Genomic DNA, 56,922 nt, shown 5'->3' on the forward strand with positions numbered 1-56,922 from the left:
ACCAGGACGCCGCACCCGAGCAACTCCGCCGTCGTCGACGCGCAGTGGTCGGCGGAACTCGCCCGCGCGGTGGCCGTCAGGTCGAGTTCCACCCCGACAGGCAGCGTGACCTCGGTGCCGTCGACGGTGATCGACCGCCACGAGTGGGGTGCGGGCGCCGACACCGTGGGGTCGAGGGCGCCGTCCGTGGTGCGCGCTGCGGCGAGGGCGTCGGTGAGGAACCGCGCGAACATCGGGGTCACCGTGTTCGGGCCCTCGTCGAGCGCGCGGATCTCGGCGTCCGCGCGGTCGCGGTTGACGGCGGCGTCGGCGGCCGCGAGGTAACCGCGGATCAGGTTCGACGCCGAGCTCAGGGCGTCGGGGTCGGTGACGACGATCCGTGCGTGCACACCCCAGGTGGACCATTCGGTTGCGCTGCGTGCGCCGGTCATGTGGTGGTTCTCCGGTGGCGGAATCTCAGGAACCGCTGGACACGGCGTCCGGTGCGCCGAATCCGGCCGAGACGAGGGGCGCCGCCACCGTCGAATCGGGGGTCGCGGGATCTGCGGCCGCCGCCATACCGCCACCGGCGACCAGTCCGGCGATTCCGGCTGCCGCCAAGACGCGGCGAACGGGAAGCAGGCGGGAAATCCGTCGGTCTTCACTCATGCCGACCAGCTTCCCCGACGAACCTTAGAACAACCTGGGAAGAATCTGACTCTCCGCGCCGAGTGGCCAGTCGTGCCCGACGGCCACCGTAGTGACGGAGTCGTCACTACGATCGGATCCGTGATCGCGGACCATGACGAACTGCTCGACGCCGCTCTGAGTGTGCTGCGGGAGCGCGGCCCGCTGTCCGACCGGGAGCTGGCAGCCGCGCTTGCGAATTCGGGTTGGGGAGGTGTCGACGACCTGATCGACTACGTGGAGGAGTTCGACGCGCCACTTCTCGGAACCCTTCCCGACGACCGACGGGTGGCGCTCGACATTCTGCTCGCGGGACGCGTCCTCACGCACCGCCTCACCGCGGAGGAGATCGCGGCCGACGTCGTGGAGCCGGACGATTTCGGCTCACTCCTGCACCTCGCATCCGGGGACCCCGACGTCGACGGCTTCGAGGTCGTGTTCTTCGAGGACGAGGCCGACGAACTGGCCGCGCGAGGGGTCGACGGCGAGAGCTGGTCGGAGGAGGAGGTGCTCGTCCTTCCCCGGGGCACCCTCGCGCAGTGTTCTCCGGGGGATCTCCTGGCGGTGATCGCCACGGACAGCGGAGTGCGCCTGGACTTCGTCGGCGAGCCGGTCGAGGACGCTCCCGACCTTGCGCTGCGGCTCACTCGTCGGCTGAGCGAGACGTCGGTGCTCGACCTCGAGGAGGAGGTCTGGCACCTCCTGGTCGACGATCCGGCGGCGTTCACCGTGCCGACGCTGCCGTTGGCGGACATAGTCGAGGCCGCCGGCTTGGACCGGTCGGGGCAACTCGTCGCGGCTCGCGGATTCGATTTCGAGGTCTACGCCCGGGACCTGATGATCGGCGTGTACGCCGACGAGCTCGGGGTGCCGATGGATGCGGCGGTGGCCGTCGCCATGCTGGTGTCGCTGGTCACGGCTCTCGAGGAAGACGAGAACCAGGACATCCAGGCGAGGTTCTTCGACAAGCCGGAGCTGTACGCCGCCCTCGCCGATCCGGTTGTCATGGAAGTCGCCGCTCAGGAGTTGTTCGACTTGGACGTCGATCCCGAGGTACTCCTGCTCGCCGCGGATCGGCTGCTCGCGTCGGGACCGCGCGACGTGAAAGCCGCCGCGTCGTGGATCGCCGGCCGGGCCACCGAGATGCAGGGCTTCCCGAAACAGGCCGAAGAACACTACGAACGCGCGCTCGTCCTGGACGGAGCGTTCGACCTCGCTCTGTTCGACCTTGCCCGTTTCGCCTCGGATCGCGGCGATGCCGTCCGCGGGCTGTCGTTGCTGAACCGGATGGCCGGCGGGGACGCGGAGCCGCTGCACGCGGTGCTCGAATACTTTCAGCCGACGCCGCGGCCCGGGCTGGGCCGCAATCATCCCTGCTGGTGCGGGTCGGGACGGAAGTACAAGACGTGCCACCTCGGCAAGGGTGATCATGCGTTGTCCGAGCGGGCCGGATGGCTGTACCAGAAGGCGAAGTTGCACGCGCAGGAACTCGGCTGGCGCGATCAGATCGTCGAGTACGCCGAGATCCGTTCCGAGAACTGGGCGGGCGACGCAGCGTTGTACCAGGCATTGGAGGATCCGCTGGTCGCAGACATCGCTCTCTTCGAGGGCGGTGCGTTCGCCGACTTCGTCGAATGCCGCGGAGATCTGCTGCCCCCGGACGAGTTCGCACTCGCGCGGCAGTGGCAGGAAGTCGAACGGTCGCTGCACGAGGTGGAGGAGGTCCGGGCGGGCGAGGGTCTGACACTGCGGGACCTGCGCACCGGCGACCGCCGCGACATCCGGGAAGTCACCGCAAGTCACCAACTGCACGCCGGGAATCTGATCTGTGCCCGCGTCGTCCCGGCGGGGGACACGTGGCAGATCTTCGGCGGAATCGAACCGATCTCGCAGGCTCACCGCGCGTCGCTGCTCGCGGCGCTGGACGACGAAACCACGGATCCGGCCTACCTGGTCGAGATCCTCAGCGAACGTTTCGTGCCGGCGAGTGGGTGATCAGGGCGGCGGGATTCGCCGGGTGCCGCTCTCCCGCAGGTCACGGTAGGAAACGGATCAATCCCGCAGAATCGCCTCGCATCTGCTGTGCCCCGTCGTAACGTGAACTCACTCGGTTAGGTGCACCGAGGAGGAGGAGCGCACGTATGTCAGTTGATGCAGCGGCGATCATCGTGGCGATCACCACCGCAGCGGGGGCCATCGTTCAGGGAGCGGACATACCGCAGCCGGTGAAAGATCAGGCAGCAGAAGCAATTCAGGTGGTCGAGCAGGCCTCACCCGACGTTCAGAAACAGGTAAACGACGCAATATCAACCCTCCCGGATCCGGCCCGTGCGCAGGCCGAGCAGATGGTGGCGCAGGCCTCGGATGTCGTGAAGCAGGCAACCGACCCCTACATTCCGCCGCCGCCCGCCGTCGAGGCGGCGCCGCCGCCTGCCCCGGTTCCGCCGCTGGCCCTGCCGGACACCCCGCTCGACCAGCCGCCCGTGATGAGTGCCCCCGACGTCGGAACCGCGATCGGGGGCCTCGCCGCTCTGCCGGGCGTACCGGCGCTCATCAGCGGACTCGGATCGCTGATCCCGTCCGTCCCCGCCGGGTTTCCCGGTGTCTCGCTCGCGCCCGTCGGCGCCATCGCCGTCTTCGCGCCGTGGATCCGCAAGGCCGGATCGCTGTGCGAGGGCATCAAGCCGCCGACACTGGCGGCCCTGTACTCGGTCGAGAACGGGTTCCGCTACGGCGCGACGTCACCGGTGTCCCGCGCGGGTGCCCGCGGCCCCGGCCAGTTCATGCCCGACACCTGGGCCAAGTACGGCAAGGACGCGGACGGCGACGGCAAGGTCGACATCAACGGCGTCGCCGACCCGATGATGGCGTCCGGTCAGATGCTGTGCGACCTGTTCGGGCAGATCGACGGGTGGAAGAAGGAGGGTGTGGTCAAGGGCGACACCCTCGATCTCACGATCGCCGCCTACAACGCCGGTGGGGGTGCGGTCCGGACCGCCGGGGGCATGCCCGCCGGCAAGTTCGACTACGAGCACGAAACGCAGCCGTACGTCGCACGCATCCGATCCCTCGAGGATTCGTTCTCGCGGATGCTGTCGCCGTTCTTCTACGGTGCGGCCGCCGGTGACACGAGCCGCGTCGTGGAGGCGGCCATGCGGTTCATCGGCCTGCCGTACGTGTGGGGCGGCGGCAACATCAACGGTCCGTCCGGCGGCGGGTTCGACTGCTCGGGGCTGACCTCGTTCGCCGTGTACGCCGCCACCGGCGTCAAACTGCCCCGCACGTCGGAAACGCAGTGGAACGTCGGTGTGGAGGTGCCGCTGTCGGAGGCCCGGCCCGGAGACCTGCTGTTCGGCAACTGGCAGTCGGGTGGGCCGGGTCACGTGGCGATCTACGTCGGAAACGGCCAGATGCTGCACGCCCCGACGACGGGCGACGTGGTGCGCATCGGTCCCGTGTTCGCCGACATGAAGGCCCGGCGGGTCTTCTGATCACATCCACCGGGCTCGATGCAGAAAACTCCGGCCCGGGCACTGGGCCCGGACCGGAGTTTTCGGCGGTTGATCCGAGATCAGCTGTGGTACGGCTCCGCGCTGACGAGCGTCACCTTCATGCTGCTGCCGTTGGGCAGCGTGTATTCGCGGGTCTCGCCGACCTTCGCCTCGAGCAGCGCGCCACCCAGCGGGGAGTTGGGCGAGTACACCTCGAGTTTGTTGTCGCGTGCACCCTCTTCGCGGGTCGCGATCAGGAACGTCTCGGTGTCCTTCTCGTCGCCGTCGTAGTAGACCTTCACCACGGAACCGGGCAGTGCGACACCGGACTGGGTGGGGGCCTCGCCGACCTTCGCGCTGTTCAGCAGTTCCTGGAGCTGACGGATGCGGGCTTCCTGCTGACCCTGCTCTTCGCGGGCCGCGTGGTAGCCGCCGTTCTCCTTCAGATCGCCCTCTTCGCGACGCTCGTTGATCTCGGCGGCGATGACCGGACGATTGGCAATGAGCTGGTCGAGTTCGCTCTTGAGCCTGTCATGTGACTCCTGGGTCAGCCAGGTCACCTGGGTCTCGGTCATCTCGATCACTCCCTCGTAGTTGGAGCCGCCGGGCTCCCTCGACAGACCACTGCAACAGCAGTGATCAACGGCTCGGCGGATTCGACGGCCGTGGCCGTTCGTCTTCCGCCTTGCCGCCAATGCAGCAATACACGGTTCCAAACGGAACCGTGTACCAGGCGATTCTAGCACGATCGGGGAGCGCAAACCCCGAATAATCCGAACGGTCGCTCGGCTGCGCGGGTGTCAGCCGCCGGTCAGATAGGCCGGAACGTCCAGGCTGCAGCCGTAAATGTCGCCCATCGCAGGGGGTCGCGACGTGTAGACGGGAGCGGTGACTTTCACCGTCTGGCTGTCGCCGCCGGCGATGTAGACCTCGCGCCTGCCGGTCTCGGAACCGTCCTTGGAGCGGGAGCGGACGATGCACACCGCGGCCCGCGACGGATCCTCCCGGGTGACGGTGAACGTGATGTCGAGCTGCGACCCACTCACCAGATCGAACGACGTGGCTTCACTGTCGATCTCGGAGACGGCGAACTTCTCGTATGCGACGAACGCCACGATCACGCCGACGACGACGACCGCCGCGGAGAGCGCCCACACGAGCCAGCGCTTCGGGCGCGCAGGCTTTGCCGCGGCTGTGTATCGGCCCGGGGGAAGCGTTCTCGTCATCTCTCAACTCTCGTACCGCTCCGGTTCCACGTAACTCACAGCACTCGAGCGGGGGCACGGCTGCAAGCGGAACTCTCGGGTGGAACTATAGAGGACGTGCGTCGGTGCGCCGTCAGCGATGGCGGAGGCGAGAGCGCGCGACACGGACAAGCCGGCAACGGCTACTGGCGAAGTTGAGGTGAACGAATACGTGAGCGGATTCCGGCTCATGGCCGTCCATGCGCATCCCGACGACGAGTCGAGCAAGGGTGCGGCGACAACGGCCCGTTACGCCGCAGAGGGCAACGAAGTGAAGGTCGTGACGTTGACCGGTGGTGAACGTGGCGACATCCTCAACCCCGCGATGGACGTGCCCGGGGTGAGGGACCGCATCCACGAGGTGCGCATCGAGGAGATGGCCGAGGCCGCCCGCATCCTCGGAGTCCAGCACCAGTGGCTGGGATTCGTGGACTCCGGACTGCCGGAGGGCGACCCGAAGCCGCCGCTGCCGGAGGGCTGCTTCGCGCTCGTTCCGCTCGAGGAGTCGACCGAGGCGCTGGTGCGCGTCATCCGCGAGTTCCGTCCGCACGTCATGACCACGTACGACGAGAACGGCGGGTACCCGCACCCCGATCACATCCGCTGCCATGAGGTGTCGATGGCCGCCTACGAGGCCGCCGCCGACCCCGAGCAGTTCCCTGACGCCGGAGAGCCGTGGAAGGTGCAGAAGGTCTACTACTCGCACGGCTTCATCCGGAAGCGTCTCCTGCAGTTCCAGGAGGAATACGACCGCCGCGGCGAAGAATTCCCGATGGCCGAGTGGCTCAAGAAGTGGAAGACCGAGCAGGGTGATCTGATGGCCCGTGTCACCACCCAGATCACGTGTGGCGACTATTTCCCGCAGCGTGACGACGCGTTGCGGGCCCACGCGACGCAGATCGACCCGAACGGCTCGTTCTTCGCGGTTCCGCTCGAGATCCAGCAGAAGATCTGGCCGACCGAGGAATTCGAGCTCGCCAAGACGCGGGTCACCACCTCCATCCCGGAGAGCGATCTGTTCGCAGGCATCCACGAGGACGGACAGCAGTGAATGCGTTGACGGTGAACATCGTGGCCGGCGCGGCGGACATCCTCGCGCAGACGCCGAGTACCCCGTCCGGTCCCGAGTTCGGCAAGGCGTCGCCCATCGGCCTCGTCGTCATTCTCGCGCTGCTCGCGGGCGTGGTGTTGCTGGTGCGGTCGATGAACAAGAAGCTCAAGAACCTGCCCGAGACGTTCGAGCCGGAACACCCCGAACCGGACCAGGAAGTGGACGAGGGCACCGACCGCGGCGCGATCCACGGCGGCGCGGGCAAGACCGAACCGCCGAAGCCCACGGACACCCCGCCGAACCTGCAGAAGTAGTCGAACAGGAGCTGGACATGGACCCACGCGAACGCAACACGCTCGGTGGGTCCACCAGCCCCTATCTGCGACAGCACGCCGACAACCCGGTGCACTGGCAGCAGTGGGGTCCCGAGGCGACCGAGTGGGCGCGGGAACGGGACGTCCCGATCCTGCTGTCGATCGGATACTCGGCGTGTCACTGGTGCCACGTGATGGCCCACGAGTCCTTCGAGGACGAGGCGGTGGCGTCGCTGATGAACGAGCATTTCGTGTGCGTCAAGGTCGACCGCGAGGAGCGTCCCGACCTCGACGCCGTGTACATGAACGCCACGGTCGCGATGACCGGCCAGGGCGGCTGGCCGATGACGTGTTTCCTCACCCCGGACGGGGCCCCGTTCTACTGCGGCACCTATTACCCGGCCGAGCCGCGCGGCGGGATGCCGTCGTTCACCCAGCTGCTGGGAGCCATCGCCGACACGTGGCGGGACCGCCGCGGCGACGTCGACGAGGCGGCCGCGTCGGTGGTCGCGGAACTGCGGCGCGGGGCCGGGGGCGTTCCCGAAGGTGACGTCCGGGTGACCGCGGCCCTGCTGGATGCGGCCGCCGGGACCGTGCTGCGGGACGAGGACGCCGAACGCGGCGGGTTCGGGGGAGCCCCCAAGTTCCCGCCGTCCGCGCTGATGGAAGGCCTGCTGCGCACGTACGAGCGGTCCGGCGACGCCGACGTGCTCGGCGTCGTGACGCGAACGGCCTCGGCGATGGCGCGCGGCGGAATCTACGACCAGCTCGGCGGCGGCTTCGCCCGCTATTCGGTCGACGCCGCGTGGGTGGTGCCGCATTTCGAGAAGATGCTCTACGACAACGCCCAGCTGCTGCGCGCCTACGCACACCTGGGCCGTCGGACGGGCTCGGACCTGGCCGTCCGCGTCACCGAGGAGACCGTCGAATTCCTGCTGCGCGATCTGCGCACGGAAAACGGGTCGTTCGCGTCCGCCCTCGACGCCGACACCGAGGGCGTCGAGGGACTCACGTACGTGTGGACCCCGGAGCAACTCGTCGATGTCCTCGGACCGGACGACGGCGAGTGGGCGGCCCGGGTGTTCGCGGTGACCGCGGACGGGACGTTCGAGGCGGGCGCGTCGGTCCTGCAACTCCCGCGTGACCCCGACGACTGGGATCGTTGGCGCCGGATCCGGGACACCCTGCTCGCCCGGCGTGCGACGCGGCCGCAGCCGGGCCGCGACGACAAGGTGGTCACCGCCTGGAACGGCCTCGCGATCACCGCACTGGCCGAGGCAGGCGCCGGACTCGGCAGACCGGAATGGGTGGACGCTGCCGCCGCGTGCGCGCGTGCGGTGCTGGACCTGCACGTCGTGGACGGCCGGCTGCGGCGGGCGTCCCTGGGAGCGTCGGTGGGCGAGCCGGCCGGGGTGCTCGAGGACTACGCCTGCCTGGCGACGGGGCTGCTCGCGTTGTATCAGGCGACCGGCGGCACCGAATGGCTGTCGCACGCGCAGTCGCTGCTCGACCGCGCACTGATCCATTTCGCCGACGACGAGCGGCCGGGCAGCTGGTTCGACACCGCCGACGACGCCGAAACCCTCGTGACCCGTCCCCGCGACCCGGTCGACGGTGCGACGCCGTCCGGGGCGTCGTGCCTGGCCGAGGCGCTGCTCACCGCGGCCGCGGTGGCCGATGCGGACGCCTCGGGCCGGTACGCGACCGCGGCCGCCGCATCGCTCGACCGGGTGGCGCTGTTGCTGGAGCGCGCACCGCGATCGGCCGGGCACTGGCTCGCGGTGGCCGAGGCCTCGGTGCGCGGCCCGATCCAGGTGGCGGTGGCCACCGACGGCGATTCCGCGCTGCTGCGGGAGGCGCGCAGGCTCGCTCCCGGTGGTGCCGTCGTGGTCGGCGGCGAACCGGACTCGTCCCCGCTGCTCGCCGACCGGCCGCTGGTCGGCGGTCTGTCGGCGGCGTACGTGTGCCGCGGGTTCGTGTGCGACCGCCCGGTGTCGACGGCCGAGGATCTCGCCGCCGCGTTGAGCCGGTAGTCCGGACTACCGGAACACCACCAGCCACACGGCGATGTAGTGGCACAGCGCCGCGATGACGGTGGCGGCGTGGAAGAACTCGTGATGCCCGAACGTGGTGGGCCACGGGTTGGGCCACTTGGTGGCGTAGAGGATCGCCCCGACCGAGTACAGGATGCCGCCGATCAGCAGCAGCAGCATCGGGAGGACGCCCACCTCGTGCGTCAGTTCGGGTGCCACCGGGACGATGGCCCAGCCGAGCAGCAGGTACAGCGGTACCCCGACCCAGCGCGGCGCCGTCGGCCACAGCATCTTCAGCGCGACCCCGGCGAGCGCCCCCGCCCACACGACGATCAGCAGCGTCCGGCCCGTGTCGGGCGGCAGACCCAGCACCGCGAACGGCGTGTAGCTGCCAGCGATGAACAGGAAGATCATCGAATGGTCCGCCCGCTTCATCCACGTACGGGCGGCGACGGTGTTCCAGTGGATGCGGTGGTAGGTGGCGCTGACCCCGAACACGCCGCACACCGTGAGGCTGTAGACGGCGGTGGCGAGCGCTGCTTCCCCGGACACCTGCGTGCCCGACAGCGTGACGAGGACGAGGCCGGCGATCACGGAGACGCCGAACGCCCACAGGTGGATCCACCCTCGCAGTCGGGGCTTGACGGGTAGTTCGTCGAGGCCGAAAGCGGTCACTGAACACCTCTTCTCGCTGTGCGTGGCGCTAACCTACGCAACCGTAGGTTAGCTTGTGGTGAGAGCGTACCCGTCGGTAGCAGGAAGTCGTGCGCTGTGTGACGGCCGTCGCGGATCACCTACGGCCGCGGCGTAGTCTTGCCTGTCATGGTGATCTCCAGGTGAGTGCGCGAGGACTGCTGTACAGCATCTACGAGCGTCGGCTACTGAAGCGGCTCGACGGTCTACAGCACCCCCGGCACATAGCCGTGATGTGCGACGGCAACCGGCGGTGGGCCCGGGAGAACGGCTTCGAGGACGTCAGCCACGGCCACCGCATGGGCGCCCTCAAGATCTCCGAGATGCTCGGCTGGTGCGACGCCGCGGGCATCGAGATGGCCACCATCTACCTGCTGTCCACCGAGAACCTGCGCCGCGACCCCGAGGAACTCGACACCCTGCTCGAGATCATCACCGACGTCGTCGAGGAGATCTCCGGACCGGACAAGAACTGGAGCGTCAAGATCGTCGGCGCCCTCGACCTCCTGCCCGCCGAACAGTCCCGCCGCCTGCGGGACGCGGCCGCCGGAACCGAGGGTCGCACCGGCACCCACGTCAACGTCGCGATCGGCTACGGCGGGCGCCAGGAGATCGCCGACGCCGTGCAGTCGCTGCTCAGCGAGAAACTCCTCGCCGGGTTGGCGGGTGACGAACTCGTGAAATCGATCACCATCGACGGCATCGACGGCCATCTCTACACGTCCGGCCAGCCCGACCCCGACCTCGTGATCCGCACGTCGGGGGAACAGCGGCTGTCGGGGTTCCTGCTGTGGCAGAGCGCGTACTCCGAGATCTGGTTCACGGAGGCGTACTGGCCGGAGTTCCGCCGCGTCGACTTCCTCCGGGCGCTGCGTGACTACGCCGCCCGGCACCGCCGCTTCGGCGTGTAGGTGAGCGGCGAAGCGTGCCGGAGGACACTTCGCCACTCACCTACAGCTTGCGCAGACGCAGCCGATTGATCGAATGATTGGCATCCTTGCGCAGCACGAGCGTCGCGCGCGGCCGCGTCGGCAGGATGTTCTCCACCAGATTCGGCCGGTTGATGTTGTGCCAGATCTCCTGCGCGGCAGACGTCGCGTCCCGGTCGGACAGTCCGGCGTAGTGGTGGAAATGCGCGTCGGGGTCGGAGAACGACGTCTTCCGCAGCGCGAGAAAGCGCTGGATGTACCAGTTCTCGATGTCCTCGATCCGGGCGTCGACGTAGATCGAGAAGTCGAACAGGTCCGACACCATCAGCCGCGGACCGGTCTGCAGCACGTTGAGACCCTCGATGATGAGGATGTCCGGCTGCCGGATCAGGTGGTACTGACCGGGGATGATGTCGTACGAGATGTGCGAATAGACCGGCGCGGCCACTTCTTCGGCCCCCGACTTCACCTCGGTGACGAAGCGCAGCAGCTTGCGGCGGTCGTAACTCTCGGGAAAGCCCTTGCGGTGCATGATCCCGCGGCGGTTCAACTCGGCCGTCGGGTACAGGAAGCCGTCCGTCGTCACCAGGTCGACACGGGGATGGTGCTCCCAGCGCGCGAGGAGCGCCTGGAGGACACGCGCCGTGGTGGACTTGCCGACCGCCACGCTGCCTGCCACGCCGATCACGAACGGCACCTGCTGGTCGGGATGCTTTTCGCCGAGGAAGGTCGCGGTCGCGGCGAACAGTCGCTGCCGGGCCGCGACCTGCAGGTGGATGAGACGCGACAGCGGCAGGTAGACCTCCGCGACCTCTTCGAGGTCGATCTGCTCGCCGAGGCCACGCAGTCCGTACAGCTCTTCCTCGGTGAGGACGAGCGGCGTCGACTTACGCAGTGTGCGCCACTGCTTCCGGTCGAATTCGACGTACGGACTGGACTCGCTCGTCCGCGCCATCAGTTCCGCTCACACTCGGGTACACGGGGGAGTGAGCGGTCCGTGCCCAGAATCTCTGCCGTCGTCGTTGCGCTGGCGAGTAGCGGTTGCATAGTCGGATTGTGCTTGGTGCCACAGGCTGCGCTGTCGGCGGGTCAGGCAGACGCGTCTGCGACTAAGGTCGGACGGCATGGAATCCGATTCGTTCATTCGCGAATACTTGCTGCTCGGGCTGGGTTTCGACCGGCTGGAGGAGGGATTCGTCGACGCGTACACCGGCGATCCCGCGCTGCGCAGGCAGGTGGAGAACGCACCGAAGCCCGATCCCCGGGATCTCGCCCGCACGGCGGCGAACCTCCGCGCGGAGTTGCCGTCGGCGGGACTGTCCGAGGAACGGACCCGGTTCGTCGACGTCCACCTGCGCGCCCTCGAATGCTCGGGGCGCAAATTCGCGGGTGACGACGTCGGCTTCGTCGACGAGGTCGAGGCGTACTTCGACGTCCGCATCGAACGCGGTGACGAGGAGCAGTACCGGGAGGCGCACCGGAAGATGGACGCCGTGCTGCCCGGACCGGGGCCGCTGGCCGAACGCATCCGGGTCCACCGCGCGAAGGACGCGATTCCCGCCGACCGGTTGCAGGAATGCGTCGACGCCTTCTCCAGCGCCCTGCGCGACCTGGTGCGGCAGCACTACGCGCTGCCCGACTCCGAGGTGGTGGAGTACGAGGTGGTGGGCGACAAGCCGTGGTCCGGGTTCAACTACTACCTCGGCGACTACCGCTCGAAGGTCGCGATCAACTCCGACCTCGAGCAGCACATGGCGAACCTGCCGCGGCTGATCGCGCACGAGTCGTACCCCGGTCACCACACCGAGCACTGCCGGAAGGAAGCCGGACTCGTCGGCGCGGGCCAACTCGAGCAGACGCTGTTCGTCGTCAACACCCCGCAGTGCCTGATGGCCGAGGGCCTCGCGGACCTCGCGCTCGAAGCGATCGTCGGGTCCGACTGGGGGCTGTGGGCGCAGGAAATCTACGCCGACCTCGGTCTGCGATTCGACGGTGAGCAGGCGCAACGCCTGTCCGGTGCGTCCGGACAGTTGCTCGGGGTCCGGCAGGACGCGGCGATGATGCTGCACGACGAGGGCCGCAGCCACGACGACGTCGCGGCGTTCCTGCAGCGGTGGAGCCTGTCGACCCCGGAGCGGGCCCGGCAGTCGCTGCGCTTCCTGTCCTCGCCGCTGTGGCGGGCGTATACCAGCACCTACGTGGAGGGGTACCGGCTGCTCGGGGGCTGGCTGGCGGAGGTGCCGGTCGGCGCCGAGCGGTCGGAACGGTTCCGCCGACTGCTCGACGAGCCGCTCGTTCCCAGCGTCCTGCGTGCCGGTGAGGGGTACCTCACCGCGGGCGGTTAGGAAGTCCTCACGGGTAGTTCGTAGACTGGGAGCATTCGCTTCCGCATCCAGCTTGGAGATTCCTCGATGACCGCTGTGCCCGGTACCGACGTCAACACGGCCCCCCTCGCCGAACTCGACCCCGAAGTCGCCCAGGCCATGGCAGGTGAGCTGGCCCGTCAGCGCGACACGCTGGAGATGATCGCCTCGGAGAACTTCGTTCCCCGCGCCGTCCTCCAGGCTCAGGGCAGCGTCCTCACCAACAAGTACGCCGAAGGGTACCCGGGTCGCCGCTACTACGGCGGCTGCGAGCACGTCGACATAGTCGAGGACCTCGCCCGCACCCGGGCGAAGGAACTGTTCGGCGCCGACTTCGCGAACGTCCAGCCGCACTCCGGCGCACAGGCCAACGCAGCGGTCCTGATGGCCCTGATGAACCCGGGTGAGAAGCTCCTCGGCCTCGACCTGGCGCACGGCGGCCACCTCACACACGGCATGAAGCTGAACTTCTCTGGCAAGCTCTACGACGTCGAGTCGTACGGGGTCAGCAAGGAAGACCACCGCATCGACATGGACGAGGTCCGCAAGATCGCCGTCGCCGCGCAGCCGAAGGTCATCGTCGCCGGCTGGTCCGCGTACCCGCGGCACGAGGACTTCGCCGCGTTCCGGTCCATCGCCGACGAGGTCGGCGCGTACCTGTGGGTCGACATGGCGCACTTCGCGGGCCTGGTCGCGGCCGGGCTGCACCCGTCGCCCGTGCCCTACGCCGACGTCGTGTCCAGCACCGTCCACAAGACGCTCGGCGGACCCCGCTCCGGTCTGATCCTCGCCAAGCAGGAGTGGGCGAAGAAGCTCAACTCCGCCGTGTTCCCCGGCCAGCAGGGCGGGCCGCTGATGCACGCCATCGCAGCGAAGGCCGTCTCCCTGAAGATCGCAGGTACCGAGGAGTTCAAGGACCGTCAGCAGCGCACCCTCACCGGTGCGAAGATCCTCGCCGAGCGCCTGACCGGCTCGGATGTCGTGGACAAGGGCGTCAGCGTCCTCACCGGCGGCACCGACGTGCACCTCGTACTCGTCGACCTGCGCAACTCGCAGCTCGACGGCCAGCAGGGTGAGGACCTCCTCCACGAGGTCGGCATCACCGTCAACCGCAACGCCGTGCCGTTCGATCCGCGCCCGCCGATGGTCACGTCCGGCCTCCGGATCGGCACGGCCGCGCTCGCGTCGCGCGGATTCGGCGACGAGCAGTTCACCGAGGTTGCCGACATCATCGGCACCGCGCTCGCCGGTGCGTCCGACGTCGAGACGCTGAAGGCTCGCGTGTCGAAGCTCGCCGCCGACTTCCCGCTGTACGAGGGTCTCGAGGACTGGCGCCTGATTTAGGCGGCTCCGCCGCTCGTGCGCCTTTTTGGTAGCTGGAGCAACCAGAAAGGCGCACGGGCGCGAAGCGCCTTCTCCGTGTAACCAGTTGTTCACCGACACGCCCGCCGCTCGGTCAGCCGATCGGCGTGTTTGGCAGTACCGTCGGGGGTAACAGGCAGCGGGGAAGTTGCTTGTACGGGAGGTCCTGATCGTGGCTGACACACTCAGTGCGAGGGGGCCGGCGCCCGGCCCTCGTGTGGTGACACACCAGGGACGGACCGGTCCAGCGAACCGAGTTTGCGTGGGTGCCGCGCAGACCTAGGAGCCAACGTGACTGCTTCACGCTCCGTCTCAGCCCGCGCCGGACAGTCGTCCGTCGCCCCCAGGAAATCTTCGGATTCTGCACTTCGTACGTTCGTACTCGATACCTCCGTACTGCTGTCCGACCCCTGGGCCGTCACCAGGTTCGCCGAGCACCGCGTGGTGCTTCCCCTCGTCGTGATCAGCGAGCTCGAAGGGAAGCGGCATCACCACGAGTTGGGATGGTTCGCAAGAGAATCGCTGCGTATGCTCGACGACCTTCGTCTCGAGTACGGTCGACTCGACCAGCCCGTGCCGATCGGCACGGACGGCGGCACCCTGCAGGTCGAGCTGAATCACACCGATCCGTCGCTTCTGCCGGTCGGATTCCGCACGGACAGCAACGATTCGAGGATCCTGGCCTGCGCGTTGAACCTCGAGGCCGAGGGCGGTGACGTCGTCCTGGTCAGCAAGGACATCCCGCTGCGGGTGAAGGCCGGTGCGGTGGGTCTTCCCGCCGACGAGTACCACGCCCACGACGTCGTTCCGTCGGGTTGGACGGGTATGACCGAGTTGGATGTGGCGTCCTCGTCGATCGACGAACTGTTCTCCGAAGGCGTCGTCGACCTGGAGGAGGCTCGGGAGCTTCCGTGCCACACGGGTATTCGGCTGCTGGGTGGTTCGTCGAGTGCGCTGGGCCGGGTTAACGCCGACAAGCGGGTGCAGCTGGTGCGGGGGGAGCGGGAGGCGTTCGGCCTGCACGGTCGTTCGGCCGAGCAGCGGATCGCCCTCGACATCCTGCTGGACGACAGTGTGGGCATCGTGTCGCTGGGCGGCAAGGCGGGCACCGGCAAGTCGGCGCTGGCGTTGACGGCGGGACTGGAGGCGGTGCTGGAGCGTCGTACTCAGCGGAAAGTCGTTGTCTTCCGGCCGCTCTACGCGGTGGGCGGCCAGGAGCTCGGCTATCTGCCGGGCAGCGAGAGCGAGAAGATGGGTCCGTGGGCCCAGGCGGTCTTCGACACTCTCGACGGACTGGCCAGCACCGAGGTGATGGACGAGGTGATCAGCCGCGGCATGCTGGAAGTGCTGCCGCTCACGCATATTCGCGGGCGGTCACTGCACGATTCGTTCGTGATCGTGGACGAGGCGCAGTCGCTGGAACGCAACGTGCTGCTCACGGTGCTGTCCCGGCTGGGCACCGGGTCCCGGGTGATCCTCACTCACGACGTCGCGCAGCGTGACAATCTGAGGGTCGGACGTCACGACGGTGTGGCCGCGGTGATCGAAAAGCTCAAGGGGCATCCGCTGTTCGCGCACATCACGTTGACGCGCAGTGAGCGTTCGCCGATCGCGGCGCTGGTGACGGAGATGCTGGAGGAGTTCGGGCCGACGCCGTAGGCGCCTGCCCCGCAGTGTGATCCGCCCGATGTCACCTCGGTCCGAATCAACCGAGGTGACATCGGGCGGACACGTCAGAACGCGCGCACGATGCCTTTGAGGGTGCCCCACAAGACATCCCGGTTGCTGAAGTAGTCGCGCCAGACGGCGATCTTGCCGTCCCGCATCTCGAACGTGCCGCACACCCAGAATTCGCTGCGCAGCCGCTTGTAGATCAGGACGTCGGTGCGTTCGGTCAGCACGGCTGTTCCGTCGTCGGCGATATGGTGCAGGCGCACGTCGAATCCGAAACCGGGACGGCTCATTCCGCGGAAGATCCGCATGACGGCGCCGATTCCGCGGATCTTCGGCAGCGACACGTTGTGCCACACGATGTCCTCGTGGAGATACTGTTGCGCGGCGTCCGGGTCGCCGGCGACGAGGGCGTCCAGGAAGGCCCGGACCACCTGGACGTTCGCCGTCTCCGTGCGATCGGTTCCCGTCGGTGCATGCGAGTTGGTGTTCATGATCTTCTCCCGATTGTGTCGGCTCAGCGGACGAATGTCCCGTTGCCTTCCGTGTCGTAGTACTCGAGTGTGACGTCGTTGCCGGCGAACGTGGCCTTGGAAATGGTCCCAGGCGGAGCGTTCTCCCCGCTGAGCGTGAAAGTGAAGGTGTCGCCGTCCCAGTGTGTCAGGGGGTACGTCTGCCCGGCGGGCCCGAGCCCGAGCGTCAGCGCGCCGTTGCTCTCGGTGACGACGGCGGGGCCCCAGTACGCGTTGTTGTACGTGCCCGCGTAGGTCGGCAGCGGCTGCGGTGGTGCCGCGTTCGCGGGGGCCGTCTGGCCGACGAGGCTGCCCTCGGGGTCGGACATCGGCGAGATGGCCTGCCGGTACAGCGATCTCCAGTCCTCGCGGATCTCCCCGAACTGGACGAGGTCGGCGAACTCGGCGGTCAGAGTTTCGGGAATTCCGACGGGCGACCCGTTGGTCAGGGCGACGATCGCGACGTCGGCGGACGGTATCGCGACGAAGTTCGTCGCCACCCCGAGCTGGAATCCGCCGGAGTGGCTGAGGGAGACCCGGCCGGCCGGGGTGGTCGAGACGTTGAACCCGTAGCCGTACGATCCCGGGCGGCTGTCCATCGAACGCGGTGGGCTGGACACGATCTGAGGACTGACGGCCGGTTGCAGCGCTTCGGGGGAGACGATCTCCTTGCCCTCGAACGTTCCGTCGGCCAGCAGCATTGCCAGCCATTTGCCCATGTCGTTGACGGACGAGCTCACCCCGCCTGCGGGTGACTGCGCGTCGGGGTTGCGTACCGCGTCGGCGACGTACTTGCCGTCGACGAGTTGGTGCGCGACGGCGCGGTCGCTGCGGGCCTCGTAGTCGGCGAACCGCGAACTCGTGGAGGACATCCCCAGCGGACCGTAGATCGCCTGCTCGGAGATCGTCGCCCAATCCGTCCCCGATGCCGCCGCGACGGCCTCGGCCGCCGCGGTGAGGCCGAAGTTGGTGTACTCGTATGTGATCCGGAACGGGTTCAGCGGGTCGAGCCGGAGTTTGTCGAGCACCTGCTGCTGGTTGTACCCCAGGTCCTCGAGGTGGTCGCCGGCATGATCGGGCAGTCCCGACCGGTGCGAGTACAGATCGCCCACCGTGACGTGCTCGGTGACCCACGGGTCGGCGAGGGCGAAACCGGGGAGCTTGGACACCACGGGGGTGTCCCAGCCGATGACGCCGGCATCGACCTGACGGGCCACGACCGTCGACCCCACCGGTTTCGACATCGACGCCAGCTGGAACACGGTGTCGGCGTCCACCTTCTGATCGGTGCCCACCTCACGCACCCCGAATCCCTTCGCGTAGACCGTCTGCCCGCCGTGAACGACGGCGACCGCCATGCCCGGCAGTCCGGAGCTCTCCATCAACTCGTTCGCCAGGTCGTCGAGGCGGCCCACGGCATCGTCGATCTGGCCGTCGGGAATGTCGACGCCCGCGACGGCGGCCGGGTTGGGCGGCCCGGAGGATTCCGAGGTGGGGTTCGCGCCGGACGAGTCGGCGGACCCGGCGTCGTCCGTGTCGGAGCCGCACCCGGCCACGAGTGACCCGCCGAGGGCGAGCGCCGAGAGAAGTATCGTCAGGTTCCGAAGTCTGCGCATTGGTGATCCTCTGCTCGGGCCCGGGGCAGCTGTGAACTGTCAGCCTAGCGATTGCAAGCCCATGACCTGGCTGTTTTCGTCACAACGCCGGTGTTGTTCACGTCGAATCCACCGGTGGTCGACCCGGCTCCGGGGCGCGGACGCTACGGTGTGCGGATGCCGATTGAAAAAAACGACTCGCAGCTGCTCAGTGAGCTGGCCCCGGTGGTGGACGAAAACCTCACGCGCCACATCGCCGAGGCGGACGGCTGGCAGCCGCACGATCTGGTTCCCTGGGACCAGGGCAAGAACTTCGCGTTCATGGGTGGAACGGATTGGTCGGCAGATCAGTCGACCCTGAGCGACGTCGAGGCGCTCGCGCTGACGGTGGGCGTGCTGGTGGCCGACAACGTGCCCGCATACCACCGTGAGATCGCCAAGCACCTGGCCCTGGTGGGCCCGTGGTGGCGCTGGGTCGGCCGCTGGACCGCGGAGGAGAACCGGCACTCCATCGTGCTCCGCAACTACCTGATGGTGACGCGTGCCGTCGATCCCGTCGCCCTCGAGCGCGCCCGGATGGACGAGATGGTCCGCGGGTACGCGATGCCGCCGATGCATCTGATCGAGATGCTCGCGAACTCCGCGTTCGAGGAGAAGGCCGCCGCCGTGCGTCACCACAACACGGCCGCACTCGGTGAGGACCCGCTGGTGGCCGTGATCGCCGAGCGGCTCGCCGCGGACGACGAACTGCAGTCGCTGTTCTACCGGAACGTCGTCGAGGCCGCGTTCGAGCTGGTGCCCGACCAGACGATGCGTGCCATCGCCTCGCGGATCGCCGCGTTCGACGTGCCGAGCGTGGCGCTGCCCGGCGGAACCGACAGCACCGCGGTGCTCGCGGAGGCCGGCATCTACGACCCCGCCCAGCAGGGGGAGAAGGTGTTCGCCCCGCTGCTCCGCTCGTGGAACATCGCCGGACGCACCGACCTCGGCACCGAGGGCGAGAAGGCCCGCGACGAACTGTCCGCGCTGCTGTAGGACTTCGACGCGAGAGGGCCCGCACTCGAACCGAGTGCGGGCCCTCTCACGTCGGCAGGGTCAGTCCTTCACCTTCGCCATCGCCAGCACGTCGAGACGCTTGTCGAGTTCTTCCTCGGTCAGCTTGTCGCCGATCAGCCCGCGGTCGACGACGGTCTCGCGGATGGTCTTCTTCTCCTTCAGCGCCTGCTTGGCGACGGCCGCGGCCTCCTCGTACCCGATCGCGGAGTTCAGCGGCGTCACGATGGACGGCGACGACTCCGCGAGCGTCTTGAGGTGTTCGACGTTCGCGACGAGCCCGACCACGCACCGGTCGGCGAACAGTCGCGACACGTTGGCCAGCAACGTCAGCGATTCGAGTAGGTTGCGCGCCATCATCGGGATGTACACGTTGAGTTCGAACGCGCCCGCCGCACCGCCCCAGGCGACCGCCGCGTCGTTACCGACCACCTGTGCGGCGACCTGGGTGGCGGCTTCCGGGAGCACCGGATTGACCTTGCCGGGCATGATCGAACTGCCGGGCTGGAGGTCGGGGAGACGGATCTCGCCGAGACCGGTGAGCGGACCCGACCCCATCCAGCGGATGTCGTTGGCGATCTTGGTCAGGGACACCGCGATCGTGCGCAGCGCGCCGGACGCCTCCACCAGACCGTCACGGGCCGCCTGCGCCTCGAAGCTGTTCTTCGCCGGGGTCAGGGCGTCGACCCCCGTCGCCTTGACCAGTTCGGCGACGACCTTCGGGCCGAATCCGTCGGGGGCGTTGAGTCCCGTCCCGACCGCGGTGCCGCCGATGGGCAGTTCACCGAGCCGCGGAAGGCAGGCCACCACCCGCTCCATCCCCGCCTCCATCTGACGGGCGTACCCGCCGAACTCCTGACCGAGGGTCACCGGCACGGCGTCCATGAGGTGGGTGCGGCCCGACTTCACGACGGTCTTCCACTCGGTGGACTTGTCGAGCAGGGCCAGGCGCAGGTGGTCGAGCGCGGGGAGCAGGTCCTTCACCGCAGACTCGGTGGCCGCGACGTGCGTCGCGGTGGGGAAGGTGTCGTTGGACGACTGCGACATGTTGACGTCGTCGTTGGGGTGAACGACCACACCGTTCGCCGCGGCGATCGACGCGATCACCTCGTTGGCGTTCATGTTGGAACTCGTGCCCGAACCGGTCTGGAAGACGTCGATGGGGAACTGGTCGTCGTGCTTGCCCTCGGCGATCTCACCCGCCGCGGCGATGATGGCGTCCGCCTTCTCGGCGTCGAGGAGGCCGAGATCCTTGTTGACCTGCGCACAGGCCGCCTTCAGCAGACCCATCGCGCGTATCTGGGTGCGCTCGAGACCTCGACCGCTGATCGGGAAGTTCTCGACGGCGCGCTGAGTTTGCGCGCGCCACAGCGCATCCACGGGCACCCGCACCTCGCCCATGGTGTCGTGTTCGATCCGGTACTGCTGCTCGTTGCTCTCGGTCATGCGTCAAACATGCCACTTTCGAGCGCGTCGTGGGGGTGCTCCCGTGCGCCTTTCCGGTTGCCGCAGCTACCGGAAAGGCGCACGAGCCCGAAGGGCCTAGAACGTCGGCGGGACGGCGCCGTCCTCGCCCGTGAAGTCCACGGACGAGTACTCGCGCAGCTTCTCCAGACGGTGGTACGCGTCGATCATGCGGACGGTGCCCGACTTCGACCGCATCACGATCGACTGCGTCGAGGCGCCGCCACCGTAGTAGCGGACACCGCGGAGCAGGTCGCCGTCCGTGACGCCGGTGGCGCAGAAGAAGACGTTCTCACCGGACACGAGATCTTCGGTGGTCAGCACGCGGTCCAGATCGTGGCCTGCGTCGATGGCCTTCTGCCGCTCGGCGTCGTCGGTCGGGGCCAGCCGGCCCTGCAACGAACCACCCATACAGCGCATGGCGGCGGCGGCGATGATGCCCTCCGGGGTTCCACCCGTGCCGATCAGGATGTCGGTGCCCGACTCCGGACGCGCGGCGGCAATCGCACCCGCGACGTCGCCGTCGGAGATGAGGCGGATGCGGGCGCCGGTGTCCCGGACCTCCTGGATGAGCCTGGCGTGCCGAGGACGGTCCAGGATGCAGACTGTGACGTCGGAGGGCGACGCCTTGCGGACCTTCGCAACCCGCCTGATGTTCTCGGCGACGGGCGCTGTGATGTCGATGACATCGGCGGCGTCGGGACCGACGGCGATCTTCTCCATGTAGAACACGGCGGACGGGTCGAACATCGCGCCGCGCTCGGCGACCGCGAGGACGGCGATCGCATTGGGCATGCCCTTTGCCATCAGCGTGGTTCCGTCGACCGGATCGACGGCGAAGTCGCAGTCCGGTCCGTCGCCGTTGCCGACCTCTTCGCCGTTGAACAGCATCGGGGCTTCGTCCTTCTCGCCCTCGCCGATGACGACGACGCCGCGCATCGAAACCGAGCTCACGAGCTGGCGCATGGCGTCGACGGCGGCGCCGTCGCCACCCTCCTTGTCGCCACGGCCGACCCAGCGACCGGCAGCCATCGCACCAGCCTCGGTGACTCGGACCAATTCCAGAGCAAGATTTCGGTCCGGGGCCTCGCGGCGACTCGAAGTGGTGCTAGCCGTCATGGGCAGTGCCTCCTGGTGCAGTCACGGTCGACGTTGTACGTCGACGCTGTGTCGGTGGCCGTCGGCCGCCGAGTGTCGGGTGGATCTCGCTGCTGATTCTCCCAGAAAGATGTGTGACGTGCGCTGCTGGGGCGCGATTCACAGGACCGAGAATCGTTGTTCCGGGACCGACCCTGGATACTGGTGGGCGTGGCATCTGATAAACCCCGCATCCTGCACAACAACCGCGACATGGTGTGGTCGCTCGTACCCCTTGTCCTGTTCTGTGTGCTGATCGCGGGTATCGCCAGCCAGTGCACGTTCAGTCCGGGCGGACCCACGAGCGGCCCGATTCCCAGCTTCGACGTGGACGCGGCGCTGAAGTACGACGCGCAGGACCTGCCGTTCCCGGTGCGCAAGCCGGAGACCCCGGAGGGCTGGACGCCCAACTCGGGCAGCCGCAGCATCGTCAGCGGCGACGGCGGCGGCGATTCGAGCACCGTCGGATTCATCACCGAGGCCGGCCGCTACATCCAGCTGACGCAGAGCAACGCCGTCGAGACGGTGCTCGTGCCGTTCGTCGCGGGTGGTCCGCGCACGGCGACGGGCACCGAGGACGTCGCAGGTCACAGCTGGATCGTGTACGGCGGGGAGGGTGTCGAACCGATCTGGGTGTCCGACTTCGGCGACGTCCGGCTGCTCGTCACGGGCAGTGCTTCACCCGAGGCGTTCGAGCAGCTGACCACCGCGGCGGCCGACGCCCCGATCCTCGCTGCCTGACGACGGGGCGAGGATCAGCCCTCGTCCTCGGCATGGGCGAGGGCCGTCTCCACGCGCTTGCGGGCCCCCGCGAGGTGCTCCTCGCAGCGTTTGGCCAGCGCCTCACCGCGCTCCCACAGCGCGAGTGACGCGTCGAGGTCGAGGCCGCCCTGTTCGAGCACCTTGACCACGTCGACGAGTTCGTCGCGCGCCGCCTCGTACCCGAGCTCCGCGATGTCGGCGTCGTTTCCGGTGGGGTTGCTCATGTTCCTACTTGTCCTTTCCCATCACCGCGGCGCGGATTGCGCCGTCGGCGACTCGAACGCGAATCTGGGTGCCCGGCGGGGCGTCGTCGACCGAACGCAGTACCTCCGGGTCGCCGTCGGGCACGATCCGCTGGACCACGGAGTAGCCGCGGGCCAGCGTCGCGGCGGGACCGAGGGTCGTCAGCCGCGCCCGCAGGTGTTCGATCGTGGTGCTCTCCGCGGCGATCGCCCGGCTGATGTCGCGTCGCCCGGCCTCCCGCAGTCGCTCGACCTCGCCCGACCGGTCGTCGAGTGCGCGCAACGGGTCCGCGAGGACCGGCCTGCTGCGCAGCTGGGAGATCAGATGCGACTCGCGCTGCACCCAGTTGCGCAGGGCGGCCGCGCTCCGCGACCGCAGTTCGCCGACGAGTGCCTGCTCGGCGACGGCGTCCGGCACCACCCGCTTGGCGGCGTCCGTCGGTGTCGCGGCCCGCAGGTCGGCGACGTGGTCGCTGAGCGGACTGTCCGGTTCGTGGCCGATGGCGCTGACCACCGGGGTGCGGCACGCGACGATCGCCCGGCACAGCGTCTCGTCCGAGAACGGCAGCAGATCCTCCACGCTGCCGCCGCCGCGCGCGAGGATGATAACGTCGACGTGCGGGTCGGCGTCCAAATTCTTCAGCGCGTCGAGGATCTGCGGGACGGCGGTCGCGCCCTGCACCGGAGTGTTGCGCACCTCGAAGCGCACGGCGGGCCAGCGGCGCTGCGCCACGCTGAGGACGTCGTGCTCGGCGGCGCTGGCACGACCGGTGATCAACCCGATGGTGCCGGGCAGGAACGGCAGCGGACGCTTCAGCCGCGGGTCGAACAGGCCCTCGGCTGCCAGTAGCGCACGCAACCGCTCGATCCTGGCCAGGAGTTCGCCGATCCCGATCGCGCGGATCTCCGTGACCCGCAACGACACCGACCCGCGGCCGGTGTAGAACGACAACTTGCCGAACATCACCACCCGGCTGCCCTCGGTGAGCGGGACGGGGGAGCTCTGCAGCAACTGCGGGGAGCAGGTCACCGACAGCGACATGTCGACGGAGGGATCGCGGAGCACCAGAAACGCCGTCCGGGTGCCCGGACGCGCGTTGATCTGGGTGATCTGTCCCTCCACCCAGACACTCCCGAGCCGGTCGATCCACTGTGCGACCTTGGCCGACACGGTGCGGACCGGCCACGGCTGCTCGGCGGTACTCGGTCCGGTACTGGCTGCGCGGGGCTGTGCGGAGGTCACTTGGCCTTGGCGGTGGTGATGCGGTTGGTCAGCATGGTCTGGAACGGCGCGCGGGCCAGGGTCGCGTTCTCGTAGTCCAGCAGCGTCGTCAGGTCCTCGACCGACAGGTTGCGCAGACGCGCCCGCAACTGGGCGAGGGTCAGCGTGCCGTAGTCGAGGACGACGGCGATCTCGGGTTCGGCGACGGCGGGCCGGGCGGGGGTGGGCTTCCTGCTCGCCGTCTTCGTGGTGGAGGCGCCGTTGGTGGCGGCGGGTGCTGCCTTCGGGGCCGAGATCTTCTCGGGTGTTCTCTCGTCCTGCGGGCTCAGCGAGTACAGCGCGAACCGGCCCGGTCCGGCGGACCGCTCCTCGGCGGCGCCGTCGGCGCCGGGCGCCGGATCGGTGTCCTCGTCGAAGACGGCCCACGCGGGCTGCTCGTCGTCGTGGGTCCAGTTGATGAGTGCGAAGGCCTGGTCGCCCTTGATGGCCAGCGCCGTCATGGACTGCTGGACGCGCATCGTGGTCTGCAGCACCTGACTGACCGCGGTCATGGGCAGGGTCGCCGCGGTGGTCGGCAGTTTCCTGGCCTCTTCGACGGCCGTCACGGCGATTCCAGCGGCGACACGCGCCACGAACGGGGGACGAATCATTCCCACAGCCTGCCTGACAACGGCACGTTTGGGTAGCCGACGTGCCCACAGCGTCGAGGACTTCGGTGCGACGATGCGCACACTACCCCGCCGAGGCCCCGCGAAAGTGTCGTCCGTCCGGGGTGACCCGTAGTCTGGAGCCATGTCTTCGGCTGTTCCACTCAATGTGGGTATCACACGTTCTGCAGATTCGGGAGCGTCGCGTGCCGACGGCGGGAAGCGCGTACTGCTCGCAGAGCCCCGCGGCTACTGCGCCGGCGTGGACCGCGCCGTCGAGACGGTGGAGAAGGCGCTCGAGAAGCACGGCGCCCCCATCTACGTGCGCAAGGAGATCGTCCACAACCGGCACGTCGTCGAGACGCTCAGCGATCAGGGTGTGGTCTTCGTCGACGAGACCGACGAGGTTCCGGAGGGTGCGCTGCTCGTGTTCTCCGCCCACGGCGTGTCACCCGCGGTCCACGAATCGGCCGCGGCACGCAATCTGCGCACCATCGACGCCACGTGCCCGCTGGTCACGAAGGTCCACCAGGAAGCCAAGCGTTTCGCCCGCGACGACTTCGACATCCTCCTCATCGGCCACGAGGGCCACGAGGAAGTGGAGGGCACGGCCGGTGAGGCCCCCGATCACGTGCAACTCGTGGACGGCCCCGATTCCGTCGACGCCGTGACGGTCCGCGACGAATCGAAAGTCATCTGGTTGTCGCAGACCACGTTGAGCGTCGACGAGACGATGCAGACGGTCGCGCGCCTGCGGGAGCGTTTCCCGAGTCTGCAGGACCCGCCGAGCGACGACATCTGCTACGCCACCCAGAACCGTCAGGTGGCGGTCAAGGCGATGGCCCCCGAGTGCGATCTCGTGATCGTCGTCGGATCCCGCAACTCCTCCAACTCGGTTCGCCTCGTCGAGGTCGCGCTGGGTGCGGGCGCGAAGGCGTCGTACCTGGTCGACTACGCCCGCGAAGTGGATCCGGCCTGGCTCGACGGCGTCCGGACCGTGGGGATCACGTCGGGCGCGTCCGTGCCGGAAATCCTGGTGCGGGGTGTGATCGACCTGCTCGACGAGCACGGATTCCACGACGTCCAGTCGGTCACCACGGCCAACGAGACGCTGGTGTTCGCACTGCCGCGCGAGCTTCGCGCCGCGCGGACCTGATCGGCCCGCTACCGGCGCCGTCCCCGCTCTAGCGGGGCTGCTCCGACTCGAACGGCGGCTCGTACCGGTCGCGGTAGCGCACCTGCGGAATGGGGTGGGCAGGCACGTCGTTGTCGGGCCGCGGCATGGTCCGCGGCGGAACCGATCGCGGCGCCTGCGTGGTTCGCGGAGGTACCGAACGGGGCGCCTGCGCTGCCCGGTCGACCATTGGTGGTGGGGGCGCCGTGCGCCCGCCCGACGAGGACGAGCGGCGGGGCGGCGGGGTGGCTGCCCGTCGCGACGACCGGGGGTGCTCCCGTGCAGCGTCCCTTGCGGTGCCCCTGTCCCTGTCCCGCGCCCGACGCGGCGGCGGGGACGGCTCCGACCCTTCGGCGGTGCGCCGTGGGCGGGCGGCGCGCGGCGTCCGCGGCTCCTTCTGCGCACGTCGACGCTCCGAAGTCCGCGCGGGACCGGTCTTGCGCTGCTGCAGCAGGAAGAGGCGGAGCCCACCGATCAACAGCGTCACCACGGTGGCGGCAAGCATCACCGGGAATCGGTTGACCAGCGGATACGCGACGTTGATCGCCAGGTCTTTCAGTGCGGTGCTGTTCTCCTCCGCGATCAGGCTCTGCCCGAGCGGCACCGCCACGAACAGGATCAGCGGCGGCTGGACGATCGCGGTGAACAGCGCCCGGTTGCCGGCAGCTGCCACGGCGAGGACACAGCCGAGGAAGTAGAAGGTGGAGAACGCCGCCGTGAGTTCGGTGCCACGAGCCGCATCGACAGCGAATCCGACAAAACTGACTCCGACGGCCAGGAGAATGACACCCCACCAGGGGAGACCGGGAACCGTAGGGACAATCGACCGCCTGTCGAGCGGCACCCCAGAGCGAGCACGTTGGGTTGCAGACACACAACGACAGTAGCGGCAACTTGTCGAAGAGCCCCGTTGGCGTGACCGGTGGAGCCCGAGAGATCCTCGAGATGTGTGCGTCGCGGCCACGGATCCACGGCGCTGACCTCGGTGAGGTCGTCGTCGAACATGGCGAGGTCGTGGAGCTTGCGGGCGGTGACTGTGACCCGGGACTCGATGTGGCGATGTGGCTCATGGTGCACGCGCCCACCGACAGTCCATTCGGCCGGACGCCACGCGGGCGAGGTGTTCGAGGTTGTCGGCACGGTGCTCTACGGTCTCGGGACATGAGGATCCTGCACACTTCGGACTGGCACATCGGACGCACGTTCCACGGGGTGGACCTGCTCACCGACCAGGCCAGTGTGCTCGACGCGATCGCCGCTCTCGTCGCCGAGCACGGTGTGGACGTCGTCGTCGTTCCCGGCGACGTGTACGACCGGTCGATCCCCAGCGCGGACGCCGTCACCGTGTGCAACCGCGGATTCGAAGCCATCCGGGACGCGGGCGCGGTCATCGTCGCCACGTCCGGCAACCACGATTCCGCGGCCCGGCTCGGCGCGGGTGCCGCGTTCTCCCGCGCGGGCGGGCTGCACCTCATGACGACGGTCTCCGGGATCGGCGCGCCCGTCGTGCTCGAGGACGCGCACGGACCCGTCGCGTTCTACGGCATCCCGTATCTCGAGCCCGAGATCACCCGCGCGCAACTCGACGTGCCTGCCGCCCGGTCGCACGCCGAGATCCTCGACGCCGCGATGGGCCGCGTCCGCACCGACCTCGACGCGCGGCGTGAAAACGGGCCGCGCACCCGGTCGGTGGTGCTGGCCCACGCGTTCGTGGTCGGGGCGGAGGCCACCGGGTCGGAGCGGTCCATTTCCGTCGGCGGCGTCGAGACCGTGTCGGCGTCCGCTTTCGGCGGGGTCGACTACGTCGCGCTCGGCCACCTCCACTCGCCGCAGACCCTCACCGAGAACATCCGGTACTCGGGTTCGCCGCTGCCGTACTCGTTCGGTGAGCGCACCCACGGCAAGGCCGTCTTCCTGGTGGACCTCGACGGCGAGGGACTGCATTCCGTCGAGCGCGTCGATCTGCCGGTGGTCCGCGGTCTGAAGCAGCTGACCGGGACGGTGCAGCAGTTGCTCGAGGACGACGCGTTCCGCGACGCCGAGGACTGCTACGTGTCGGCGGTGCTCACCGACCCGGAACGTCCGGTCGACGCCATGCGCGCGCTGCAGACCCGGTTCCCGTTCGCCGTCCACCTCGAGTGGCAGCGCCCGGACGTCGCCGACGATCTGCGCTACCGCGACAAGGTGTACGGGCGCAGTGATCTGCAGATCACCCGCAGCTTCCTCACCGATCTGCGCAGCGCACCGTCGACGAGCGAGATCCGGCTGGTGGAGGCCGCGCTCGGTTACGCCGCCCGGGCCGGCGAGGACACCGCCGAGGTCGTCGCGCTGGAACAGTCGGCATGAGGCTGCATCGGTTGGAGGTCGAAGCCTTCGGGCCGTTCGCAGGATCCGTGGAAGTCGACTTCGACCGGCTCGGTGCGGACGGGCTGTTTCTGCTGCACGGTGATACCGGGGCCGGCAAGACGACGGTCCTCGACGCGGTGGCGTTCGCGCTGTACGGCACCGTGCCCGGAGCGAGGAAGGACGGCAAGCGCCTCCTGTCCGACCACGCGCCCGCCGGATCCGTTCCGACGGTGACGCTCGAGACGACGATCGCCGGCAGGCATCTGCGGCTCGTCCGCAGCCCGGAGTTCGAGCGGCTCAAGCGTCGCGGGTCGGGGACGATCAAGGAGAACGCGAAGGCCACGCTGACCTGGCTCGACGGTCACGGCGAGAACCTGTCGCGGATCCCCGACATCGCCGACGAGGTCGGACGGCTGATGGGCATGAGCGCCGATCAGTTCTTCCAGGTGGTGCTGCTGCCGCAGGGCGAGTTCGCGAAGTTCCTGCGCGCCGACACCGAGGAGCGCGGCCAGCTGCTGGAGCGGCTGTTCGACACCACACGATTCGAGACGGTGGAGGAGTGGTTCCTCGACCGCAGGCGCACCAGCGCCCACGAACTCGACGAGCACCAGCGGTCCGTCGACGTGCTGCTCGCGAGGGTCGCGACCGCCGCCGGGATCGAGGGCGGCGCTGACGCCGATCCGGTGACCTGGGCCCACAAGCTCGAGGAAGAGGCGCGTGAAACCCGCGACCTGGCAGCGAACGACCTGCAAGAAGCGAAGGGCCGGGCGAAAGTGGCCCGTGATGCGCTCACGGAGGCGCGCCGCGTCCTCGACCTGCAGACCCGCCGACGGCGGGCCCAGACGGAGCTCGACACCCACGCAGCGGGTGCCGACCAGCGGGCCGTCCTCGTCGCCGAACTAGCCGATGCGCGCCGGGCAGAACCGGTCGCGACGGTGGCCCGCGACGCCGACGCCGCCCGAGCCAAAGCCGCGGCCGCAGCGCGGAACGTCGGGGCGATCACCGACGGGCTGCGCGCGAGCGTGGGCGGCGCCGACCTCGTTGCGGAGTTGTCCTGGCCGCCGACCGCCGACGAACGCGAGCACATCCGGGCCGGAATCCGCACCTGGCGTGACGAGATCGTGCGGCTCGACGGGGCACTCGCCGAATCCGCTGCCGCCGACCGGCTCACCGTCGAGGTGGAGCGACTGCGCGCGCGGCAGGCCGAACTCACGGAGGCCGGGGACGCGCTGTCCCGGGAGCGGGAACAACTGCCACTCGCCCTGCGGGAAGCGGAGAAGGCGCTCGACTCGGCAGAGAAGGCCCGCGCCGCGCTGCCCGGCCTCGTCGACACCCGGGACCGGGCAGCCGACGCGGCCTCCGCGGCGGCGGATCTGCGCACCCGCCGCGTCGAGCGCGATCGGCTCGAACGCGCAGTGCACGAGGCCCGGGACCAGCACCAGGACGCGCGGGAACACTGGCTCGACCTGATGCAACGCCGGATCACGGGCATGGCCGCCGAACTGGCGGGCACGCTCGAGGACGGTGTCCCGTGCCAGGTGTGTGGTTCACCCGAGCACCCGCGGCCCGCGGAACCGTCCGAGCTGTCGGTCACGAAGGCCGGCGAGGACCAGGCACGCGCGGCGGAGCAGAAAGCCGCGGCGGCGCTGACGACCGCGACCGAGAAACTCGGCGCGGCCGAGCGCGCGATCGACGTGCTCGTGCAGCGCGGCGGCGACGGTGACGCGGACGAACTCGCGCTGGCACTCTCGGCCGCGGAGTCGGCGGTGAGGGAGGCGACTGCGCTCGGGGATCAGGTGGAGCGCCGGTCCGCATTTCTCACCGAACTGCGGGACCGCCAGAGCCGGCTGCAGGAACGGTCGCGGGACGTCGGCGCCGACGCCGCCACAGTGGCCGAGCGGATCGCGGCGAGCACGACGCAGCTCGGGGAGATCCGGGCCCGGGTGACGCGAGCGGCGGGCGACGACCCGAGCGTCGAGGATCGCCGCGCGCGACTCGACGCGCTCGCCGAGGCGGCCTCGGAACTGCTGGACGCGCGGGACGCAGGCGCCGGTGCCGAGTCGGCGGCCCGTGAACTCGCGGCCAAGGCCGAGGCGCTCGCCGGGGACGCCGGATTCGGCAGCATCGACGACGCCGTGGCCGCGGTCCGGACGCCCGCCCGCCGGAATGAGATCGAGGCCGCCCTCACGGCGGCGCGGGACGCCGAGGTGGGGGCGCGCAGAGTGCTCGACGACCCCGAGGTCGCCGCTGTCGCCGACGCGGAACCCGTGGATTTGGCGGCCGTCCAGCACGCGCACGACGCGGCGGCGGAGGTCGTGGACGTTGCCGTCGCGGCGGCGTCCGACGCCGAGCGCCGACTGCTCGACCTGGAACGGTACGTCGGTCAGCTCGACAAGACCGCCGAGACGATTGCCCCGATGCTGGCCGCGCACGAGGAGTTGGCCGCGCTCGCCGAGGTGATCGCGGGCCGTGGCCAGAACGCGAGGAAGATGTCGCTGCGGTCGTATGTGCTGGCGGCCCGGCTGGAAGAGGTCGCGGTGTCGGCGTCCGCGCGGCTCGGCCGGATGTCGGACGGGCGCTACGAATTCGTCCACAGCGACGAGGCCGGTCCGCGAGGCCGCCGCGGCGGCCTGGGGCTGGATATCCGCGACGACTACACCGGGGTGGTGCGGTCGGCCAAGACCCTGTCCGGCGGTGAGTCGTTCCTGGCGTCGCTGTCGCTGGCGCTCGGTCTCGCCGATGTGGTGGCGGCCGAGTCGGGCGGCGTCGTGCTCGACACGATGTTCATCGACGAGGGATTCGGCACCCTCGACGCGGACACCCTCGACTCGGTGATGGCTGTCCTCGACGAGCTGCGTGACGGCGGCCGGGTGGTGGGGGTCGTCAGTCACGTCGACGAGATGCGTCAGCGAATCCCGAGCAGGCTGCACGTGATCCGCGGACGCACCGGCTCGACCGTCGAGGTGGTGGCCGGCTGACCGCCGGTCAGTCCGGCTTGGACGCGACGGCGGTCTCGTCGACGGTGACGCCCTCCCGCTCCGCGTCGTCGACGTCTTCGTTCGCGGCGACGGCGTCGGGGATGTTGCTCTCCGCGCTGTGCTCGTCGATCTGCTCACCGATGTAGCGCACCACCACGGCGGCGACGGCGGCGGCGGGCACGGCGAGGAAGGCGCCGACGATCCCGAATACGGAGCCGCCGGCGGTGACGGCGAGCAGGACCACGACGGCGTGCAGTTTCATGCTCTTGCTCTGGAGGACGGGCTGCAGCACGTTGCCCTCGATCTGCTGCACCACGATGATGATGATCAGCACGATCACCGCGGTGGTGAGACCGTTGGCGACCAGCGCGACCAGCACGGCGAGCGCGCCGGCGACGAACGCACCGACGATCGGGATGAAGCCACCGATGAACGTCAGGATCGCGAGGACCGGTGCGAGTGGCACACCGAGAATCACCAGCCCGGCCCCGATGAAGACGGCGTCGATGAGGCTGACCAGAGCCTGGGTGCGGATGAATCCACCGAGCGTGTCCCACATACGGCCCAGCACCACTTCGAGATGACGGCCCGCGCGGCCGCCGCTGACGGAATGTAGCCAGGGGATGAACCGGGGGCCGTCCTTGATGAAGAAGAACGACAGCACCAGCACGAGGCCGAGTGTGATCAGCAGCGAGCTCGCGGTGCTGACACCGGTGAACACACCGGACGCGATGACCGTTCCACTCTCCTGGACCTTCACGATGATCGTGTGGATGCCCTGGTCGATCTGATCGTCCTGCAGGTTGATCGGCGGACCCTTCAGCCAGTCCTGCACCTGGTTGATCCCCTGGGTGGCCTTGTTGGCCAGCTCGGGGGCCTGACTGACGACGGACGGCACGATGCCGGCAATGATCCCGGCGACGACGGCGATGAACACGACGAGCGTCGTCGCTGCGGCCGCCGCCGGGGGGATCCGCCGCTTCGTCATCGCCCGCGTCGGCGGCCACAGCACCGTGCACACCACGATCGCCAGCAGCACGGGGAGGACGATCACCCACAGCTTCTCGATGATCCATCCGAACAGCAACGCGCCCAGCGCGATTGCCACGAGAACCAGCGACCACTTGGCCAGCCACATCGCACCCACCCCGATGAGGTGCCCGCGGTCCGGTTTCGTGATCGCGCTCCCGGACGGTGCCGGGGCTTCCTTCTCCGCCACAGATGGTCCTCCCTGCCGTGTCTGCTCAGCCGATCAGTACTGACAGTACTGGGGGACGCCGGGACGGCACGGTGCGGTCAGCAGCAGCGGGCGCCCGGGTTGGCGTCGGCGTCCGCGTAGCGCGCTTTCCAGTACTCGCGCTCGCTCGGCACCTCGGCGTCCGGATGGTGGCGGCGAAGGTGCTCGACGTACCTGCTGTAGTCGTGGTCGCCCATCAGCGCCCCCGTCCACCACCAGGCGGTCCGGACGGCCCCGACGACCTTATTCATCATGATGATGTGCCCTGTCCGTGTGGGTGTGCGCCGCGCCGGGGGCGCGGACCGCGCCCGAGGCGATGAGTTCGTTCCATTCCTTGTCGAGTTCCTTCTCGGCGGCGGTGGTGACGAATCCTGCCGGGGCGAAGATCTTCGACGGCTCCTCGGGTGCTTCGGTGGTCGGCAGTCCGCCCGCCCGGAACGCCTTGACGCACACGACCGCTCCGGCCGCCATGACGACCAGGACGAGGCCGGCGAACACGATCGACAGGGTGCCCTGAATGAACGTGTTGCGGATGACGGCGTCGATGGCCTCCGGGGTCTTGGCGGATCCGAAACTGGTCTTGCCTGCTTCCTTCGCCGCCTTGAACGCGGCGTGCTGCGACCAGTAGCCGACGGAGGTGTTGCCGGAGAAGATCTTCTGCCAGGACGCGGTCATGGTGACGATCAGGTCCCAGACGAGGGGAACCCCCGGAATCCAGGCCCACTTGAAGAGGCCCTTCTTCATGACGATGGCGAGGACCACCATCAGGGCTATCGCGGCGAGCAACTGGTTCGCGATGCCGAACAGCGGGAACAGGGTGTTGATTCCGCCGAGCGGGTCGGTGACGCCCATCAGGAGGATGGCGCCCCACAGTCCGACGACGGCGAGCGAGCACACCCAGGCTCCGATGCGCCACGACGGATCCTTGAACTTGCGGGCGGCTCCGCCGAAGTTGCCGAGCGAGTCCGACAGCATGAACCGGGCGACCCGGGTGCCGGCGTCGACGGTGGTGAGGATGAACAGCGCCTCGAACATGATCGCGAAGTGGTACCAGAACGACTTGAGGGCTGAGCCGCCGAGGAACTGGCTGAGCACTTCCGACATGCCGAACGCGAGCGTCGGGGCACCGCCGGTGCGCGAGATGATCGACTCCTCGTCGACGCCCGCCGCGGCCTGCGCGAGGGTGTCCGCGGAGATGTTCGGGCTGGACAGTCCGAGGCTGTTCACATACGTCGCGGCCGTCTCGGGGGTTCCGCCGGTGAGGGTGGCCGGCGCATTGAGCGCGAAGTACAGGTGCTGGTCGATGATGCACGCCGTGACCAGCGCCATGATCGCGACGAACGACTCGGTGAGCATGCCCCCGTATCCGATCAGCCGCATCTGCTTTTCCTTCGCCAGCAGTTTGGGCGTCGTGCCGGAGGAGATGAGGGCGTGGAAGCCGGACAGCGCGCCGCACGCGATCGTGATGAACAGGAACGGGAACAGCGAGCCCGCGAAGGCGGGACCGTTGCCCTGGATGGCGAACGTCGTGACGTCGGGCATCTTGATGGTGGGCTGCGCAACCAGGATGCCGATGGCCAGCAGGACGATCGTGCCGATCTTCATGAACGTCGACAGGTAGTCGCGCGGGGCCAGCAGCAGCCACACGGGCAGGACGGAGGCGGCGAAACCGTAGGCGATCATCAGCCAGGCGATGGTCACCTTCGACAGTGTGAACCAGTCGGCGCCCCAGCCGGTGTCGGCCACCCAGCCGCCGGACACGATGGCGAGGAGCAGCAGCACGACGCCGATCAGCGACACCTCCGCGACCTTGCCCGGGCGCAGGTACCGCAGGTAGACGCCCATGAAAAGGGCGATCGGGATGGTCATGGCGATCGAGAAGACACCCCATGGGCTTTCCGCCAGCGCGTTGACGACGACGAGGGCGAGCACCGCGATAAGGATGATCATGATGACGAAGACGCCGATCATGGCGGCGATGCCGCCGACGACGCCGAGTTCGTCGCGGGCCATCTGGCCGAGGCTGCGGCCGCGGCGTTTCGTCGAGATCCACAGGACGAGGAAGTCCTGGACGGCGCCGGCGAAGACGACGCCGATGATGATCCACAGCGTGCCCGGCAGGTAGCCCATCTGGGCGGCGAGGACGGGGCCGACGAGGGGCCCTGCGCCGGCGATGGCGGCGAAGTGGTGCCCGAACAGCACCCGCCGATCCGTCGGCATGTAGTCCTTGCCGTTTTCGAGGATCTCGGCGGGGGTGGCCCGGTCGTCACGGGGCTGGACGAGTTTGCGCTCGATCAGCCGCGCGTAGAAGCGGTAGGCGATCAGGTAGGTGCAGACGGCGGCCACCACGAACCAGACGGCGTTGATGTTCTCGCCGCGGACGAACGCGATCATCACCCAGGCGATGCCGCCGAGAAGGCCGAGGACGGCGAACGTGATCCGCGCCGCCGGTGAGATCGGGGTGCGGTCCACCACGCCGACGGGCGGAAGATCCGGATCCGTTTTCAGGTACTCGACCTCGGATTCGGGGGCGGCTCTCAGGGCCATCGCGCACTCCTTCCCGGCGTCCCGTCGTCATTGTGTGCCAGGGGCGACGCCGTCGACAGGTGCCACATCTTTTGTGGCCCCCGTCACCCTATTGCGCCGACGTTCCGTTCGACGAAAAAACGACGTCAGAAGCGAGTCGAGTCGGCATCGATCCAGTCGGTGAGCCAGTCCGACGGTGGGTCCTCGAGTAGTTCGCCGGGCATCAGCCACTCGTACAGTTCCGCGTAGGTGCGGGTGGTGACGCCGTCGATCCGGCGGTTGAGCATCGCCGGTGTCAGTTGGTCGAAGCTGTCGAGTCCCATCGACGCCACCATCTGCCGGGCGCCTGCCACCGTCGACTTCTGGAACCGGAACACCCTGGCCGCCTTGTCGGGGACGTCGAGTGCGCGGGTCCGCGCCGGGTCCTGGGTGGTCACCCCGACGGGGCAGCGGTTGGTGTGACACATCTGCGCCTGGATGCACCCGACGGCGAACATCATCGCGCGGGCGGCCATGGTGAAGTCGGCGCCCTGGATGATCCGTTTGACGATGTCGGATGCGCTGGCGACCTTCCCGGACGCGCCGATCTTGACGCGGTCCCGCAGACCGGTGCCGGTGAGCGCGTTGTGCACCAGCATCAGCCCCTCGGTGAGCGGCATGCCCATGTTGTCCTCGAATTCCACTGGACCCGCACCGGTTCCGCCCTCGGAGCCGTCGACGATCACGAAGTCCGGGGTGACGTCACGTTCGAGCATCGCCTTGCAGATGCCGAGGAACTCGATGCGCGATCCGACACACAACTTGAACCCGACGGGTTTGCCGCCGGACAGCTTCCGCAGGGTGACGATGAAATCGATGAGCCCGTTCGGGGTGGAGAACGCGGTGTGCGCGGGCGGGGAGATCACCGTCTTCCCGACGGGCACACCGCGCGTCTCGGCGATCTCCCGCGATACCTTCGCACCGGGCAGCACCCCGCCGAGCCCGGGTTTCGCGCCCTGCGACAGTTTGATCGAAATCGCCTTCACCTGGTCGAGTGCCGCGTGTTCGGCGAACTTGGCGGGGTCGAACCGGCCGTCGTCCGTCCGGCAGCCGAAGTAGCCGGACGCGATCTCCCAGATCAGGTCGCCGCCGTGCTTACGGTGGTAGGGGCTGATCGCGCCCTCGCCGGTGTCGTGCGCGAACCCGCCGCGAGCGGCCCCGGCGTTGAGGGCTTCGATGGCGTTGGCGGAGAGCGAGCCGAAGCTCATCGCGGACACGTTGAGAAGCGCGATGTCGTAGGGCTGTTCGCAGTCGGGGCCGCCGAGGCGCACGGTCGGCGGTTCCGGCGGGGCCATCCGTGCGCGCAGCGAATGGACCATGAACTCGTAGCCGACGGCGTGGACGTCGCGTTCGGTGCCGAACGGCTCCTCGGCGAGCGTGCCCTTGGCGCGCTCGTAGACGAGGTCGCGGGTATCGCGGTCGAAGGGTGTTCCATCCGTGGACGATTCGACGAAGTACTGCTGGATCTCGGGTCGGATCTTCTCGAGCAGGAACCGCGCGTGCCCCAGCATCGGGTAGTTCCGCAGAATGCTGTGTCGCCGTTGCAGCAGGTCCCACGTGCCCAGGCCTGCCGTCGCGAGCAGGAGGAGGGCGGCGAACCACCACCCGGTGGCCACACCGAACGTCAGGGCGAGAGCGCCCAGTCCGAGGATCCATATCGCGAGGACGATCAACCATCGGGTCACGTGCTGAGACTAGAACCTCACGTGAGTGCCGACGCGTACTCCGGCGCACTTTCCCACTCACGTGGCGAGGGGATGGGATAGTGGAGGCACGAGGTCAGCTGCCACGACTGGGGGATGTCATGTCGGAGTCACCGAACAATCCGGAATCGTCGAGCAACCCGGTGCCGCCGAAGCCGGGCGACACGGGCGCCTACGGCTACCAGTACCCGACGCAGCAGCAACAGCCGCAGTCGCAGCCCTACCCGGGACAGTACGGCCCGCCGCCGCTGCCGCCGTCGAACGCCGGGTGGGCGGTGGCCGCAGTCCTCTTCTTCTGGCCGCTCGCGTTCGCCGCGTTCAACCACGTCCACGACGTCTACCCGAAGTGGGCGATGGGCGATTACCAGGGCGCCCAGTACGCGTCCGACCGCGCCAAGTCGCTCGGCAAGATCGCCCTGTGGATCTGGGTGGCGCTGATCGTCGTCTTCGTCATCGGGTACGCCATCCTGATCATCGCCCTCGTCGCGAACAGCAATACCAACAGCTGGTGAGGGCGATGGTCGTTGATCCGGCGCCGACGCCGTAGAATCCAACGACCGTGAGCCTTACCCTCGGAATCGTCGGACTGCCCAACGTCGGCAAGTCCACCTTGTTCAACGCGCTGACCAACAACGACGTGCTGGCCGCGAACTACCCGTTCGCGACCATCGAACCCAACGTCGGCCTGGTCGAACTGCCCGACCCGCGGCTGTCCGAGCTCGCCCGGATCTTCGGTTCCGAGCGCATCCTGCCCGCCACGGTGTCGTTCGTCGACATCGCCGGCATCGTCAAGGGCGCCTCCGAGGGCGCCGGCCTCGGCAACAAGTTCCTCGCCAACATCCGCGAGGCCGACGCCATCTGCCAGGTCGTTCGCGTGTTCCACGACGACGACGTCGTGCACGTCGACGGCCGCGTCGACCCGGCGTCAGACATCGAGGTGATCGAGACCGAGCTCGTCATCGCCGACATGCAGACGCTGGAGAAGGCCCTGCCGCGCCTGGAGAAGGAAGCGAAGAAGAACAAGGAGCTCAAGCCCATCCACGAGGAGGCGCTGAAGGCGCAGGAAGTCCTCGACTCGGGCAAGACCCTGTTCAGCGCGAAGGACAAGCTGGACTTCGCGCTGCTGCGCGAACTGAGCCTGCTCACCACCAAGCCGTTCCTGTACGTGTTCAACGCCGACGAGGCCGTGCTCACCGACGAAGCGAAGGTCGCCGAACTGCGCGCCTCCGTCGCCCCCGCAGACGCCGTGTTCCTCGACGCCAAGGTCGAGCAGGAACTCCTCGAGCTGGACGAAGAGGACCGGCAGGAAATGCTCGACTCCATCGGCCAGTCCGAGCCCGGCCTGCACGCCCTCGCCCGCACCGGCTTCCACACTCTCGGCCTGCAGACCTACCTCACCGCAGGTCCCAAGGAATCCCGCGCCTGGACCATCCACAAGGGCGACACCGCCCCCCAGGCCGCCGGCGTCATCCACACCGACTTCGAGCGCGGCTTCATCAAGGCCGAGATCGTCTCCTTCGACGACCTCGTCGCCGCCGGATCCATGGCCGCCGCCAAGGCCGCGGGCAAGGTCCGCATGGAGGGCAAGGACTACACCATGGCCGACGGCGACGTGGTGGAGTTCCGCTTCAACGTCTGACCGCGTCTCCCCGCACGAGGAATGCGACGACCGCTGCGCCGACGAGGGAGATCAGCCCCATGGTGACGGCGGCGTGGTTCCAGCCTGTCACCATGCCGTCGATGGTGCCTGCGGGGTCGAGGGCGATGATACTGACGACGGTGACGCCGATGGAGGAGCCGAGGTAGCGGGCGGTGTTGTTGGCGCCGCTGCCGAGTCCGCCCTGGTCGGCGGGGACGCTGGCGACGGCTTGGCGGCCGAGGCCGGCGTTGAGCAGTCCGCTGGCGACGCCGGCGAGCAGCAGTCCCGGGACGAGTCGCAGCAGGGACGAGTCGGGGGACAGGCCCGTCATCGTGAGCATGGCGACGCCGACGCCGGCGAGTCCGATGACGAGTTGCGGCGACCCGGCGAGCCGCGCCGGGAGTTTCCGCGCCAGCAATGACGCCACGACGCTCGTGCCGGACCACAGCGCGATCACCCCGGCTGCGGCGAGGGTGCTGACGTGCATCGTCTTGACCAGGAACGTGCATGCGAACGACATCAGGCCGATGATGCCCGCCCCGGTGGCGAGGGCGGCGAGGGTGGCGGCGAGGAAATCGCGCCGGCGGAACAGGGCGAGGTCGAGCATCGGGAACGGGCGCCGCCGCTCGACGCCGACGAACGCGAGGGTGAATACGGCGGCGCCGACACCGCAGAGGACGGTGGCGGCGGTGTTGCCCTGCCTGCCCTCGACCAGTGCGACGAGGACCAGCACCATCGCGGCGCACAGCGTGAGTGCTCCGGGGACGTCGATCCGCTTCGGGACTGCGGACCGTGACTCCGCAAGTGCGCGCGTCGCGACCTGTCCGATCGCGAGGGACGCGACGGCGAGTGCCCAGTACAGGCCGCGCCACCATCCGGCGAGGTCGAGGAGGCCTGCGAGCACCGGACCGGCCGCGATGCCTGCGCCGACGCTCGCGCCCCAGATCCCGCTCGCCGTCGCGCGTGCCGCCGGGGTGGCGAAGGCGTGGGCGACGGCGGCGAGGCTGGCGGCGATGAGAGCTGCGCCCGCCACGCCCTGGATCAGACGGCCGACGATGAACAGGACGGGCTCCTGGCTGACCGCGCCGACCACCGCGCCCAGTGCGAGAAGCCAGGCGCCCCAATGGAACACCCGGCGCCGGCCGTTGTCGTCGGCGAGCGCGCCCGCCGTCAGCAGGACCGCGGCGAGGCCCACGCTCATCGAACTGAGAATCCACGTCTGCGCTGCGGGCCCGGCCGACAGCGCCGCGGCGACGGTGGGCATGTTGCCGAGCGGTGCGCAGAACGCGACCAGGGCGACGAACGTGCCGAGTGACGCGACGGACAGCGTGGTTCCCGGGCGGGGTGCGAGTGTACGGGCGGGTGAGGCAACCGCGGTTGGTCTGTTCACAAGACTGAACCTAGAACTATTTTGGTCTGGTGACAAGACTGAGTTGCGCTAGCATGGGGAAATGGCACTGGGAACCGGGTACTCGCAGCAGAACTGCAACCTCGCTCGCGCGCTCGAAGTGGTGGGTGAGCGGTGGACGATGCTCGTGCTGCGCGACTGCTTCTACGGCGTCCGCCGCTTCAGTGATCTGCTCGCCCATCTCGACATCTCGCGCGCCGTCCTGACGGATCGGCTGGGTGCTCTCGTCGACGCCGGCGTGCTCGTCCGTGTCGCCGACGGTGGCCACCCCGAGTACGAACTCACCGAGGCCGGAAAGTCGCTGTGGCCGAGCATCTATGCGCTCTCCCAATGGGGTGAGCAGTACGCGTCGCCCGGCAGTTACCCCGGCCGGGTGTTCTCGCACGCGGAGTGCGGGACCCAACTCGACCGTTTCGGGCGGTGCCCCGACTGCGGCACGATCCCGGGGCCGGAAGACCTCGTGGTCGCGCCCGGGCCGGGGGAGGCCGTCCACCCTCGCACCGACGCCGTCGCCGTGGCCCTGCGGGAACCCCGCCGGATGCTCACCCCGCTGCGGTCACGCAGCGAGGCCTGACCGTCACGCCGCGACGCGCAGGGGCGGTTCGAACGTCGCCCGCACCTGCAGCCACTGGGCGAGGATCTGACATCCGGTGAGACCGCTCGCGTCGAGTGCTTCGCTGGCGTACGCGATATGCCGGCCGCCGCGGGCGTTGACGACGCGCACCCCGCGCCAGGCGAGGCGCGGCGGGAGGTAGCCGAGTACCTCGATCATCGCGGTCCGCAGTCGGCGGGCGTCGGTGCGCCACTGCCGAGGGCTGAATCGTGTCATACCCGCATTCTGGAAGCTGTTGCTGCGGATCAGTTCCCACGTCTGCGCGAGCCATGTCCGCAGCGCACGGAACGACATCCACCGGGTGAGATCCGCGATGTCGCGCACATAGCTGTCTTCGCTGGCATTGCAGATCATGTCGTCCGGGTGCGCGATCCACTGGACCGGTACCGACTCGGGGATCGGCGCGCCGGCACCTGCGACTCCGCGCCCGAAGCATCCCGGTACCACCCCCGCCGGTTGTTCGGGGTCGGAGACGAGACCCACGGCGGCAAGGTTGCCGGCGTGCAGGGCGCCGGTGGCGATCTGCCCGAGCACCTCACGGATCACGGTGCATCCCTGCGAGTACCCGATCAGCATGACCGGTCCGGGAACGTCGTCCATCGCGTCGATCAACCGGCGGACGCCGACCTCGGTGCTCTGCCGATAGCTGAGCCCGCCCGCGGCGACCGGCCCATAGGACGCGGGGTAGCCGACCCACCGAGACTCGAATCGGTCGTCGAGGGCGTCGGTGACGTCACTCAACAGCCCGGAGACGTGGCGCCGGTGGTCATCGGGGTGGGACTCACCGGTACCACCGACAGCGAGAACGGTCACCTGGGGCATGGCGTCCATCATGCCGACGGACGATAAGGATTCGATCGGTCGACCCTGAGAAGTTCCTGGCAATCGACTGCGAACGGTTGTCACCCGATCGCCAGGGCGATCAGAGCCACCAGTGGCGGCCCGCTCTGCGACACTGCCCCGACGACGCCGTCGCCGCGCTGCCGGCTGAGTGCCATGCGATCCGACACGGCCAAAGCGAGTCCCGCCAGGAACATGAAGATGCACGTGTAGACGACGAGCGTGCGGCCCGGAGTGTCGTGACCGGTCCACCACAGGGCGACGCCGGCGATTGCTCCGGAACCCAGGTACAGGTTGTAGAAGCCGACGTTGAACGCCCACAGATGGGCGGCGGGCACGTCGCTGCCGGAAATCCGGAAGATGCCCTCGTGCACCGACGGTCTGCGGAACAGGAGCGATTCCCACACGAACGCCAGCACGTGCACGCCGGCGGCGATCAGGGTGGCGATCTGCGCGACGACGATCATGACGCACCCGTCCGGGTTCCGAGTTCGACGCCGTAGCGACTGGTGATCTCGTGCAGCAGCCGGCCCACGTCCTCCGGCACGGGCCGGCCGTGTCCGATGGCGTCGAGATCACCGAAGAAGCCACTGTTGGCCGCCCCGGCCGAGACGAGGAGGAAGTCGGCGTCTTCGGAGAGGACCGTGAACGTATTCATCGTTCCCGCCTCGATGACGATGGTTTCCCCCGCCGCGACCTCGTATCCGGTGTCTCCGGCCTGGACGAGTATCCGGCCGCGCAGCACGTGATACGACTTCGCCCACGGCTCGGCGTGCAGCGGACCGGCCGCTGCATTCCGGGACGCTTCGACGAGGAACACTTCGAACGCTCCGCCGACGTCATCGCCGCCGACCAGGACCGTGATGTCGGCGTCCGGCACGGTGAGGCGCCGGCCGTCGCCCGCTGCGACTACGTGAACTTTCGTGGACATACTGCGACGCTAGGACGCTCACACCGCGCTGCCCATCCCAGGATCCTGGGATGGTGGTGTGCCCGTGACCAGCGCATACTGGGTCCATGCTGGAGGTTCGGGCGGAGAAGCTGCGCCGGGAGGTGCTTGCGTTCGCGGGAGAGGGCGCCGGCGTCACGCAACTGCACGAGCGTGCCATCGAACTGGTCGCTGAGACGGTGCGCAGCGACCTCACGTGCTGGGCGATGCTCGACCCGGAGACACTCGCGATCAGTTCGATGACGAGCGGGCGCAGCCGTATCCCGCAGCAGTACGAACCGCTGCTCGCCGAATCCGAGTACAACGGTGCCGATCCGGGGACGTTCGCCGAACTCGCCTGCAGTGGCCGGACTGTCGCGAGGGCCTCGGACCTGCCCGCGGGCGAGGTCGCCCACAGCCTCCGCCACGGCGCGGTGTGGGCGCCGCTGGGGCTCGGCAGCGAGGTCCGCCTCGTGTTCCGCGTCGACGGGGTGTGCTGGGGTGCAGCCGGATTCGTGCGGTCCGGACCGGATTTCACCGACCGTGACCTCGAGTTCCTCTCGCTCGTGGCGCCCGGGCTCGCGGTCGCGACGCGGGCCGCGTCCGTGCACGCTCGGGCGGTCACCGGTTGCGGTGATCAGGGTCCGGCGGTCGTGCTGACCGATGCCACCGGTGATCCGGTCGCGCTGACGGCCGCTGCCCGAGGCTGGCGGGACCGCTTCGACGACGTAGCCCCGGGCAGACTGGATGTGGTGTTGCGGGCCGCGACCTTCGGGGCGCGGTCGAGCAGTTCCGGCGTGTTCAAGGCACGTGTCCGCGACGCGGAGGGCGGCTGGATTCTGGTGCGCGCCACGGCATTGACCGGCGGCGACGAGCCGCAGACGGCGGTCACCCTCGAACCCGCCGCCGACGGCGAGCTCACCGGACTACTGCTCGCGGCGTATGCGGTGACCGCACGCGAACGCGACGTGTGCGCCGACGTGCTGGCCGGCTACGCGACGTCCGAGATCGCCGACCGTCGCGGCATCACCGTGAACACCGTCCAGGATCATCTGAAATCGGTCTACGCGAAGGCCGGGGTCCGCAGCCGCGCGGAACTCGCCGCACGGCTGCGGACCGGTCGCGAGAACTAGCGACCGCTCACGACCCGGTGGTGCCCGTCGCCAGTGAGGAGCAGGCCTCCTGCGCCGCCGCCCACGTCGAACTGTCGACCCCGGGAGGTGCGGCCGACTCGTCCGGCGCCCCACCCTGCGGTGGGGCGGATCCGGCGCCGCCCTCCGGCGGTGTCATCTCGCCGCTGGGCGGGGCCATTCCGCCCGGGGCGCCGCCGCCCGCCTGGTCGGGCGGTGCGGGCACGCCGTTTTCCTCGAGGCAGGCCTGGAGTTCGTCGCTCATCGCCGCGGGCGCGGTGCCGCCCTGCGCAGCGCTGCCGCCGGTGCCGTCCTGCACGGCGCTGCTGCTGGTGCTTGTCGACGAAGCGCCGGACGAAGACTCGCCCGAGCTACACGCGACGACGGAACATGCGAGACCTACTGCCATCGCCGCCCCACCGATGCCGCGAACCAATTGTGAACGCATGATCGATGCCCTTCCTCTGTGAGTGAGACACCACTACACCGCGGGAAGCTGGGAGAACGCTGCGTGCACGCTGGAAGGGCACTGTCAGCGCGGTTCGGGCCGCTCCTGGTAGCACTTGAAACTCAGTGCGAGACGGCCACGCCCGTGCGTCATCGAGCGCAGGGCGACCGGATAGTCGGTGACCTCGCTCGTCGGCACCGAGGCGATGACGGTGACCTCGCCGTCCCCTGCCGGTTCGGTGCCCTCGATCTGGCCGCGTCGCCGTCCGAGATCCGCCATCACGTCACCCTGCAGCGTCGAGGGCACGGTGACCTCGACGTGGTCGACGGGTTCGAGAACGAGAGTGCCCACCTTCTCGATGGCCGCACGGAGGGCGAGCGCCCCCGCCATCCGGAAGCTGAAATCGTCGGAGTCGACCGAGTGATGCTTGCCGTCGAGTACGGTGGCGCGCAGGTCGACGAGCGGAAACCCGTGGCTGCCTCCGCGTCCCATCGATTCGGCGATCCCCTTGCCGACCGCGGGAATGAGGGACTTGGGTATCACTCCGCCGCGGGTCTCGTCGACGAACTCGTAGCCCTCGTCGCGGGGGAGCGGCTCGAAGCGGACCGTCGCCACCCCGAACTGGCCGTGGCCGCCGCTCTGCTTTTTGTGGCGGCCCTCCGTCTCCACGGTGCCGAGCAGTGTCTCGCGGTACGCGATCTTCACCGGTTCGGTCAGGAGGGTGATGCCGTACCGCCGCTTCAACCGGGTCAGCGCCACCTGCACGTGCACGTCGCCGGCGCCCCGGATCACCGTCTGGTGGGTCTCGCTGTCGCGCGTGACCTCCAGCGTCGGGTCGTCGCTGACGAGTTCGGCCAGGGCGGTCGCGAGTTTGTCCTCGTCGCCCGCACTTTCGGCGGCCACCGCGAGTCCGTAGACGGGACGGCGGTGCACGATCGGGGGCACGGTGAGTGACGATCCGATCGGTGCGAGGGTGTCGCCGGTCGAGACGTCGGTGAGTTTGATGGCGCCGACGATGTCGCCGGCCTCCGCGCTGTCGATCGGGGTGTGCTTGCTGCCGAGGACGCGAAGGAGGTTGTGCAGGCGCTCCTTCGCGCCGGTGCGCTGGTTGACGAGGACGTCGTCCGCGTGCACGCTGCCGGAGAGGACCTTCAGCAACGCCACCTGCCCGACGTATTCGTCGGTCTGCGTCTTGAAGACGTACGCGAGGGGGTCGCCGGACGGATCGCACCGCACCTCGGCGACCCGGTCCCCGTCGCCACGGACCTCGATACCCGGGACCTCCGACGGTGCCGGCGCGATCCGGCACACGAAGTCGAGCAACCGGTCGACGGCGATCGCATCGACGGCCGACCCGCACAGCACCGGCCACAGCGAGCCCGCGGCGAAACCCGCGCGGAGTGCGTGCTCGAGTTCGGGAACCGAGATGTCCTCGCCGTCGAGGTACTTCGAGAGCAGGTCGTCCTCGATCTCGACGACGTCCTCCACGAGATGCTCGTGCTGTTCGTGTTCGCGGTCGGCGATGTCGGCGGGCAGTTCGTCGCTCGTGTTCGCGGACCCGCTGTCGTAGAGGATGACGTGCTCGGTGAGGAGGTCGGCGACGCCGGTGAAACCGGACGCCTCGCCGACGGGCAGGTCGACGGGCTCGACTCCGGATCCGAAGTGATCGCGGATCCCGGCCAGGACGGCGTCGAACGACGCTCGTTCCTTGTCCATCTTGTTCACGAACAGGATGCGCGGGATGGCTCGCTCGGTCGCCGCCTGCCACAGCAGTTCGTCGTTCACCTGCAGACCGCTGACCCCGTCGATCACGAACACGGCCACGTCGGCGACCCGGAGCGCCGTCATCGCGTCGCCGGCGAAATCGGCGTAGCCCGGCGGGTCGAGAAGATTGATCCGGTAGTCGTTCCAGGAGAACGAGGCCAAGCCGAGCGTCAGCGACTGGGTGCGGTCGTGTTCCTCGGGTTGGGTGTCGAGCACGGTGTTGCCGCTCTCGACACGTCCGGGCCGCGTGACGACACCGGCGCGGAAGAGCATCGCCTCTGCGAGCGTCGTCTTCCCGTTGCCCTGATGTCCCACCAGAGCGATATTGCGGATCAGATCCGTTTCGGTCGTCACTGCTACCCCCACCGTGTCGTACGGGTCGCTCCCGACGATACCGCGCGCGCGACCGGCGGCGAGGCGTTATCTTCCACGTGAAGAGGTGGCCGCGACCTCGGTCCGCCACACCCGACACCGAATGGAGACCGCATGGCTTCGGCCGAGTTCCTCGTCGAACGTTCCACCGTCATCGATGCGAGCCCCGACGTCGTTCAGCCACTCCTCGACGACTTCCGGAAGTGGCAGGCGTGGTCGCCGTGGGAGGACGTCGATCCCGACCTGAAGCGCACGTACTCAGGCCCGGATTCGGGAGTGGGCGCGTCTTACGCGTGGGAGGGCAACCGCAAGGCGGGTTCGGGACAGATGGTGATCACCGAGTCGGTGCCCGGCTCGAAGGTCGTGCTCGACCTGAACTTCCTCAAACCGTTCAAGGCGGAGAACGTCACGACGTTCCTCCTCGAACCGAACGGTGCGGGCACGACCGTCCGCTGGCAGATGACCGGTAAGAACAACCTCTTCTTCAGGATCGTGGGAGTCGTCTTCCCGATGGACAAGATGGTGGGCAAGGACTTCGAGAAGGGGCTCGCGCAGCTGAAGGCGGCGGCCGAGCAGCGTCAGTAGCCCTTTCCCGTCGCCAGTTCGAGATCGGTCATGGTCTTGAACCGGGGTGTGCCGTCGCTGTCGTTCCGGGCCTGTTCCATCACGAGGCGGGCCGACCGTCCCTTCAGATGGAGGGTCGCCACCTGATCGCCGAAGAACGGTCCGGCGACCTTGGACCAGTCGAGGGGAACGGGCGGCACCCGCGACACCCGGCCCAGGATGAAACGCACGGTCCGTTCGGTGGCGCGCCGCCACGAGATCCGGAACGTCACCTTCATCGCGGCCGGTACGTAGTTGTGCAGCGGTGAGCACGTCAGCTGGTAGACCAGTGACTGCAGCGGTTCGGGGAAGTGCGCCTGCGCGGCGTACGCGTGGTGGACGTCGCCGGACAGTACCGAGATGGTGGACGGCGCGCGGCCACGCGGTCCGGTCCGGTGGCCCTTGCCGACGTCGGCGAGGAGCCGGGCGAGCCGGTCGAACGAGTCGCGAAACGCCGCCCAGTGCTCCAGGTCCGCCCCGCGCCGGATCTTCTCGGCCCAGGCCGCCACCCGCGGGCCGCGGGATCCGCCGGCGAGGCGTTCGTCCCAGGACTCAAGGTCGTGGAGGGCGCGGGGCAGCAACCACGGCAGCGACGTGCCGACGAGCAGGTGGTCGTAGTCACCTTCGGTCTGACGCTCGATCCAGGAGAACTCGGGGTCGGACACCATCTCGCGGCGGCCGCCGGAGAGAATGCGTCCGCACCGCGAGTCGATGACGAGCAGTCTCGCGACGCCGAGGTCGCGGCGATACGACCACTGCGTGCCCTTCGCGCCGTCCGCCTCCTCGTCGGCGGCGGACGCGAACTCCCGGAGCATCGGTTCGACGTCACCGCCGTGCTTCCGAACTCGTTGGTACAGATCGTTTTCGGCGAGGAGACTCGGCGACAGGTTCCCCAGGTGCTGATAGACCCAGTACGACGACAACGCGCCGACGATGCGCTCCTCCCACCACGACGTCGCCTCGACGTCGTCGCGCCAGGACTCGGAGGTGTTCCAGTCGTCCCGCACGTCGTGATCGTCGAAGATCATCGACGTGGGCACCGTGGACATCAGCCAGCGCACTTGAGGGTCCGTCCACGACTCGGCGTAGAGCCAGGTGTATTCCTCGAAGTTGCGCACCTGCGGGCCGGGTGGCTCCTTCACGTCGTGGATCTCGGCGACCCGCGCCTCGGTCTCGGGGGAGAGTTCGTCGGCGTACACCTGATCCCCGAGCAGCAGCAGGGCGTCCGGCCACCGGTCCGGGGACTGTCCGGCCATACGCACCGCGTACGCGTCGAGGGCGTCGGCGCCGAGGTGCCGGTTGTCCTCCGTCGTGGACATCGTGGCGAACCGGCACGAGCCGAACGTCAGGACGAGGGTGTCGTCGTCCTCGCGGAGCGTGCGGATCACCGACGGGACGGCATTCGGCAACGGCCACACCGGACGGCCGTCGAGGGTCACGTCGTACGGAGTGGTAGACCCGGGTTCCAGATCGTCCACGACGACGAGCGCGTAGTGGTGACCCGACACGTTCCACGTGCGTTCTTCGTGGCCGAGGACCCGGACGGTGCACGCCTCCGACGTCTCGACCCACACCGTCGCATCGCTCGTGCCGACATGTCTCAGCAGCGGTCCGAGAATCAGCTCCGCCACGTCTTCACCCTGCCGGAATTCTCTTCGCGCGTGACCGGTACATACGGTCAGACTACGGATCCCGGACCAACCGCGAGGCGGCTTCTGCGCCGAAATTGGTCATCGCCGCCTCGAGTGGGAAGCGCGGCTATCAGGAGGTGTCGCGCCGGCTCGCCGAGTGGGCACTTCCCGTCTGAGTGGCGCTGTGTGAAGATGCTTGTCGGACAGGATGTGTCGGCGGGGGCCGGTAGCGTCTCGCGCATGGCTGAACCAGTGAAGGGCCCGCGTCCTGAGCTGGCTGAAGTCCGAGCACGGCCTCGGTCACGGCCACGCCGACGCGCTGGTCGCGCACACCCTGAAGGAGGACGCCGCCGGCTGACGGGCCACCGCCGTAGTTCGCCGCGATGAATCCGGAATTTTGCCGCGGGATATCATTCCGACGAATCTGGTGTCGAGGGTTCTGCTGTCGAAGGGAATCGAAATGAGCACGAAAGTCGAACAACTGGAGTTCCAGGCGGAGACCCGCCAGCTCCTGGACCTCATGATCCACTCGGTGTACTCCAACAAGGACTCGTTCCTGCGGGAGCTCATCTCCAACGCCTCGGACGCGCTGGACAAGTTGCGGCTCGAGGCGTTCCGCAACAAGGACCTCGACGTCGACACGTCGGATCTGCACATCGAGATCGAGGTGGACGCGGAGAAGCGCACGCTCACGGTCCGCGACAACGGCATCGGCATGTCCCACGAGGAGGTCGTCGACCTCATCGGCACGCTGGCCAAGTCCGGCACCGCGGACCTGCGCCGCAAGTTGCGGGAAGCGAAGGACGCCGCCGCCTCCGAGGAACTGATCGGACAGTTCGGTATCGGCTTCTATTCGACGTTCATGGTCGCCGACAAGGTGACCCTGTTGACGCGGAAGGCCGGCGAGAGCGAGGCCACGCGCTGGGAGTCGAGCGGCGAGGCCACGTACACGATCGAGGCTGTCGACGACGCCCCGCAGGGCAGCTCCGTCACCCTGCACCTCAAGCCCGAGGACGCCGAGGATCACCTGCACGACTACACGTCGGAACGGAAGATCAAGGAACTCGTCAAGCGTTACTCCGACTTCATCGCGTGGCCGATCCGGATGGATGTCGAGCGCACGGTCCCCGCCGAGGGCGACGGCGAGGACGAGGTCACCACGACGTCCGAGACGATCAACTCGATGAAGGCGCTGTGGGCGCGATCGAAGGACGACGTCTCCGAGGACGAGTACAAGGAGTTCTACAAGCACATCGCCCACGCCTGGGACGACCCGCTCGAGGTCATCCCGATGAAGGCCGAGGGCACGTTCGAGTTCCAGGCCCTGCTGTTCATCCCGTCCCACGCGCCGTTCGACCTGTTCATGCGGGACGGAAAGACCGGGGTGCAGCTGTACGTCAAGCGCGTCTTCATCATGGACGACTGCGACCAGCTGATGCCGGAATACCTTCGCTTCGTCAAGGGTGTGGTCGACGCCCAGGACCTCTCCCTCAACGTCTCTCGTGAGATCCTGCAGCAGGACCGGCAGATCCGCGCCATCCGCCGCAGGCTCACCAAGAAGGTCCTCACCACGATCAAGGACCTGAAGGCCGAGCGTCCCGACGACTACCGCACGTTCTGGGCGGAATTCGGCCGCGCGGTCAAGGAAGGCCTGATGTCGGACACCGACAATCGGGATATGTTGCTGGGTATCTCGTCGTTCGCGTCCACCCACAGCGAGGAGGAGCTGACCTCGCTCGAGGACTACGTGTCGCGAATGAAGGACGGTCAGGAGCAGATCTTCTACGCCACCGGCGAATCCCGGCAGCTGCTCGAGAGCTCCCCGCACATGGAGGCCTTCCGCGCGAAGGGCTTCGAGGTGCTGCTGCTCACCGACCCCGTGGACGAGATGTGGGTCGGCGCGGTTCCGGAATTCGACGGCAAATCGTTCCAGTCGATCGCCAAGGGTGAGGTCGATCTCGACACCGAGGAAGACAAGAAGGCGCACGAGTCGGAGCGGGAGGAGCAGGAGAAAGACTTCGCCGGCCTGCTCTCCTGGATGGCCGAAGCGCTGACCGAGCAGGTCAAGGAGGTGCGGCTGTCGACGCGGCTGACCACGTCACCGGCTTGCATCGTCGGCGACGCGTTCAGTATGTCCCCGGCACTCGAGCGGATGTACCGGGCGTCCGGCCAGCCCGTTCCCACCACGAAGCGCATCCTCGAGCTGAACCCCACCCACCCCCTCGTCACGGGGCTGCGGGAAGCGCACAGCGAACGCAACGAGGATCCCGCGCTGGGGGAGACCGCGGAACTCCTCTACGGGATGGCGTTGCTGGCCGAGGGCGGCGAACTCGACGATCCGGCCCGGTTCACCACGATGCTCGCCAACCGTCTCGCCAGGACGGTGTAATTCCTCTTGCTGGTATTGGTCACGGGGGGAACAGGTTTCGTCGGGGCGTGGAGCGCGAAGGCGGCGGTGGACGCCGGTCACCGGGTGCGCTTCCTCGTGCGCGATCCTGCTCGCCTCGTGACCAGTGCGGCGGCGCTCGGGCTCGACACGTCCGATCACGTGGTCGGTGACATCACGGACGCCGCGTCCGTGCGGCGAGCCCTTGACGGCTGCGACGCCGTCATCCACGCCGCGGCCGTGGTCGCGGTCGACCCGCGCCGCGCGGAGGAGATGCTGGCGACCAACCTCGCCGGCGCGCAGAACGTGCTGGGAACCGCGGTCGAACTCGGCCTCGACCCGATCGTCTACGTCTCGAGCATCGCCGCCCTGTTCCAACCGGGGGCCCGGCTGCTCACCCCCGACCTCCCGGTGTGCGGGCCCCCCGACGCCTACGGCCGCAGCAAGGCACGCGTGGAGCAGTACGCGCGCGACCTGCAGGCCGACGGCGCACCCATCGCGATCACCTACCCGGGCATGATCGTCGGCCCGCCCGCGGGAAACCAGTTCGGCGAGGCCGCCCAGGCAGTCGAGGCCGCCGTCCACCTGCGGGGTCTGCCCGGGCGGGGCGCCGCATGGACGATGGTCGACGTGCGTGAGGTGGCGACGGCACACGCCGCCCTCCTCGAACCGGGGAGCGGCGCCCGCCGGTTCATGCTCGGAGGTCCCCGGATTCCGATCGCCGGGATCGCCGACATGCTGGCCACGATCACCGGCAAACGGATAAGCGTGTACCCGGTTCCGGACTCCGCGCTGCGCCTGGTGGGCAGGCTGGTGGACGCGATCGACCGGTTCGTCCCCTTCGACACCCCGATCTCGGAGGCCGCGATGGAGTACTACACGCGGATGCCGGACACGGACGACCGGCCGAGCGAAACCGAACTCGGGGTGAAGTACCGCGACTCGGCGGAAACCCTCGCCGACACCGTCGCCGGGCTGACGGCAGCGGGCCGGCTGTGAGCTTCACGCGCGCCGAGTTGGAGTCGTTCCGGGACGCCGAGGTCCCGGACCTCATCGGACCGGACTGCCGCCTGCTGTTCGTCGGCATCAACCCGGGACTGTGGACGGCCGCGACCGGGGCGCATTTCGCGCGTCCCGGCAACCGTTTCTATCCGGCTCTGCTGGGCGCCGGCATCATCGAGCGACCCATCGACCCGACGGCGGGCATGTCGGACGCGGATCGCGATCACCTGATCGAGCGGGGCGTCGGCATCACCAACCTGGCCCCGCGCGCCACGGCCAAGGCCGACGAACTGACCGGCGAGGAACTGGCCGTCGGCGCCGAGCGCCTGCGCGGCGTCGTCCGCGACACCGCTCCCCGGGTGGTTGCCGTCGCCGGAATCACCGCCTACCGCACGGCATTCGGGGAGCGGGCAGCGAGGAAGGGCAAACAGCCGCGAACCCTCGAGGGCGCGGAGTTGTGGCTGGTGCCCAATCCCAGCGGTCTCAACGCCCACGAAACCGTCGCCACCCTGGCCGCGTCGTACCGGGAGGCGGCGATCGAGGCCGGAATCGTCTCGGGCTGACCTGGCAGGTCGCTAGGCTGCGGAGATGACCGTCGTCTACAACCTCGTCTTCGTCTGCCACCTGCTCGGTATGGCCGCACTCGTCGGCGGCTACTTCGCGGTGCTCGCAGCGCCGCGGATCTCCGAGGTGATCGTGTGGGGTGCGCGGCTCCAGTTCGTGACGGGACTGATCCTCGTCGGGCTGGGGGAGGCCGCACTGGACAAGGACTACAACCACGTCAAGATCGGCGTGAAGCTTCTGCTCTCGCTGGTGATCGTCGCACTCGCCGAGATCGTCCGGGGCAAGCAGAAGCGAGGGCAGGAGCTCCCGAACCTCGTCCACGTGGTCGGTGGGCTCGGCATCGTCACCGTGCTGGTGGCCGCCCTCTGGACCTGATCCCGCGCCCGCTCACTTCTTCGGTGGGGCGAGGATCTTCATCGCCAACCGCTGCGCGGACTCGGGCATCCGGTCCTTCATCGACATCGCGAACTCGCCGGCCTTCGTGCGCACCGACGTGCCCCGGCCGAACCGCCGGTTGAACGCGGATCCCTCGGTCGGCTGATCGAAGTGCAGCGGCGGGGCACCGTCCGCGGCGCCGAGTGCGCGCCCGATCACCATCCGCTGAATCTCGCTAGTGCCCTCGAAGATGGTGTACAGCTTGGCGTCCCGGTACCACTTCTCGACGGGATGGTCGCTGATATACCCCCACCCGCCCATCGTCTGCAGCGCACGCTCGGTGGTTTTCACCGCGACCTCCGACGCCGCGAGCTTCGCCATCGAGCCCTCGCCGTGGCGGAATTCCACGCCCGCCGCCGCCATCCACGACGCCCGCCACGTCAACAGTCGCGCGGCATCGATCTGGGTCGCGAGGTCGGCCAGCGGGAAGGCGATGCCCTGGTTGTCGATGATCGGACCGCCGAATGCCTCCCGGCGGTTGGCGTATTCGGTGGCGTACTCGAGCGCGGCGCGGGCGATTCCCAGCGCCTGGGCCGCGACCATCGGGCGGGTCTGCTCGAACGTGCCGAGGGTGGCCGATTTCCGCCGCGGCGCGCCGGTCGCCACCTCCTCCTGCACCTCACGGGCCTTCCGCATGCGGTGTTGCAGTTTGTCGTCGCCGCCGAGCAGGTGGTCGGCGGGCACCCGCACTTGATGGAACTTCAGCTCCGCCGTGTGCGACGCCCGGCAGCCCAGCTTGTCGAGCTTGCGGACGAGTTCGATGCCCGGGTTTCCGCCGGGCACCACGAACAGCGCCTGCCCGCGGTGCCCCAGCTCCGGGTCGACGGTGGCGTTCACGACGTGCACGTCGGCGATGCCGCCGTTACCGATCCACATCTTGTGACCCTCGATCACCCAGTCGTCGCCGTCGCGCGTCGCGGTGGTCCGCAGATTGCGGACGTCGCTGCCGCCCTCGGGTTCGGAGATGCACAGCGCGGCGAGTTTCAGGTTGCCGGGCTCGCCGAAGCACTCGGGTGCCCAGCGCAGCATCTGCTCCGGCGTCGCGGCCTGCCCGATCGACGACAGCGCCAGCGCGGGCATCACGACGGCAAGTCCGATTCCGGCGCAACCCCAGAACAGCTCCTCCATGAACAGGGGGAGGGACAGGCCGGTCGGGTCGCCGATGAGGTCGCGGTAGAACAGCGGACTGTAGAAGCCCTCTTCCGCGGCCTTCTCGAGAACGTCCCACGGGAACTCCTGCGCGCGGTCGTGCTCGGCGGCCACCGGCCGGATCACGTTCTCCGCGAAAGCGTGCGTCCGCTCGACGAGGTCCTTCTGTGCGGGGGTGAGCGCGAGGCTGAAAGTCATGGCAGTCCCTCGGTTGCCGTGTTGGTGTGCAACAACGTAACACTCACGGGCTGTGAGAACCACGGATCGCACGATCCTGAACAGTGGGATATCGATCCCATTATCTGATCGGAGTTGCTAGCGTCGAGACATGGACGGTGACGAGACGGTCTACACCCACGGCCACGACGAGTCGGTGCTGCGAAACCATCGATGGCGCACCGCCGAGAACTCCGCCGGCTATCTGCTTCCGCACCTGCGAGCAGGCATGACGCTGCTCGACGTCGGGTGCGGGCCGGGCACCATCACCGCCGACCTCGCGGGACTCGTCGCGCCCGGAGTCGTCACCGCCGTCGAGATGAACGACGAGGCGCTGTCCCTCGCGCGAAACGAGTTCGCCAAGCGCGGCATCGCGAACGTCGAGACCGTCGTATCGGACGTCCACGCACTCGACTTCCCCGACGACAGCTTCGACGTCGTGCACGCACATCAGGTCCTGCAGCACGTCGGCGATCCGGTGCAGGCACTGCGCGAGATGAAGCGGGTGTGCCGACCCGGCGGAATCGTTGCCGCCCGCGACGCGGACTACGGCACCTTCACGTGGTTTCCGCCGACACCCGAACTCGACGAATGGCTGACGCTCTACAAGGCCGTCGCCCGGGCGAACGGCGGTGAACCCGACGCCGGCCGCCGCCTGCGGGCGTGGGCGCACGAGGCCGGACTCGGCGACGTCGCGAACACGGCGAGCACGTGGTGTTTCTCCACCGACGAGGATCGCGAGTGGTGGGGAGGGTCGTGGGCAGACCGTTCGCTGCGATCCGCCTTCGCGGACCGCGCGCTCGTGCTGGGGCTCGCCACCGAGGCAGACCTCGACCGCATCGCGGCCGGCTGGCGTGCCTGGGTGAGGGAGAACGACGGCTGGTTCGCGCTCCTGCACAGCGAGATCCTCTGCCGGGTGTAGAGGCAGCGCGAAGCGAAAATCTCGCGACCGGCGCCCGGGAATGGAACACTCGCCCCATGCTGACGTTGCGCGTGGGTCGAGTGTGGTTGCCGGGGCTGATGGTGGTTCTGATCGGTCTGGTGTTCGCACCCGGCGCCTCCGCGGCCCCCGATCGGGCGGTTTTCTCCGGGGTCTCGGACCAGGTGATCACCGTCTACGCGCCGTCGGCGGGGTCGGTGAGCGCCGAGCTGACGGCCTGGGAACGGGGCTCGGACGGCACGTGGCAGGTGTTCGCAGGTCCCGTCCCCGCCGACGTCGGCGCGGAAGGAATCGGTGCGGCGAACGAATTCTCCACCCGCACCCCGGCCGGGGTCTTCCCGCTGTCGCAGGCGTTCGGCCGGCAGCCCGCACCGCAGACCGCGATGCCGTACTTCCAGTCGGATCTGCGTGACTGGTGGGATTCGAATCCGCTCTCGCCGACGTACAACACGCACGTCCGGCAGGACGCGAGCCCTGGCGGTAACAGCGAGAACCTCTACTCGGCCGGACCGCTCTACGACTACGCGCTCGCGATCGGCTACAACGCCGCCCGCATCCCCGGACTCGGCTCGGCGATGTTCCTGCACGTCACGGACGGCACCACCACCGAAGGATGCGTCGCCACCGACCGCGACACGCTGACAACCCTCCTCGGCCGACTCGACCCGGCGAAGAATCCGGTGATCGAGATCGCCGTGGGCGCCTAGCGGTCGTGCGCCTTTCTGGTTGCTACAGCTACCAGAAAGGCGCACGGGCGGCGGAGCCGCCTACAGGCCGGGGCGCTTGCCGATGGTGAGGGTGGGGGTGGAGACGCCTGCGAAGAAGTCCTCGCCCTTGTCGTCGACGACGATGAAGGCGGGGAAGTCCTCGACCTCGATCTTCCAGACCGCTTCCATGCCGAGTTCTTCGTATTCGACGATCTCGACCTTCTTGATGCAGTCGAGGGCGAGACGTGCCGCGGGACCGCCGATGGACCCCAGGTAGAAGCCGCCGTAGGACTTGCAGGCGTCGGTGACCTGCTTGGACCGGTTGCCTTTCGCGAGCATCACCATGGAGCCGCCCGCGGCCTGGAACTGCTCCACGTAGGAGTCCATCCGACCGGCGGTGGTGGGGCCGAAAGAACCGGACGCCATGCCGTCGGGGGTCTTGGCCGGACCGGCGTAGTACACCGGGTGGTCCTTGAGGTACTGCGGCATCTCCTCGCCGGCGTCGAGCCGTTCCTTGATCTTGGCGTGGGCGATGTCGCGGGCGACGACGAGCGGGCCGGTCAGCGACAGCCGGGTCTTCACCGGGTGCTTGGACAGCTCGGCGAGGATCTCGGGCATCGGCTTGGTGAGGTCGATCTTGACGGCCGCGCCCTTGCCGGTGCCAGAGACGCCGTCAGTCTCGGAGTCGAGCTGGGCGTCGGTGACCTCGGGGAGGAACCGGCCCGGGTTGAACTCCAGCTGCTCGAGGAAGACGCCCTCGGGGGTGATCTTCGCCTTGGCCTGGCGGTCTGCCGAGCAGGACACGGCGAGCGCGACGGGCAGCGAAGCGCCGTGGCGGGGGAGGCGGATGACGCGGACGTCGTGGCAGAAGTACTTGCCGCCGAACTGTGCGCCGATGCCGATCTGACGGGTCAGCTCGAGCACCTTCTCCTCGAGTTCCAGGTCGCGGAAGCCGCGACCGGTGATCGCGCCCTCGTTGGGAAGTTCGTCGAGGTAGTGCGCGGACGCGTACTTGGCCGTCTTCAGCGCGAACTCCGCGGACGTGCCGCCGACGACGATCGCGAGGTGGTACGGCGGGCAGGCTGCGGTGCCGAGGGCGCGGATCTTCTCCTCGAGGAACCGCATCATGCCGTCCGGGTTGAGGATCGCCTTGGTCTCCTGGAACAGGTAGGACTTGTTGGCGCTGCCGCCGCCCTTGGCCATGTACAGGAACTTGTACGTGTTCTCGTGACCGGTCGCCGTGTCGGCGTAGAGCTCGATCTGGGCGGGGAGGTTGCTGCCGGTGTTCTTCTCGTCCCACATCGTGATCGGCGCGTTCTGCGAGTACCGCAGGTTGAGCCGCGTGTACGCGTCGTAGACGCCGCGCGCGACGGCCTTCTCGTCGTCGCCGGGGGTGAGGACGTGCTGGCCGCGCTTGCCCATGACGATCGCGGTGCCGGTGTCCTGGCACATCGGTAGGACGCCTGCGGCGGAGATGTTGGCGTTCTTGAGCAGGTCGAGCGCCACGAACTTGTCGTTGCCCGACGCCTCGGGATCGTCGAGGATGCTCGCGAGCTGCGTCAGGTGATCGCTGCGCAGGTAGTGCGAGATGTCGTGGAGGGCGGTCTCGGTGAGCAGGCGCAGCGCCTCGGGCTCGACGGACAGGAAGGTGCGGCCGCCGGGTCCTTCGACAGTCGACACCCCCTCGGTGGTC

At 68.6% G+C, this 56,922-nt stretch carries 51 protein-coding genes and 2 pseudogenes (1 of these 53 only partly in view); 26 read left to right on the forward strand and 27 right to left on the reverse strand.

All coding sequences use genetic code 11. From position 1 onward, the window contains the following. Together MLGJGCBP_RS40820 and MLGJGCBP_RS40825 are read right to left on the reverse strand one after the other, a co-directional pair. Nucleotides 1-431: pseudogene (locus MLGJGCBP_RS40820) on the reverse strand (FAD:protein FMN transferase); the annotation flags it as partial. 25 nt (nt 432-456) lie between these two features. Further along, nucleotides 457-648, reverse strand: coding sequence for a hypothetical protein (locus tag MLGJGCBP_RS40825; protein ID WP_009479096.1), 192 nt, complete (start codon nt 646-648; stop codon nt 457-459). Between the two features lie 120 nt (nt 649-768). Between MLGJGCBP_RS40825 and MLGJGCBP_RS40830 the strand changes: the two genes are divergently transcribed. Then, nucleotides 769-2,661 (forward strand): YecA family protein, encoded by a 1,893-nt coding sequence (locus MLGJGCBP_RS40830; protein WP_160103120.1) that lies wholly within the window; start codon nt 769-771, stop codon nt 2,659-2,661. 146 nt (nt 2,662-2,807) lie between these two features. After that, a complete protein-coding gene (locus MLGJGCBP_RS40835) occupies nt 2,808-4,157 on the forward strand; it encodes a bifunctional lytic transglycosylase/C40 family peptidase (protein ID WP_160103122.1) in 1,350 nt (449 codons plus the stop codon). 80 nt (nt 4,158-4,237) lie between these two features. Here the strand turns inward: MLGJGCBP_RS40835 and greA are convergent, their stop codons facing one another. Together greA and MLGJGCBP_RS40845 are read right to left on the reverse strand one after the other, a co-directional pair. Further along, nucleotides 4,238-4,732, reverse strand: coding sequence for a transcription elongation factor GreA (gene greA, locus MLGJGCBP_RS40840; protein ID WP_005238978.1), 495 nt, complete (start codon nt 4,730-4,732; stop codon nt 4,238-4,240). A 225-nt stretch (nt 4,733-4,957) separates the two neighbouring features. Beyond that, nucleotides 4,958-5,383 (reverse strand): DUF4307 domain-containing protein, encoded by a 426-nt coding sequence (locus tag MLGJGCBP_RS40845; protein WP_160103124.1) that lies wholly within the window; start codon nt 5,381-5,383, stop codon nt 4,958-4,960. A gap of 190 nt (nt 5,384-5,573) precedes the next feature. On the opposite strand from MLGJGCBP_RS40845, the gene mca reads away from it, so the two are divergent. From mca to MLGJGCBP_RS40860, 3 genes are read left to right on the forward strand one after another with little or no spacing between them, the layout of a single operon-like run. Next, on the forward strand, nt 5,574-6,452 hold the full coding sequence (gene mca / locus MLGJGCBP_RS40850) for a mycothiol conjugate amidase Mca (RefSeq protein ID WP_087555983.1): 879 nt from the start codon (nt 5,574-5,576) through the stop codon (nt 6,450-6,452). Next, nucleotides 6,449-6,766 (forward strand): hypothetical protein, encoded by a 318-nt coding sequence (locus MLGJGCBP_RS40855; RefSeq protein WP_160103126.1) that lies wholly within the window; start codon nt 6,449-6,451, stop codon nt 6,764-6,766. The genes mca and MLGJGCBP_RS40855 overlap by 4 nt, the downstream gene beginning before the upstream one ends. A 17-nt stretch (nt 6,767-6,783) precedes the next feature. After that, a complete protein-coding gene (locus MLGJGCBP_RS40860; protein ID WP_160103128.1) occupies nt 6,784-8,799 on the forward strand; it encodes a thioredoxin domain-containing protein in 2,016 nt (671 codons plus the stop codon). A gap of 6 nt (nt 8,800-8,805) precedes the next feature. On the opposite strand, the gene trhA is transcribed toward MLGJGCBP_RS40860, so the two are convergent. Beyond that, complete coding sequence (gene trhA, locus MLGJGCBP_RS40865; RefSeq protein WP_124389422.1) at nt 8,806-9,474, reverse strand: PAQR family membrane homeostasis protein TrhA; 669 nt, start codon at nt 9,472-9,474, stop codon at nt 8,806-8,808. Nucleotides 9,475-9,635: 161 nt separating this feature from the next. Between trhA and MLGJGCBP_RS40870 the strand changes: the two genes are divergently transcribed. After that, entirely contained in the window at nt 9,636-10,403 is a 768-nt protein-coding gene (locus MLGJGCBP_RS40870) for an isoprenyl transferase (protein WP_124389423.1), read from the forward strand. A gap of 40 nt (nt 10,404-10,443) precedes the next feature. Here MLGJGCBP_RS40870 and coaA read toward each other — a convergent pair whose 3' ends face one another. Then, nucleotides 10,444-11,376 carry a type I pantothenate kinase gene (coaA, locus tag MLGJGCBP_RS40875; RefSeq protein WP_005238987.1) on the reverse strand — a complete coding sequence of 311 codons (933 nt, stop codon included), beginning with the start codon at nt 11,374-11,376 and terminating at the stop codon, nt 10,444-10,446. 169 nt (nt 11,377-11,545) lie between these two features. Between coaA and MLGJGCBP_RS40880 the strand changes: the two genes are divergently transcribed. From MLGJGCBP_RS40880 to MLGJGCBP_RS40890, 3 genes are all read left to right on the forward strand, one after another. After that, nucleotides 11,546-12,766 carry a DUF885 domain-containing protein gene (locus MLGJGCBP_RS40880; RefSeq protein WP_160103130.1) on the forward strand — a complete coding sequence of 407 codons (1,221 nt, stop codon included), beginning with the start codon at nt 11,546-11,548 and terminating at the stop codon, nt 12,764-12,766. Nucleotides 12,767-12,832: 66 nt separating this feature from the next. Further along, a complete protein-coding gene (gene glyA, locus MLGJGCBP_RS40885; RefSeq protein ID WP_124389426.1) occupies nt 12,833-14,128 on the forward strand; it encodes a serine hydroxymethyltransferase in 1,296 nt (431 codons plus the stop codon). A 309-nt stretch (nt 14,129-14,437) separates the two neighbouring features. Continuing rightward, nucleotides 14,438-15,805, forward strand: coding sequence for a PhoH family protein (locus MLGJGCBP_RS40890; protein WP_160103132.1), 1,368 nt, complete (start codon nt 14,438-14,440; stop codon nt 15,803-15,805). A 74-nt stretch (nt 15,806-15,879) separates the two neighbouring features. Here MLGJGCBP_RS40890 and MLGJGCBP_RS40895 read toward each other — a convergent pair whose 3' ends face one another. Further along, the gene (locus MLGJGCBP_RS40895) at nt 15,880-16,311 is read right to left on the reverse strand and encodes a limonene-1,2-epoxide hydrolase family protein (protein WP_160103134.1); all 432 of its coding nucleotides are present in this window, start codon (nt 16,309-16,311) and stop codon (nt 15,880-15,882) included. A 23-nt stretch (nt 16,312-16,334) separates the two neighbouring features. Beyond that, nucleotides 16,335-17,945 (reverse strand): serine hydrolase, encoded by a 1,611-nt coding sequence (locus tag MLGJGCBP_RS40900; protein WP_160103136.1) that lies wholly within the window; start codon nt 17,943-17,945, stop codon nt 16,335-16,337. A 156-nt stretch (nt 17,946-18,101) separates the two neighbouring features. Here MLGJGCBP_RS40900 and MLGJGCBP_RS40905 point away from each other — a divergent pair, with 156 nt between their 5' ends. Next, complete coding sequence (locus MLGJGCBP_RS40905) at nt 18,102-18,959, forward strand: acyl-ACP desaturase (RefSeq protein ID WP_087556755.1); 858 nt, start codon at nt 18,102-18,104, stop codon at nt 18,957-18,959. Between the two features lie 60 nt (nt 18,960-19,019). On the opposite strand, the gene MLGJGCBP_RS40910 is transcribed toward MLGJGCBP_RS40905, so the two are convergent. Then, a complete protein-coding gene (locus MLGJGCBP_RS40910; RefSeq protein WP_087556510.1) occupies nt 19,020-20,423 on the reverse strand; it encodes a class II fumarate hydratase in 1,404 nt (467 codons plus the stop codon). 96 nt (nt 20,424-20,519) lie between these two features. Then, nucleotides 20,520-21,560: a class II fructose-bisphosphatase gene (gene glpX, locus MLGJGCBP_RS40915; protein ID WP_160103138.1), complete on the reverse strand. Its 1,041-nt coding sequence runs from the start codon at nt 21,558-21,560 to the stop codon at nt 20,520-20,522. 189 nt (nt 21,561-21,749) lie between these two features. Between glpX and MLGJGCBP_RS40920 the strand changes: the two genes are divergently transcribed. Further along, a complete protein-coding gene (locus MLGJGCBP_RS40920) occupies nt 21,750-22,319 on the forward strand; it encodes a DUF4245 domain-containing protein (RefSeq protein ID WP_009479114.1) in 570 nt (189 codons plus the stop codon). Nucleotides 22,320-22,333: 14 nt separating this feature from the next. Here the strand turns inward: MLGJGCBP_RS40920 and MLGJGCBP_RS40925 are convergent, their stop codons facing one another. From MLGJGCBP_RS40925 to MLGJGCBP_RS40935, 3 genes are read right to left on the reverse strand one after another with little or no spacing between them, the layout of a single operon-like run. Next, nucleotides 22,334-22,564: an exodeoxyribonuclease VII small subunit gene (locus MLGJGCBP_RS40925; protein ID WP_160103140.1), complete on the reverse strand. Its 231-nt coding sequence runs from the start codon at nt 22,562-22,564 to the stop codon at nt 22,334-22,336. Nucleotides 22,565-22,568: 4 nt separating this feature from the next. After that, nucleotides 22,569-23,825 carry an exodeoxyribonuclease VII large subunit gene (gene xseA, locus MLGJGCBP_RS40930; protein ID WP_160103142.1) on the reverse strand — a complete coding sequence of 419 codons (1,257 nt, stop codon included), beginning with the start codon at nt 23,823-23,825 and terminating at the stop codon, nt 22,569-22,571. Beyond that, nucleotides 23,822-24,454 (reverse strand): lipid droplet-associated protein, encoded by a 633-nt coding sequence (locus tag MLGJGCBP_RS40935; protein WP_160103144.1) that lies wholly within the window; start codon nt 24,452-24,454, stop codon nt 23,822-23,824. Before MLGJGCBP_RS40935 ends, xseA begins: the two co-directional genes overlap by 4 nt. A 142-nt stretch (nt 24,455-24,596) precedes the next feature. Here MLGJGCBP_RS40935 and MLGJGCBP_RS40940 point away from each other — a divergent pair, with 142 nt between their 5' ends. Continuing rightward, nucleotides 24,597-25,607, forward strand: coding sequence for a 4-hydroxy-3-methylbut-2-enyl diphosphate reductase (locus MLGJGCBP_RS40940; protein ID WP_087556506.1), 1,011 nt, complete (start codon nt 24,597-24,599; stop codon nt 25,605-25,607). 28 nt (nt 25,608-25,635) lie between these two features. On the opposite strand, the gene MLGJGCBP_RS40945 is transcribed toward MLGJGCBP_RS40940, so the two are convergent. Continuing rightward, entirely contained in the window at nt 25,636-26,499 is an 864-nt protein-coding gene (locus tag MLGJGCBP_RS40945) for a DUF6542 domain-containing protein (RefSeq protein WP_201453342.1), read from the reverse strand. Between the two features lie 287 nt (nt 26,500-26,786). On the opposite strand from MLGJGCBP_RS40945, the gene MLGJGCBP_RS40955 reads away from it, so the two are divergent. Together MLGJGCBP_RS40955 and MLGJGCBP_RS40960 are read left to right on the forward strand one after the other, a co-directional pair. Beyond that, on the forward strand, nt 26,787-27,971 hold the full coding sequence (locus MLGJGCBP_RS40955) for an exonuclease SbcCD subunit D (protein ID WP_160103148.1): 1,185 nt from the start codon (nt 26,787-26,789) through the stop codon (nt 27,969-27,971). Then, on the forward strand, nt 27,968-30,949 hold the full coding sequence (locus MLGJGCBP_RS40960) for an AAA family ATPase (RefSeq protein ID WP_160103150.1): 2,982 nt from the start codon (nt 27,968-27,970) through the stop codon (nt 30,947-30,949). Before MLGJGCBP_RS40955 ends, MLGJGCBP_RS40960 begins: the two co-directional genes overlap by 4 nt. A gap of 7 nt (nt 30,950-30,956) precedes the next feature. Here MLGJGCBP_RS40960 and MLGJGCBP_RS40965 read toward each other — a convergent pair whose 3' ends face one another. From MLGJGCBP_RS40965 to MLGJGCBP_RS40980, 4 genes are all read right to left on the reverse strand, one after another. Then, a complete protein-coding gene (locus MLGJGCBP_RS40965; RefSeq protein WP_160103152.1) occupies nt 30,957-32,168 on the reverse strand; it encodes an AI-2E family transporter in 1,212 nt (403 codons plus the stop codon). 77 nt (nt 32,169-32,245) lie between these two features. Then, a complete protein-coding gene (locus tag MLGJGCBP_RS40970; RefSeq protein ID WP_160103292.1) occupies nt 32,246-32,437 on the reverse strand; it encodes a YbdD/YjiX family protein in 192 nt (63 codons plus the stop codon). Continuing rightward, nucleotides 32,430-34,733: a carbon starvation CstA family protein gene (locus MLGJGCBP_RS40975; protein ID WP_160103154.1), complete on the reverse strand. Its 2,304-nt coding sequence runs from the start codon at nt 34,731-34,733 to the stop codon at nt 32,430-32,432. Before MLGJGCBP_RS40975 ends, MLGJGCBP_RS40970 begins: the two co-directional genes overlap by 8 nt. Nucleotides 34,734-34,858: 125 nt before the next feature. Beyond that, nucleotides 34,859-36,436 (reverse strand): FMN-binding glutamate synthase family protein, encoded by a 1,578-nt coding sequence (locus MLGJGCBP_RS40980; protein WP_160103156.1) that lies wholly within the window; start codon nt 36,434-36,436, stop codon nt 34,859-34,861. Nucleotides 36,437-36,555: 119 nt separating this feature from the next. On the opposite strand from MLGJGCBP_RS40980, the gene MLGJGCBP_RS40985 reads away from it, so the two are divergent. After that, nucleotides 36,556-36,966, forward strand: coding sequence for a CD225/dispanin family protein (locus MLGJGCBP_RS40985; protein ID WP_087556499.1), 411 nt, complete (start codon nt 36,556-36,558; stop codon nt 36,964-36,966). Between the two features lie 47 nt (nt 36,967-37,013). After that, the gene (ychF, locus tag MLGJGCBP_RS40990) at nt 37,014-38,093 is read left to right on the forward strand and encodes a redox-regulated ATPase YchF (protein ID WP_087556498.1); all 1,080 of its coding nucleotides are present in this window, start codon (nt 37,014-37,016) and stop codon (nt 38,091-38,093) included. On the opposite strand, the gene MLGJGCBP_RS40995 is transcribed toward ychF, so the two are convergent. Then, on the reverse strand, nt 38,083-39,483 hold the full coding sequence (locus MLGJGCBP_RS40995) for an MFS transporter (protein ID WP_160103158.1): 1,401 nt from the start codon (nt 39,481-39,483) through the stop codon (nt 38,083-38,085). The two genes, ychF and MLGJGCBP_RS40995, sit on opposite strands and share 11 nt — an antisense overlap. A gap of 61 nt (nt 39,484-39,544) precedes the next feature. On the opposite strand from MLGJGCBP_RS40995, the gene MLGJGCBP_RS41000 reads away from it, so the two are divergent. Next, nucleotides 39,545-40,075 carry a winged helix-turn-helix transcriptional regulator gene (locus tag MLGJGCBP_RS41000; RefSeq protein ID WP_160103160.1) on the forward strand — a complete coding sequence of 177 codons (531 nt, stop codon included), beginning with the start codon at nt 39,545-39,547 and terminating at the stop codon, nt 40,073-40,075. Between the two features lie 3 nt (nt 40,076-40,078). Here MLGJGCBP_RS41000 and MLGJGCBP_RS41005 read toward each other — a convergent pair whose 3' ends face one another. From MLGJGCBP_RS41005 to MLGJGCBP_RS41015, 3 genes are all read right to left on the reverse strand, one after another. Continuing rightward, nucleotides 40,079-40,948 carry a PE-PPE domain-containing protein gene (locus MLGJGCBP_RS41005; protein WP_160103162.1) on the reverse strand — a complete coding sequence of 290 codons (870 nt, stop codon included), beginning with the start codon at nt 40,946-40,948 and terminating at the stop codon, nt 40,079-40,081. A 68-nt stretch (nt 40,949-41,016) separates the two neighbouring features. Then, nucleotides 41,017-41,421, reverse strand: a complete 405-nt coding sequence (locus MLGJGCBP_RS41010; RefSeq protein ID WP_160103164.1) for a DUF1304 domain-containing protein — start codon at nt 41,419-41,421, stop codon at nt 41,017-41,019. Beyond that, a complete protein-coding gene (locus MLGJGCBP_RS41015; protein WP_160103166.1) occupies nt 41,418-41,885 on the reverse strand; it encodes a hypothetical protein in 468 nt (155 codons plus the stop codon). The genes MLGJGCBP_RS41010 and MLGJGCBP_RS41015 overlap by 4 nt, the downstream gene beginning before the upstream one ends. An 86-nt stretch (nt 41,886-41,971) precedes the next feature. Here MLGJGCBP_RS41015 and MLGJGCBP_RS41020 point away from each other — a divergent pair, with 86 nt between their 5' ends. Beyond that, nucleotides 41,972-43,015, forward strand: coding sequence for a helix-turn-helix transcriptional regulator (locus tag MLGJGCBP_RS41020; RefSeq protein WP_160103168.1), 1,044 nt, complete (start codon nt 41,972-41,974; stop codon nt 43,013-43,015). A gap of 7 nt (nt 43,016-43,022) precedes the next feature. On the opposite strand, the gene MLGJGCBP_RS41025 is transcribed toward MLGJGCBP_RS41020, so the two are convergent. Both MLGJGCBP_RS41025 and fusA read right to left on the reverse strand, forming a co-directional pair. After that, nucleotides 43,023-43,460, reverse strand: coding sequence for a hypothetical protein (locus MLGJGCBP_RS41025; RefSeq protein WP_236581671.1), 438 nt, complete (start codon nt 43,458-43,460; stop codon nt 43,023-43,025). 84 nt (nt 43,461-43,544) lie between these two features. Beyond that, the gene (gene fusA, locus MLGJGCBP_RS41030; RefSeq protein ID WP_160103170.1) at nt 43,545-45,578 is read right to left on the reverse strand and encodes an elongation factor G; all 2,034 of its coding nucleotides are present in this window, start codon (nt 45,576-45,578) and stop codon (nt 43,545-43,547) included. Nucleotides 45,579-45,710: 132 nt separating this feature from the next. On the opposite strand from fusA, the gene MLGJGCBP_RS41035 reads away from it, so the two are divergent. Beyond that, nucleotides 45,711-46,181 (forward strand): SRPBCC family protein, encoded by a 471-nt coding sequence (locus tag MLGJGCBP_RS41035; RefSeq protein ID WP_124389451.1) that lies wholly within the window; start codon nt 45,711-45,713, stop codon nt 46,179-46,181. Here the strand turns inward: MLGJGCBP_RS41035 and MLGJGCBP_RS41040 are convergent. Next, the gene (locus tag MLGJGCBP_RS41040) at nt 46,175-47,830 is read right to left on the reverse strand and encodes an alkaline phosphatase D family protein (protein WP_160103172.1); all 1,656 of its coding nucleotides are present in this window, start codon (nt 47,828-47,830) and stop codon (nt 46,175-46,177) included. The genes MLGJGCBP_RS41035 and MLGJGCBP_RS41040 overlap by 7 nt on opposite strands. 265 nt (nt 47,831-48,095) lie before the next feature. Between MLGJGCBP_RS41040 and MLGJGCBP_RS41045 the strand changes: the two are divergent. The 5 genes and pseudogenes from MLGJGCBP_RS41045 to MLGJGCBP_RS41065 form a co-directional block, all read left to right on the forward strand. After that, nucleotides 48,096-48,188, forward strand: a pseudogene (locus MLGJGCBP_RS41045) (DUF4287 domain-containing protein); the annotation flags it as partial. A gap of 102 nt (nt 48,189-48,290) precedes the next feature. Beyond that, entirely contained in the window at nt 48,291-50,219 is a 1,929-nt protein-coding gene (gene htpG / locus MLGJGCBP_RS41050) for a molecular chaperone HtpG (protein ID WP_160103174.1), read from the forward strand. Between the two features lie 6 nt (nt 50,220-50,225). Continuing rightward, complete coding sequence (locus MLGJGCBP_RS41055; protein ID WP_160103176.1) at nt 50,226-51,215, forward strand: NAD-dependent epimerase/dehydratase family protein; 990 nt, start codon at nt 50,226-50,228, stop codon at nt 51,213-51,215. Further along, a complete protein-coding gene (locus MLGJGCBP_RS41060) occupies nt 51,212-51,781 on the forward strand; it encodes a mismatch-specific DNA-glycosylase (protein ID WP_160103178.1) in 570 nt (189 codons plus the stop codon). The genes MLGJGCBP_RS41055 and MLGJGCBP_RS41060 overlap by 4 nt, the downstream gene beginning before the upstream one ends. Nucleotides 51,782-51,806: 25 nt before the next feature. Beyond that, nucleotides 51,807-52,157: a hypothetical protein gene (locus MLGJGCBP_RS41065; RefSeq protein WP_087556485.1), complete on the forward strand. Its 351-nt coding sequence runs from the start codon at nt 51,807-51,809 to the stop codon at nt 52,155-52,157. A gap of 12 nt (nt 52,158-52,169) precedes the next feature. Here the strand turns inward: MLGJGCBP_RS41065 and MLGJGCBP_RS41070 are convergent, their stop codons facing one another. Beyond that, nucleotides 52,170-53,564, reverse strand: coding sequence for an acyl-CoA dehydrogenase family protein (locus tag MLGJGCBP_RS41070; protein ID WP_160103180.1), 1,395 nt, complete (start codon nt 53,562-53,564; stop codon nt 52,170-52,172). A 130-nt stretch (nt 53,565-53,694) separates the two neighbouring features. Between MLGJGCBP_RS41070 and MLGJGCBP_RS41075 the strand changes: the two genes are divergently transcribed. Next, the gene (locus MLGJGCBP_RS41075) at nt 53,695-54,504 is read left to right on the forward strand and encodes a class I SAM-dependent methyltransferase (RefSeq protein WP_160103182.1); all 810 of its coding nucleotides are present in this window, start codon (nt 53,695-53,697) and stop codon (nt 54,502-54,504) included. A 56-nt stretch (nt 54,505-54,560) separates the two neighbouring features. Continuing rightward, nucleotides 54,561-55,229 carry a L,D-transpeptidase family protein gene (locus MLGJGCBP_RS41080; protein WP_160103184.1) on the forward strand — a complete coding sequence of 223 codons (669 nt, stop codon included), beginning with the start codon at nt 54,561-54,563 and terminating at the stop codon, nt 55,227-55,229. Between the two features lie 60 nt (nt 55,230-55,289). On the opposite strand, the gene MLGJGCBP_RS41085 is transcribed toward MLGJGCBP_RS41080, so the two are convergent. After that, nucleotides 55,290-56,922: the 3' portion of a fumarate hydratase gene (locus tag MLGJGCBP_RS41085; protein ID WP_087556481.1), read on the reverse strand. The gene runs 65 nt beyond the window's last position; the window shows 1,633 of its 1,698 coding nt (coding positions 66-1,698); its start codon lies beyond the right edge, outside the window; it ends in the stop codon at nt 55,290-55,292.

The organism is Rhodococcus sp. T7, from assembly GCF_009872365.1.
In the GTDB taxonomy this organism is placed as follows: Bacteria; Actinomycetota; Actinomycetes; order Mycobacteriales; family Mycobacteriaceae; genus Rhodococcus_F.

Bases quoted from the DNA above. Each gene is read 5' to 3' on its own strand.
- MLGJGCBP_RS40970 (WP_160103292.1), bottom strand. From the start codon at position 32,437: ATGAATAAGGTCGTCGGGGCCGTCCGGACCGCCTGGTGGTGGACGGGG.
- MLGJGCBP_RS41035 (WP_124389451.1), top strand. From the start codon at position 45,711: ATGGCTTCGGCCGAGTTCCTCGTCGAACGTTCCACCGTCATCGATGCG.
- MLGJGCBP_RS40835 (WP_160103122.1), top strand. From the start codon at position 2,808: ATGTCAGTTGATGCAGCGGCGATCATCGTGGCGATCACCACCGCAGCG.
- MLGJGCBP_RS41005 (WP_160103162.1), bottom strand. From the start codon at position 40,948: ATGATGGACGCCATGCCCCAGGTGACCGTTCTCGCTGTCGGTGGTACC.
- MLGJGCBP_RS41080 (WP_160103184.1), top strand. From the start codon at position 54,561: ATGCTGACGTTGCGCGTGGGTCGAGTGTGGTTGCCGGGGCTGATGGTG.
- htpG (WP_160103174.1), top strand. From the start codon at position 48,291: ATGAGCACGAAAGTCGAACAACTGGAGTTCCAGGCGGAGACCCGCCAG.
- MLGJGCBP_RS41000 (WP_160103160.1), top strand. From the start codon at position 39,545: ATGGCACTGGGAACCGGGTACTCGCAGCAGAACTGCAACCTCGCTCGC.
- MLGJGCBP_RS40925 (WP_160103140.1), bottom strand. From the start codon at position 22,564: ATGAGCAACCCCACCGGAAACGACGCCGACATCGCGGAGCTCGGGTAC.
- MLGJGCBP_RS40905 (WP_087556755.1), top strand. From the start codon at position 18,102: ATGCCGATTGAAAAAAACGACTCGCAGCTGCTCAGTGAGCTGGCCCCG.
- MLGJGCBP_RS41025 (WP_236581671.1), bottom strand. From the start codon at position 43,460: ATGCGTTCACAATTGGTTCGCGGCATCGGTGGGGCGGCGATGGCAGTA.
- MLGJGCBP_RS40940 (WP_087556506.1), top strand. From the start codon at position 24,597: ATGTCTTCGGCTGTTCCACTCAATGTGGGTATCACACGTTCTGCAGAT.
- MLGJGCBP_RS40985 (WP_087556499.1), top strand. From the start codon at position 36,556: ATGTCGGAGTCACCGAACAATCCGGAATCGTCGAGCAACCCGGTGCCG.
- glpX (WP_160103138.1), bottom strand. From the start codon at position 21,560: ATGACGGCTAGCACCACTTCGAGTCGCCGCGAGGCCCCGGACCGAAAT.
- MLGJGCBP_RS40960 (WP_160103150.1), top strand. From the start codon at position 27,968: ATGAGGCTGCATCGGTTGGAGGTCGAAGCCTTCGGGCCGTTCGCAGGA.
- MLGJGCBP_RS40910 (WP_087556510.1), bottom strand. From the start codon at position 20,423: ATGACCGAGAGCAACGAGCAGCAGTACCGGATCGAACACGACACCATG.
- MLGJGCBP_RS40825 (WP_009479096.1), bottom strand. From the start codon at position 648: ATGAGTGAAGACCGACGGATTTCCCGCCTGCTTCCCGTTCGCCGCGTC.
- MLGJGCBP_RS41075 (WP_160103182.1), top strand. From the start codon at position 53,695: ATGGACGGTGACGAGACGGTCTACACCCACGGCCACGACGAGTCGGTG.
- MLGJGCBP_RS40860 (WP_160103128.1), top strand. From the start codon at position 6,784: ATGGACCCACGCGAACGCAACACGCTCGGTGGGTCCACCAGCCCCTAT.
- MLGJGCBP_RS40975 (WP_160103154.1), bottom strand. From the start codon at position 34,733: ATGGCCCTGAGAGCCGCCCCCGAATCCGAGGTCGAGTACCTGAAAACG.
- MLGJGCBP_RS40900 (WP_160103136.1), bottom strand. From the start codon at position 17,945: ATGCGCAGACTTCGGAACCTGACGATACTTCTCTCGGCGCTCGCCCTC.
- MLGJGCBP_RS41070 (WP_160103180.1), bottom strand. From the start codon at position 53,564: ATGACTTTCAGCCTCGCGCTCACCCCCGCACAGAAGGACCTCGTCGAG.
- MLGJGCBP_RS41020 (WP_160103168.1), top strand. From the start codon at position 41,972: ATGCTGGAGGTTCGGGCGGAGAAGCTGCGCCGGGAGGTGCTTGCGTTC.
- MLGJGCBP_RS40880 (WP_160103130.1), top strand. From the start codon at position 11,546: ATGGAATCCGATTCGTTCATTCGCGAATACTTGCTGCTCGGGCTGGGT.
- MLGJGCBP_RS41015 (WP_160103166.1), bottom strand. From the start codon at position 41,885: ATGTCCACGAAAGTTCACGTAGTCGCAGCGGGCGACGGCCGGCGCCTC.
- MLGJGCBP_RS40935 (WP_160103144.1), bottom strand. From the start codon at position 24,454: ATGATTCGTCCCCCGTTCGTGGCGCGTGTCGCCGCTGGAATCGCCGTG.
- MLGJGCBP_RS41065 (WP_087556485.1), top strand. From the start codon at position 51,807: ATGACCGTCGTCTACAACCTCGTCTTCGTCTGCCACCTGCTCGGTATG.
- glyA (WP_124389426.1), top strand. From the start codon at position 12,833: ATGACCGCTGTGCCCGGTACCGACGTCAACACGGCCCCCCTCGCCGAA.
- MLGJGCBP_RS41010 (WP_160103164.1), bottom strand. From the start codon at position 41,421: ATGATCGTCGTCGCGCAGATCGCCACCCTGATCGCCGCCGGCGTGCAC.
- MLGJGCBP_RS40955 (WP_160103148.1), top strand. From the start codon at position 26,787: ATGAGGATCCTGCACACTTCGGACTGGCACATCGGACGCACGTTCCAC.
- coaA (WP_005238987.1), bottom strand. From the start codon at position 11,376: ATGGCGCGGACGAGCGAGTCCAGTCCGTACGTCGAATTCGACCGGAAG.
- MLGJGCBP_RS40895 (WP_160103134.1), bottom strand. From the start codon at position 16,311: ATGAACACCAACTCGCATGCACCGACGGGAACCGATCGCACGGAGACG.
- greA (WP_005238978.1), bottom strand. From the start codon at position 4,732: ATGACCGAGACCCAGGTGACCTGGCTGACCCAGGAGTCACATGACAGG.
- MLGJGCBP_RS40845 (WP_160103124.1), bottom strand. From the start codon at position 5,383: ATGACGAGAACGCTTCCCCCGGGCCGATACACAGCCGCGGCAAAGCCT.